Origin of the sequence: Thiopseudomonas denitrificans (genome assembly GCF_002866065.1) — a bacterium.
In the GTDB taxonomy this organism is placed as follows: domain Bacteria; phylum Pseudomonadota; class Gammaproteobacteria; order Pseudomonadales; family Pseudomonadaceae; genus Thiopseudomonas; species Thiopseudomonas denitrificans.
Genome location: NZ_LNJZ01000009.1, coordinates 516,344 through 574,014 on the forward strand (window position 1 = coordinate 516,344; position 57,671 = coordinate 574,014).

The 57,671-nt window shown below is 58.8% G+C and carries 42 protein-coding genes, 4 tRNA genes and 1 pseudogene (2 of these 47 running past the window's edge); 30 read left to right on the forward strand and 17 right to left on the reverse strand.

The genetic code is table 11. From position 1 onward, the window contains the following. The 9 genes from AR306_RS11635 to AR306_RS11675 form a co-directional block, all read left to right on the forward strand. Window positions 1-1,413, forward strand: the 3' portion of a protein-coding gene (locus AR306_RS11635) for a tetratricopeptide repeat protein (RefSeq protein ID WP_166627837.1). The gene continues 312 nt to the left of window position 1, outside the view; only the last 1,413 of its 1,725 coding nucleotides appear in the window; the start codon falls outside the window, past its left edge; its stop codon occupies window positions 1,411-1,413. Further along, on the forward strand, window positions 1,410-2,030 hold the full coding sequence (gene lolB, locus AR306_RS11640; RefSeq protein WP_240622543.1) for a lipoprotein insertase outer membrane protein LolB: 621 nt from the start codon (window positions 1,410-1,412) through the stop codon (window positions 2,028-2,030). The genes AR306_RS11635 and lolB overlap by 4 nt, the downstream gene beginning before the upstream one ends. After that, the gene (gene ispE, locus AR306_RS11645; protein WP_101497717.1) at window positions 2,030-2,896 is read left to right on the forward strand and encodes a 4-(cytidine 5'-diphospho)-2-C-methyl-D-erythritol kinase; all 867 of its coding nucleotides are present in this window, start codon (window positions 2,030-2,032) and stop codon (window positions 2,894-2,896) included. Before lolB ends, ispE begins: the two co-directional genes overlap by 1 nt. A gap of 10 nt (window positions 2,897-2,906) precedes the next feature. Then, window positions 2,907-2,981, forward strand: a tRNA-Gln gene (locus tag AR306_RS11650). Between the two features lie 87 nt (window positions 2,982-3,068). Then, window positions 3,069-4,010, forward strand: a complete 942-nt coding sequence (locus tag AR306_RS11655; RefSeq protein ID WP_101497718.1) for a ribose-phosphate pyrophosphokinase — start codon at window positions 3,069-3,071, stop codon at window positions 4,008-4,010. An 89-nt stretch (window positions 4,011-4,099) separates the two neighbouring features. After that, the gene (locus AR306_RS11660) at window positions 4,100-4,738 is read left to right on the forward strand and encodes a 50S ribosomal protein L25/general stress protein Ctc (protein ID WP_101497719.1); all 639 of its coding nucleotides are present in this window, start codon (window positions 4,100-4,102) and stop codon (window positions 4,736-4,738) included. A gap of 29 nt (window positions 4,739-4,767) precedes the next feature. Then, window positions 4,768-5,352, forward strand: a complete 585-nt coding sequence (gene pth, locus AR306_RS11665) for an aminoacyl-tRNA hydrolase (RefSeq protein WP_101497720.1) — start codon at window positions 4,768-4,770, stop codon at window positions 5,350-5,352. 17 nt (window positions 5,353-5,369) lie between these two features. Beyond that, on the forward strand, window positions 5,370-6,470 hold the full coding sequence (gene ychF, locus AR306_RS11670; protein ID WP_101497721.1) for a redox-regulated ATPase YchF: 1,101 nt from the start codon (window positions 5,370-5,372) through the stop codon (window positions 6,468-6,470). 32 nt (window positions 6,471-6,502) lie between these two features. Continuing rightward, on the forward strand, window positions 6,503-7,003 hold the full coding sequence (locus AR306_RS11675) for an AsnC family transcriptional regulator (RefSeq protein ID WP_101497722.1): 501 nt from the start codon (window positions 6,503-6,505) through the stop codon (window positions 7,001-7,003). 32 nt (window positions 7,004-7,035) lie between these two features. Here AR306_RS11675 and AR306_RS11680 read toward each other — a convergent pair whose 3' ends face one another. Next, the gene (locus AR306_RS11680) at window positions 7,036-7,629 is read right to left on the reverse strand and encodes an acyl carrier protein phosphodiesterase (RefSeq protein ID WP_101497723.1); all 594 of its coding nucleotides are present in this window, start codon (window positions 7,627-7,629) and stop codon (window positions 7,036-7,038) included. Window positions 7,630-8,047: 418 nt separating this feature from the next. Between AR306_RS11680 and AR306_RS11685 the strand changes: the two genes are divergently transcribed. Then, window positions 8,048-9,316, forward strand: a complete 1,269-nt coding sequence (locus AR306_RS11685) for a D-amino acid dehydrogenase (RefSeq protein WP_101497724.1) — start codon at window positions 8,048-8,050, stop codon at window positions 9,314-9,316. A 94-nt stretch (window positions 9,317-9,410) separates the two neighbouring features. Next, entirely contained in the window at window positions 9,411-10,493 is a 1,083-nt protein-coding gene (locus AR306_RS11690; RefSeq protein WP_101497725.1) for a YkvI family membrane protein, read from the forward strand. A 154-nt stretch (window positions 10,494-10,647) separates the two neighbouring features. Here AR306_RS11690 and AR306_RS11695 read toward each other — a convergent pair. From AR306_RS11695 to AR306_RS11705, 3 genes and pseudogenes are all read right to left on the reverse strand, one after another. Then, window positions 10,648-11,379: pseudogene (locus AR306_RS11695) on the reverse strand (ABC transporter ATP-binding protein); the annotation flags it as partial. 5 nt (window positions 11,380-11,384) lie between these two features. Beyond that, window positions 11,385-13,037: an ABC transporter permease gene (locus AR306_RS11700; RefSeq protein ID WP_101497727.1), complete on the reverse strand. Its 1,653-nt coding sequence runs from the start codon at window positions 13,035-13,037 to the stop codon at window positions 11,385-11,387. 82 nt (window positions 13,038-13,119) lie between these two features. Beyond that, window positions 13,120-14,163, reverse strand: a complete 1,044-nt coding sequence (locus tag AR306_RS11705; protein ID WP_101497728.1) for an extracellular solute-binding protein — start codon at window positions 14,161-14,163, stop codon at window positions 13,120-13,122. 290 nt (window positions 14,164-14,453) lie between these two features. Here AR306_RS11705 and AR306_RS11710 point away from each other — a divergent pair, with 290 nt between their 5' ends. From AR306_RS11710 to AR306_RS11755, 9 genes are all read left to right on the forward strand, one after another. Beyond that, window positions 14,454-19,733 carry a DEAD/DEAH box helicase gene (locus tag AR306_RS11710; protein WP_101497729.1) on the forward strand — a complete coding sequence of 1,760 codons (5,280 nt, stop codon included), beginning with the start codon at window positions 14,454-14,456 and terminating at the stop codon, window positions 19,731-19,733. Next, window positions 19,730-22,504, forward strand: a complete 2,775-nt coding sequence (locus AR306_RS11715; RefSeq protein ID WP_101497730.1) for a helicase-related protein — start codon at window positions 19,730-19,732, stop codon at window positions 22,502-22,504. Before AR306_RS11710 ends, AR306_RS11715 begins: the two co-directional genes overlap by 4 nt. A 103-nt stretch (window positions 22,505-22,607) precedes the next feature. Next, complete coding sequence (locus AR306_RS11720) at window positions 22,608-26,702, forward strand: Eco57I restriction-modification methylase domain-containing protein (RefSeq protein WP_101497731.1); 4,095 nt, start codon at window positions 22,608-22,610, stop codon at window positions 26,700-26,702. Further along, on the forward strand, window positions 26,699-27,715 hold the full coding sequence (locus AR306_RS11725) for a nucleoid-associated protein (protein WP_101497732.1): 1,017 nt from the start codon (window positions 26,699-26,701) through the stop codon (window positions 27,713-27,715). The genes AR306_RS11720 and AR306_RS11725 overlap by 4 nt, the downstream gene beginning before the upstream one ends. Continuing rightward, complete coding sequence (gene gapS4a, locus AR306_RS11730; RefSeq protein ID WP_101497733.1) at window positions 27,708-28,625, forward strand: GapS4a family protein; 918 nt, start codon at window positions 27,708-27,710, stop codon at window positions 28,623-28,625. The genes AR306_RS11725 and gapS4a overlap by 8 nt, the downstream gene beginning before the upstream one ends. 1 nt (window position 28,626) lies before the next feature. Then, entirely contained in the window at window positions 28,627-29,775 is a 1,149-nt protein-coding gene (gapS4b, locus tag AR306_RS11735; protein WP_101497734.1) for a GapS4b family protein, read from the forward strand. A gap of 277 nt (window positions 29,776-30,052) precedes the next feature. Next, window positions 30,053-30,490 (forward strand): hypothetical protein, encoded by a 438-nt coding sequence (locus AR306_RS11745; RefSeq protein WP_101497735.1) that lies wholly within the window; start codon window positions 30,053-30,055, stop codon window positions 30,488-30,490. After that, window positions 30,487-33,255: a KGGVGR-motif variant AAA ATPase gene (locus AR306_RS11750; RefSeq protein ID WP_101497736.1), complete on the forward strand. Its 2,769-nt coding sequence runs from the start codon at window positions 30,487-30,489 to the stop codon at window positions 33,253-33,255. Before AR306_RS11745 ends, AR306_RS11750 begins: the two co-directional genes overlap by 4 nt. Window positions 33,256-33,270: 15 nt before the next feature. Continuing rightward, on the forward strand, window positions 33,271-34,035 hold the full coding sequence (locus AR306_RS11755) for an HNH endonuclease (RefSeq protein WP_101497737.1): 765 nt from the start codon (window positions 33,271-33,273) through the stop codon (window positions 34,033-34,035). Window positions 34,036-34,214: 179 nt separating this feature from the next. Here the strand turns inward: AR306_RS11755 and AR306_RS11760 are convergent. Beyond that, a tRNA-Met gene (locus tag AR306_RS11760) sits at window positions 34,215-34,291 on the reverse strand. Between the two features lie 111 nt (window positions 34,292-34,402). Between AR306_RS11760 and AR306_RS11765 the strand changes: the two genes are divergently transcribed. The 8 genes from AR306_RS11765 (at window position 34,403) to purD (ending at window position 44,480) form a co-directional block, all read left to right on the forward strand. After that, window positions 34,403-34,969, forward strand: a complete 567-nt coding sequence (locus tag AR306_RS11765) for a DUF3087 family protein (protein ID WP_101497738.1) — start codon at window positions 34,403-34,405, stop codon at window positions 34,967-34,969. 38 nt (window positions 34,970-35,007) lie between these two features. Further along, window positions 35,008-35,889, forward strand: coding sequence for an archaetidylserine decarboxylase (gene asd, locus AR306_RS11770; protein ID WP_101497739.1), 882 nt, complete (start codon window positions 35,008-35,010; stop codon window positions 35,887-35,889). A 178-nt stretch (window positions 35,890-36,067) separates the two neighbouring features. Further along, window positions 36,068-37,909 (forward strand): molecular chaperone, encoded by a 1,842-nt coding sequence (locus tag AR306_RS11775; protein ID WP_101497740.1) that lies wholly within the window; start codon window positions 36,068-36,070, stop codon window positions 37,907-37,909. A gap of 118 nt (window positions 37,910-38,027) precedes the next feature. Continuing rightward, window positions 38,028-40,094 (forward strand): EAL domain-containing response regulator, encoded by a 2,067-nt coding sequence (locus AR306_RS11780; protein WP_101498021.1) that lies wholly within the window; start codon window positions 38,028-38,030, stop codon window positions 40,092-40,094. A 57-nt stretch (window positions 40,095-40,151) separates the two neighbouring features. Next, window positions 40,152-41,150 carry a tRNA dihydrouridine synthase DusB gene (dusB, locus tag AR306_RS11785; RefSeq protein ID WP_101497741.1) on the forward strand — a complete coding sequence of 333 codons (999 nt, stop codon included), beginning with the start codon at window positions 40,152-40,154 and terminating at the stop codon, window positions 41,148-41,150. 16 nt (window positions 41,151-41,166) lie between these two features. Then, complete coding sequence (gene fis, locus AR306_RS11790) at window positions 41,167-41,454, forward strand: DNA-binding transcriptional regulator Fis (RefSeq protein ID WP_101497742.1); 288 nt, start codon at window positions 41,167-41,169, stop codon at window positions 41,452-41,454. 43 nt (window positions 41,455-41,497) lie between these two features. Beyond that, the gene (gene purH / locus AR306_RS11795) at window positions 41,498-43,105 is read left to right on the forward strand and encodes a bifunctional phosphoribosylaminoimidazolecarboxamide formyltransferase/IMP cyclohydrolase (RefSeq protein ID WP_101497743.1); all 1,608 of its coding nucleotides are present in this window, start codon (window positions 41,498-41,500) and stop codon (window positions 43,103-43,105) included. A 79-nt stretch (window positions 43,106-43,184) separates the two neighbouring features. After that, window positions 43,185-44,480, forward strand: coding sequence for a phosphoribosylamine--glycine ligase (gene purD, locus AR306_RS11800; RefSeq protein ID WP_101497744.1), 1,296 nt, complete (start codon window positions 43,185-43,187; stop codon window positions 44,478-44,480). Window positions 44,481-44,632: 152 nt separating this feature from the next. On the opposite strand, the gene AR306_RS11805 is transcribed toward purD, so the two are convergent. From AR306_RS11805 to rnr, 8 genes are all read right to left on the reverse strand, one after another. Further along, window positions 44,633-45,499 (reverse strand): DMT family transporter, encoded by an 867-nt coding sequence (locus AR306_RS11805; RefSeq protein WP_101497745.1) that lies wholly within the window; start codon window positions 45,497-45,499, stop codon window positions 44,633-44,635. 127 nt (window positions 45,500-45,626) lie between these two features. Further along, complete coding sequence (dnaB, locus tag AR306_RS11810) at window positions 45,627-47,021, reverse strand: replicative DNA helicase (protein WP_101497746.1); 1,395 nt, start codon at window positions 47,019-47,021, stop codon at window positions 45,627-45,629. A 141-nt stretch (window positions 47,022-47,162) separates the two neighbouring features. Beyond that, entirely contained in the window at window positions 47,163-47,615 is a 453-nt protein-coding gene (gene rplI / locus AR306_RS11815) for a 50S ribosomal protein L9 (protein WP_101497747.1), read from the reverse strand. 23 nt (window positions 47,616-47,638) lie between these two features. Further along, window positions 47,639-48,535 carry a YybS family protein gene (locus AR306_RS11820; protein ID WP_101497748.1) on the reverse strand — a complete coding sequence of 299 codons (897 nt, stop codon included), beginning with the start codon at window positions 48,533-48,535 and terminating at the stop codon, window positions 47,639-47,641. A gap of 34 nt (window positions 48,536-48,569) precedes the next feature. Continuing rightward, a complete protein-coding gene (rpsR, locus tag AR306_RS11825) occupies window positions 48,570-48,800 on the reverse strand; it encodes a 30S ribosomal protein S18 (RefSeq protein WP_101497749.1) in 231 nt (76 codons plus the stop codon). A 28-nt stretch (window positions 48,801-48,828) separates the two neighbouring features. Next, entirely contained in the window at window positions 48,829-49,266 is a 438-nt protein-coding gene (gene rpsF / locus AR306_RS11830; RefSeq protein WP_101497750.1) for a 30S ribosomal protein S6, read from the reverse strand. Between the two features lie 293 nt (window positions 49,267-49,559). Further along, window positions 49,560-50,300: a 23S rRNA (guanosine(2251)-2'-O)-methyltransferase RlmB gene (rlmB, locus tag AR306_RS11835; RefSeq protein ID WP_101497751.1), complete on the reverse strand. Its 741-nt coding sequence runs from the start codon at window positions 50,298-50,300 to the stop codon at window positions 49,560-49,562. Then, on the reverse strand, window positions 50,293-52,737 hold the full coding sequence (gene rnr, locus AR306_RS11840) for a ribonuclease R (protein ID WP_101497752.1): 2,445 nt from the start codon (window positions 52,735-52,737) through the stop codon (window positions 50,293-50,295). The genes rlmB and rnr overlap by 8 nt, the downstream gene beginning before the upstream one ends. Before the next feature lie 143 nt (window positions 52,738-52,880). Between rnr and AR306_RS11845 the strand changes: the two genes are divergently transcribed. Both AR306_RS11845 and AR306_RS11850 read left to right on the forward strand, forming a co-directional pair. Then, window positions 52,881-52,967, forward strand: a tRNA-Leu gene (locus AR306_RS11845). 92 nt (window positions 52,968-53,059) lie between these two features. Beyond that, window positions 53,060-53,146, forward strand: a tRNA-Leu gene (locus tag AR306_RS11850). Between the two features lie 612 nt (window positions 53,147-53,758). Here AR306_RS11850 and AR306_RS11855 read toward each other — a convergent pair. From AR306_RS11855 to hflK, 4 genes are all read right to left on the reverse strand, one after another. Further along, window positions 53,759-55,054 carry an adenylosuccinate synthase gene (locus AR306_RS11855; RefSeq protein ID WP_101497753.1) on the reverse strand — a complete coding sequence of 432 codons (1,296 nt, stop codon included), beginning with the start codon at window positions 55,052-55,054 and terminating at the stop codon, window positions 53,759-53,761. A 62-nt stretch (window positions 55,055-55,116) separates the two neighbouring features. Next, the gene (locus AR306_RS11860; RefSeq protein WP_101498022.1) at window positions 55,117-56,295 is read right to left on the reverse strand and encodes an ATP phosphoribosyltransferase regulatory subunit; all 1,179 of its coding nucleotides are present in this window, start codon (window positions 56,293-56,295) and stop codon (window positions 55,117-55,119) included. A 307-nt stretch (window positions 56,296-56,602) separates the two neighbouring features. Continuing rightward, window positions 56,603-57,466 (reverse strand): protease modulator HflC, encoded by an 864-nt coding sequence (hflC, locus tag AR306_RS11865; RefSeq protein ID WP_101497754.1) that lies wholly within the window; start codon window positions 57,464-57,466, stop codon window positions 56,603-56,605. After that, window positions 57,467-57,671, reverse strand: partial view of an FtsH protease activity modulator HflK gene (gene hflK / locus AR306_RS11870; RefSeq protein WP_101497755.1) — the end only. It continues 950 nt past the right edge of the window; the window shows 205 of its 1,155 coding nt (coding positions 951-1,155); its start codon lies beyond the right edge, outside the window; it ends in the stop codon at window positions 57,467-57,469.

Below are 57,671 nucleotides of genomic sequence, written 5' to 3' on the forward strand. Positions count from 1 at the left end.
GCACAAACCTGGGCCCGCCTGGCCCCCGACAGTGCCGAGGCACACCGTGCCGCTGCCATCGAGCTGGCCAGGAGCGGAGACTTCAACGGTGCCCTGGAGCATGCCGGCCAGGCCATCGCGCTCGACCCCGACAGCGAAAGCCATTATGACTTCATCGCCTTTACTTCCAACCATGCCTATCCCGACATGCGGGCCGCCCTGATCGTCAAATTCGACCAGCTGATGAAACAACACCCACAGCGGGGCGAACTATGGCTGGCCCAGGCCATCCTGCTGCAGGAATACCCCGAACAGGCCATCCGCCTGTTGCAACAAATGCCCGGCGAGCCCGGCATTCCGGCACTGGCCCTGCAGGCTCGGCTATACCAGCAGCTGGACCGCCCGGAACAAAGCCTGGCGATCCAGCAGCAGTTACTGGAACTACAGCCCGACAACACGGCCATCCGGCTCAACCATGCCCGCCAGCTGATCAGCCTGAACCGGCTGGAAGAGGCCCGTGACCAGTTTCTGCTGTTGATGCAGCTGGAGCCGGACAACGACGACTTCCGTCTCGGCCTGGCCTACCTGTACATGGACCTGGAAGCCTGGCAGGAGGCGCTGGTGTATCTGGAAGAACTGGTCCAGCGCGACAGCTACACCGACACAGCCCTGTACAACATGGGCCGCTGCCTGGAAGCACTGGAGCAGCCACGCGAAGCGATCCGCAGCTATCAGTCGATTGGTGCCGGACAGTATTTCCTCGCTGCCCGCCAGCAAGAGGGCAACCTGTGGTTGCAGCTGGAGCAACCCGGCCGGTTCGAAGCGCTGTTTGCCGACGCCCGCAAAAGCGTACCGGACGAACAGCCCGCACTGCTGCAGGTGGAAATCGAAACCCTGAGCCGCAACCGGCAACAGGAACAGGCCTGGCAGCGCGCCACGCAAGCGCTGCTCCAGTTCCCGGACGATCCCAACCTGCTGTACACCCGCGCCATGCTGGCCGAGAAGCGGGATGACCTGCAGCAGCTGGAGACCGACCTGCGCCACATTCTGGCCAACGACCCGGAGCATGCCATGGCCATGAATGCCCTGGGCTACACGCTGGCCGACCGCACCGACCGCCACGCCGAAGCGCTGGAGCTGATCCGGCGCGCCCACGAGCTGCAACCGGACGACGCCGCCACCCTCGACAGCCTGGGCTGGGTGCACTACCGCAGCGGTCAGCCGGAACTCGCCCTGCCCTGGCTGGAGCAAGCCTACGCCGCCTATCCCGACCCGGAAGTGGCCGCCCACCTCGGCGAGGTGCTCTGGGCACTGGGGCACAGGCGCAAGGCACGCCAGGTCTGGCATGAAGCGCTGGACAAGGCACCCGATCACGAAATCCTGCTGGAAACAGTCCAGCGGCTGGATTCCCGTAAAAAATGGTTCAAGCAATGATGCAACGTTTCCTTCTGTTCGCCGCCCTGCTGTTGCTCGGCGCCTGTCAGTCCTTTAGCTCACGCGACAGCATTGACGGCAGCGGCTCACCCGCACTCTGGCGACAGCACAGCCAGCAGGTCAGCCGGCTCGACGCCTGGGACATCAACGGCAAGCTGGCGATCCGCAGCCAGGCGCAATCCGGCAGCGGTGTGCTGTTCTGGCTACAGCGCCAGGATTACTTCGACATTCGTGTCACCGGCCCGCTGGGCCAGGGTGCAACCCGCCTTACCGGCCGCCCCGGCCAGGTACAGCTGACCACTCCGCAGCTTGAACTGAACGCCGCCTCGGCCGAAGCCCTGATGCAAAACCAGCTGGGCTGGAGCCTGCCGGTCAACAACCTGCTCTGGTGGGTGCGCGGGCTGCCCGCCCCCGACAGCAAGTACCACTTGCAGCTCAACAACGACAGCCTGGCGCAGCAGCTGGAACAGGATGGCTGGCAGCTGGAATTTGTCCGCTATCAGACATTGCCGGACGGCACTCCGCTGCCCGAACGTATCCAGCTGCAGGGACCGCACCTGCAGCTGACCCTGCTGGTCAAGCAATGGCAGGCCCGCACCCTCGGAGGCCAGCCGTAATGCCTGCACCGCGCAACCACCTGAGCCTGCCGGCCCCGGCCAAGCTCAACCTGATGTTGCACATTCTGGGCCGCCGCCCGGATGGCTACCACGAGCTGCAGACCCTGTTCCAGTTTCTCGACCATCACGACAGTCTGCACTTCAGCCTGCGCAGCGACAGTGAAATCCATTTGCTTGACCCGATGCCCGGCGTCGCCCACGACAGCAACCTGATCGTACGCGCCGCCCGCCTGCTGCAACAGCATTGCGCCAGCACGCAGGGCGTCGATATCCGTATCGACAAGCGCCTGCCCATGGGCGGCGGCCTGGGCGGCGGCAGTTCGAATGCCGCCACCACCCTGGTGGCTCTCAACCACCTCTGGCAGTGCGGCCTGTCGCCGGAGCAGCTGGCCGCTCTAGGCCTGCAGCTGGGCGCGGACGTGCCGGTATTCGTGCATGGCCAGGCCGCCTTTGCCGAAGGAGTGGGCGAAAAACTGACCTTTGTCGAGCTGGATGAACCCTGGTTTCTGGTCGTGCGCCCCGACGTTGCCATCAGCACTGCAAAAATATTTTCCGACCCATGCTTGACACGCGACACACCGCCCTGTAAAGTGCGCTCCGTTCTCGGGCAGGACGGTCACAATGACTGCCAGCCCACAGTTGAACGGCACTATCCGCAAGTGCGTCAAGCACTTGAATTACTCGGAGAATATGTGCCGGCAAAACTGACAGGAACCGGAAGTTGCATATTTGGGGTCTTCCCAAATCAGGCTGAAGCTGATAAAGTCGCAGCCCGGATTTCAGGAACACTGGAATGTTTTGTCGCCAGGGGTTGTAACCGGTCAAGTTTACAGCTCGAACTGGAAAGGCAGACAAGAGAACGATGAGTTACGTTACAGGGGCGTCGCCAAGCGGTAAGGCAGCAGGTTTTGATCCTGCCATGCGTTGGTTCGAATCCAGCCGCCCCTGCCATATTCGGAAACCCTTGTGGGAAGCGAACGCATGACCACAAGGGTTTTTTTCGTCAGGCCCACCCTCAGTCAGCAACAGGTACTGCGCGTGTCCAAGATGATGATCTTCACGGGGAATGCAAACCCCGACCTCGCCCGCCGTGTAGCCCGTCAGCTGCACATTCCTCTCGGTGACCTTTCTGTCGGCAAGTTTTCCGACGGTGAAGTCAGTGTCGAAATCAACGAAAACGTGCGTGGCAAGGACGTTTTTCTGGTTCAGTCGACCTGCGCCCCGACCAACGACAACCTGATGGAGCTGATCCTGATGGTCGATGCCTTCCGCCGCTCGTCAGCGTCGCGCATCACCGCCGTGATCCCCTACTTCGGTTATGCCCGCCAGGACCGTCGTCCTCGTTCGGCCCGGGTTGCCATCAGTGCCAAGGTAGTGGCAGACATTCTGTCCACCGTGGGTGTCGACCGGGTGCTGACCGTTGACCTGCACGCCGACCAGATCCAGGGCTTTTTCGATATTCCCGTAGACAACATCTACGGCTCGCCGGTACTGGTCGACGACATCCAGGCCCAGCGGCTGGAAAACCTGTTGGTGGTTTCCCCCGACATTGGCGGCGTGGTCCGTGCCCGTGCCGTGGCCAAGAGCCTTGGTGTCGACCTGGCCATCATCGACAAGCGCCGGCCCAAGGCCAACGAGTCGGAAGTCATGCACATCATCGGCGACGTCGACGGCCGCACCTGTGTACTGGTGGACGACATGGTCGATACCGCCGGCACCCTGTGCAATGCCGCCAAGGCGCTGAAAGAACGCGGCGCGCTGAAAGTCATGGCGTATTGCACGCACCCGATTCTTTCCGGGCGTGCCATCGAGAACCTGGAAAACTCGGTACTGGACGAAATGGTCATCACCAATACCATTCCGCTGTCCGCTGCAGCCCAGGCCTGTGACAAGATCCGCCAGCTGGATATCGGTCCGATTGTCGCCGAAGCGGTACGCCGCATCAGCAATGAAGAATCCATCAGTGCCATGTTCCGTTAACCGGCACTGATTCAAACGGCCTTACGGCCACCACCACATGCCCGGAGCTGGTCGCAAGTTCCGGGCTGTGTTTTTTACTGGAGAAACCCATGAGCGAATTTACCCTCAACGCACAACCGCGTACCGACCTGGGGAAAGGTGCGAGCCGCCGCCTGCGTCGTAACGCCAACCTGATTCCTGCCGTGATTTACGGTGCCAACAAGGAAGCCACCTCGATCTCCCTCGAGAACCGCGAAGTTGCCAAGCTGCTGCTCAACGATGCCTGCTACAGCAGCATCCTGACCATCAACCTGGACGGCAAGAAAGAAGACGTGATGATGAAGGACCTGCAGCGCCATCCGGCCAAGGGCTTCGTACTGCACGCCGACTTCATCCGCATCGTCGCCGGCCAGAAGCTGACCGCGCTGGTGCCAGTGGTTCTGCTGAACGAAGAAGACTGCGTTGGCGTCAAGCGTGACGGCGGCGAGATCTTCCGTCCTGCGCCTGAAGTCGAGATCACCTGTCTGCCAAAAGACCTGCCGGAAGCCATCGAAGTTGACGTGGCCAACCTGGAAGTCGGCCAGACCATTCACCTGTCCGACATCAAGGCGCCTGCCGGCGTCGAGTTTGTCGTGCTGCTGGCCGACAACGACCAGGCCGTGGTCAGCGTCAATGCTTCCCGCGTCCAGGCTGCCGCAGATGAAGGTGAAGAAGCCGAAGGCAACGCCGAGGCATCTGCCGAAGAGTAATCTTCCTGCAGCAACAAGGAGCCCCTGTCGTGAGCGCGGTCAAACTTATTGTCGGTCTGGGTAATCCGGGCCCGGAATATGCAAACACCCGCCATAACGCAGGGGCTCTTTTTGTCGAGCAGCTGGCAGAACGCATGCGTTGCCCACTCAGCCCCGACAAGAAGTATTCTGGCCTGACCGGCAAATTCAGCCACCAGGGCCAGGATGTTCGCCTGCTGATCCCGACCACCTACATGAACCGTAGCGGTCAGGCGGTGGGTGCGCTGGCCGGTTTTTTCCGCATTCAGCCAGCCGAAATCCTCGTCGCCCACGACGAGCTGGACATCCCCCCCGGCACCTGCAAACTCAAACAGGGCGGCGGCCATGGCGGTCACAACGGACTGCGTGACATCATTGCCAACCTGGGCAACCAGAACAACTTCCATCGTTTGCGCATCGGCATCGGCCACCCGGGCCACAGCAGCCAGGTCACCGGCTATGTACTGGGCCGCGCCCCGCGCAGCGAGCAACAATTGATCGATTCCACCATTGATTTTGCCCTTGGCGTGTTGCCTGACATCCTGGAGGGTCAATTCTCCCGCGCAATGCAGCAGCTGCACAGCTTCAGGGCCTAACCTGCAAGGTACCAACCATGGGTTTTAATTGCGGTATCGTGGGCCTGCCCAACGTGGGCAAATCCACCCTGTTCAACGCCCTGACCAAGTCCGGCATTGCCGCCGAGAACTTCCCTTTCTGCACCATCGAGCCCAACAGCGGCGTGGTGCCGATGCCCGACCCGCGCCTCAATGCGCTGGCCGAAATCGTCAAGCCCGAACGGGTCTTGCCGACCACCATGGAGTTCGTCGACATTGCCGGCCTGGTGGAAGGTGCTTCCAAGGGCGAAGGCCTGGGCAACCAGTTTCTGGCCAACATCCGCGAAACCGATGCCATCGCGCACGTCGTGCGCTGTTTCGATGACGAAAACATCATCCACGTGGCCAACAGCGTCGACCCCAAACGCGACATCGAGATCATCGACCTGGAACTGATCTTTGCCGACCTGGAAAGCGGCGAGAAGCAGCTGCAGCGCATTGCCCGTACCGCCAAGGGCGGCGACAAGGATGCCATCGCGCAAAAGGAGCTGCTGGAAAAGCTGCTGGCCCACTTTGAAGCCGGCAAGCCGGCGCGCTCGCTGATCAGGGACTGGAGCGCCGACGAGCAGAAAACCGTCAAGGGCTTTCACTTCCTGACCACCAAGCCGGTGATGTACATCGCCAACGTGGCCGAGGACGGCTTCGAGAATAACCCCTACCTCGACGTGGTGCGCGAGATCGCCGCTGCCGAAGGCGCGGTGGTGGTACCCGTCTGCAACAAGATCGAGGCCGAACTGTCCGAGCTTGAGGACGGCGAGGAAAAGGACATGTTCCTGGAAGAGCTGGGCCTGGAAGAGCCCGGCCTGAACCGCGTGATCCGTGCCGGCTACGAGCTGCTCAACCTGCAGACCTACTTCACCGCCGGCGTCAAGGAAGTGCGCGCTTGGACCGTACGCATCGGTGCCACCGCACCACAGGCGGCGGCCGTGATCCACACCGACTTTGAAAAAGGCTTCATCCGCGCCGAAGTGGTTGCCTACGACGACTTCATCCAGTACAAGGGTGAAGCCGGTGCCAAGGAAGCCGGTAAATGGCGTCTGGAAGGCAAGGAATATATCGTCAAGGACGGCGACGTGATGCATTTCCGCTTCAACGTCTGAGTGCTGGAAACTCCAGCCGGAGCAAGCCCGTCATGAAGAGAAGACTCAAGCAACTGCGTGAGCTGGACCGAATCGACCGGCAAATCCTGCGCGAACTCCAGGCGCAGGGCCGGCTGTCACTGACCGAGCTGGGCGAGCGTGTCGGCCTGTCCACCACGCCCTGCACCGAACGGGTGCGCCGGCTGGAAGAGGAAGGCACCATCCTCGGCTATCACGCCCGTCTCAACCCGGCACGGATCGAGGCGGGCTTGCTGGTGTTTGTCGAGCTCAACCTGTCATACAAATCGGCCGACATTTTTGAGGAATTCCGCCGGGCGGCCCTGCAGCAACCACAAATACTCGAGTGCCACCTGGTCTCCGGTGACTTCGACTACCTGATCAAGGCCCGCATAGACGAGATGTCCTCCTATCGCAAGCTGCTGGGCGACATTTTGCTCACCCTGCCCCACGTGCGCGAATCGAAAAGCTATATCGTCATGGAAGAAGTGAAGGAAAGCCTGGAAATCCCCGTCCCCAACCCTGGCACACCCTGAGTACATCTGCCGTCATACACCATCCAGTGCTCTCACGACGGCATCGACAGGCTGCTGTCCTGCGCAAACTCGATGACTTGCGGCATAAAGGCCAGAAAGTCCGCCTCGAACCCCTCATAATCCCTTTCCAGCTCGCACGCCGACCCGGCCAGCGCGTTACCCGGCCGCAAACGACGGGCCATGTTGTTGAGCGCCAGGTGCATGCTGGCCAGCTCGCTGTAACTGCCGAGCCAGTCTTCTTGTGCCATGCGCATCAATACGGGCCGGGCACGCTCCGGCATCAGTGCCTGCTGTGCCCTTAGCGCCCGGTACATCCGCGCGGTGAACATATCCAGCGGCTGTTCGCTGAAACGCGACCAGTTCTTTGCCAGCAGATGGTCGTAGAACATGTCCACCATGATGCCGGCATAGCGCCGCCGTAACGGACTGACCCGCTCCCTGCTGCGCTCCACCAGCGCATGCCGGTCGGTAAAGCCGTCAATCTGGCGATGCAGCCAGATACCCTGCCGAACCTGCCCGGGCAGCTCGGTGGAAGCGAGCGGCCCCTTGACGAAGTCACCCAGCAGGCTGCCCAATGCCAGCTGCGGCTCGCTCGGCCCCAGCAACAGATGAGCCAGAAAATTCATGCCTCTACTCCTTGCCTGACAGGCGCTTGTCAGCTGCTGCCGTGGCTGCCGGTATCTTTTCCCGGACACAGCCTGTTTACACCATGCACCATCACCCGCCCTGTCGGCGACCATGCATGCACCATACCATCTGCAACCGGCAAAGTGGGCAGCCGTCTTGCTACGGCCTGCTTTCCGCTCCGGTGCCGGCTCTGGCACAACCGGCCAAAAACCGGCCCGTCCAGGCAGCGACAGCGCCGTTACACCCTTTGATCACAACTGGCATTTATCGTCATTCATAGTGACTTCAACCATACTTAAGGCGAATTGAACAGCAATTAGACCCAAAACCAGGCTTCATTTCAGTGATTTTTTCTATTGCGATTCTCATATAATCCGCCCGAAGATGCATGCCCGATACGGGCAAGGAGATAGCAAAATGCACGTTCTGGTTCTGGGCAACGGGGTGATCGGCACCACCAGCGCCTATTATCTGGCCCGTCAGGGCTTCAAGGTCACGGTGGTTGACCGCCAGGGCGATGTCGCCCAGGAAACCAGCTTTGCCAATGCCGGGCAGATCTCGCCCGGCTATGCTTCACCCTGGGCCGCTCCCGGCGTACCGCTCAAGGCCATCAAGTGGATGCTGCAAAAACATGCCCCGCTGAGTGTGCGGCCAACCGCCGACATCAATCAGTACCTGTTCATGGCGCAAATGTTGCGCAATTGCACCGCTGCCCGCTACAAGGTCAACAAGGAGCGCATGGTGCGGCTGTCCGAATACAGTCGCGACTGCATGGACGAGTTGCGTGCGGAAACCGGTATCCAGTATGAGGGCCGTCAGCGTGGCACCACCCAGCTGTTTCGCACCCAGGCCCAGCTGGATGGCGCGGCCAAGGACATGGCCGTACTGGAAGAAATGGGCGTGCCCTATCAGCTGCTCGACCGTAACGGGCTGGCCGAAGCCGAACCGGCGCTGGCCAGGGTCGCACACAAGCTGACCGGCGGCCTGCGCCTGCCCAACGACCAGACCGGCGACTGCCTGCTGTTCACCAGGGAAATCGCCCGCATGGCCCGTGAGCTGGGTGTCGAATTCCGCTTCAACCAGACCATCGAGCGCCTGGAATACGACGGTGACCGCATCAGCGGCGTCTGGATCAACGGCACGCTGGAAACCGCCGACCACTACGTACTGGCGCTGGGCAGCTACAGCCGGCAGATGCTTGCTCCGCTCGGTATCAGGGCACCGATCTACCCGCTCAAGGGCTATTCGATCACCGTCCCGATTATCAACCCGGACATGGCACCGGTATCCACCATGCTCGACGAGACCTACAAGGTGGCCGTGACCCGTTTCGACCAGCGCATCCGTGTCGGCGGCATGGCCGAAATTCGCGGTTACGACCTGAAAATCAATCCGGCCAAGGGCGACACCCTGCGCATGATCGTGCAGGACCTGTTTCCGGATGCCGCCGATACCACCACCATCGACCTCTGGACCGGCCTGCGGCCGGCCACCCCGGACGGTACCCCGATCGTTGGCCCGACCCGTTACCGCAACCTGTTCCTGAACACAGGCCACGGCACCCTGGGCTGGACCATGGCCTGCGGCTCCGGCCGCCTGCTGGCTGACCTGCTGGCAAAAAAGCAACCCCGGATCAGCACACGTGGTCTGGCCATTTCCCGCTATAACTCCGGGCCACAAGAATAAGGGAGCAGGGGCTGTGCATTTGATAAATGCACCACCGCTCCCCGGCCCCTTTTCATGCAATATTCATGACAACAACAAGACGAGAAACAGAACAATGAATAAACACTCCTGGCAAATCGCACTGGCTTACATGTCGGTGGTCATCGGTGGCGGTTTTGCCTCCGGCAACGAAGTCCTGCAGTTTTTTACCGGCTACGGGCTGGCCGGAATTGCCGGATCGGTCGTCTCGGCCCTGCTGTTTGCCTTTCTTGGCATGCACATTGCCCGCATCAGCTCGATCATGCAGGCTGACTCGCACAAGCAGGTGTTGTACAGCCTGTTCGGCCGCCAGGCCGGCCTGATCGTGGACGTGGTGTTATCGTTCTTTCTGTATGGCGTTGGCGTGGCCATGCTGGCCGGTGCCGGCTCGACGCTGGCACAACAGTTCGGTCTGGCACCACTGGCCGGTTCGGTGCTGATGACACTGCTGGTGATCGGCACCCTGTGCCTTAACGTGCGCGGCATCATCAACCTGATCAGCGCGGTCATGCCGTTCCTGCTGGTGATGATTCTGGCCATCACCATCTACTCCATCTACACCAGCACCGGCAGCCAGGGCGAACTGAACCAGGCGGCCGAACAGGTACAGGTGATCACCTTCCTTGGTGCCGACGTGCCCAACTGGGCGCTCAGCGGACTGCTGTATGCCTCCTTCAACATTGCCGTTGGCTTCCCGATGCTGGCAGTGATCGGCGGCCTGACCAAGTCACACAAGTCGGCGGCGCTGGGCGGCACTGTCGGTGGTCTGGGGCTGGGTCTGCTGATCATCATCCTCAACGTCGGCCTGTTCGCCAACATGGACAAGCTGCTGAACATCGAGATCCCCACCCTGGTGCTGGCACAGGCCATCCACCCGTGGCTGGCGATCATGATGTCACTGGCACTGATCTGCATGATCTACAGCACCGCGGTCGGCATGTTCTTTGCCTTTAGCGCCCGCTTCGCCGCCCCGGAAACGCGTAATTTCAAGCTGCTGAGCGCCGTATTTGCCGTCGTCGGCCTGGGTCTGAGCCAGGTCGGTTTCACCAAGCTGGTAGGCACCGTCTACCCCATGCTGGGTGTGGTCGGACTGGTCCTGATCGTTGCCATCGGCGTGAGCTGGATGCGTACCCGCAAGCAGAACTCCACCAGCGAATAACCCCCTGCCCTTTCCTGGTACCGGACAGCCTCCGGTTATCAGGAAAACACTCGCTCCGCCAACAGGAGCTGCGCATGCCTGGCCGGAGTGCCGGCTACGCCGAAGCGCTGCGCACCAGTGCCTGGGCTCGCTGGCTCAGCAACGCCTCGCGCCGGACAAAATCAGCAACAAAGTCATTGGCCGGCTGCTCGTGCAGCTGCAACGGCGTACCCCACTGCACGATCTGCCCCTGCTGCATGACACCGATACGGTCGGCAATGGCAAAGGCCTCGGCCTGATTGTGGGTGACCAGAATGGCGGTCAGCCCGGCCTGCTTCAGGATATCCCGCACCTCGAATGCCAGCCGTTCGCGGGTATCCACATCCAGGTTGGAAAACGGCTCGTCCAGCAGCAGCAATGAAGGGCTGGGGGCCAGCGCCCGGGCCAGCGCCACCCGCTGCTGCTGCCCACCGGACAGCTCGTGCGGATAACGCTTGCGCTCGGCCGGCAACCCAACCAGCTCCAGCATCTCGTCCACACGCGCAGCGCGCTCCTGTTTGTTCCAGCGGCGCAAACCAAAGCCGATATTTTTCTCCACGGTCAGGTGCGGAAACAGCGCATAGTCCTGGAACATCATGCCGACCCCGCGCTGTTCCGGCGCGATCTGCTGCGAGTCGCCGGACAGCTCCCGCCCAGCCAGCCGGATCGTGCCACTTTGTAGCGGCTCGAAACCGGCAATGGCACGCAGGATGGTGGTCTTGCCACAACCGGACGCACCCAGCAAACAGCCGATTTCGCCCTGCTCCAGTTGCAGGTCCAGCCGGTTGACGACACACAGCGACTCGCCGGGACAGGGATACACCACCGAAATATCGCGCAGTTCAAGAAAGGGTTGCTTCATCCGGATAACCTTTACGACTGGCGGGCGAATTGCGCCCGCGCCAGCAGGATCACCGGCAACAGGCCGGCGACGACAATGGCCAGGGCGGCAATGGCCCCTTCTTCATAGGTGCCCCGTGCCGCCTCGGCATACAGCCAGGTGGCCAGGGTTTCAAAATTCATCGGCCGCAGCAGCAGGGTCGCCGGCAGCTCTTTCATGGTATCGACAAAAATCAGCAGCGCCGCCGCACCCAGCGCCGGCCGCAATAGCGGCAGGTGTACGCGCCGCAGCGTACCGCCGGGGGTTTCGCCAAGCAGCCGCGCCGCCTGCTCCACCGATAGCGGAATACGTGCCAGCCCGGCTTCCAGGCTGCCGACACCAATCGCCAGAAAGCGGATGCAGTAGGCAGTCACCAGCGCCGTGGTCGAGCCCATCAACAGCAGCTGCGGCGCGCGTTCGACAAACAACGCCACGACCTGCTCCAGCAGGGTATCGAACCAGACAAAGGGCAACAGCAGGCCCAGCGCCAGCACCGTGCCGGGAATGGCATAGCCCAGCGAAGCCAGCTTGAACAGTTTCTGCCAGCGCTGGCGCTCACTGCTACGGGCGCTGCGACTGGCCCAGGCCACCACCAGCGCCAGCACCAGCGTTGCTGCCGTGGTTACCAGTGCTATGTACAGCGTACTCCAGGCACTGGCCAGCAGCTGTTGCGACACCGCGCCGGTCAGGTGCAGGTATTTATAGCTTTCCGCCAGCAGATACAGCGCCGGCGCAACAAAGCCGAGCAGCACCGGTAGCCAGCCAAGCACCATGGCAACCAGCGCCGCCGCTCCGGTCAGCTGCTGCGGCTGCATGCTGCGCGAACGCTGGTTCTGGCTATAGCCCTGACGGCGGCGGCCATAACGCTCCAGCATGATCAGTGCCACCACCAGCACCAGCATCGACAGCGCGATCTGCGCCGCACCAGCCAGATCGGAGCGGGTCACCCAGGTGGTATAGATGGAAACGGTCAGGGTCTGCACCCCGAGAAACTCTGAAGCGCCAATGTCATTGAGCGTCTCCAGCAATGCCAGGCTCAGGCCCACGGCAATCGCCGGCCGCGCCATCGGCAAGGCCACACGGAAAAACACCGTGCGCCGGGTGGCACCGAGAATACGGCCGGCCTCCAGCAGGCTGGCCGACTGGGTGGCAAACATGGCCCTTGTACTCAGGTAAACATAGGGATAGAGCACCAGCCCCAGCAGCATGATCGCCCCGCCAAGCGAGCGCACATCCGGCAGGCGGAACTGACGCGGACTGGTATAGCCCAGCACATCCCGTATCACGCCCTGTACCGGCCCCAGCGGGTGCAGGATGTCCTGGTAGGCAAAGGCGACAATGTAAGTCGGCACCGCCAGGGGCAACAGCAGCGCCCAGTTCAGTACGCCTCGGGTCGGAAAGCTGTAGGCGGTCATCAGCCAGGCACTGCCCACGCCAAGCAGAGCAGTTACAGTTCCCACCCCCAACAGCAACAGCAGGGTGTTGCGCATGGCATTAGGCAGCACATAGTCCAGCAGGTGCTGCCAGTGGCCGGTCGAGCCTTGCAGCGCATGGGCAGCCAGCGTCAGCACCGGGGCCAGCACCGCCAGCGTGATGCAGGCAGCGGCCAGCAACCAGAAGCGGCCAATATGCGTGGTCGAACCCATGAAAAAATATTACCTGTGAAAAACACAATCGCCCGGCAACGCATCCGGGCGATTGTAGAGCCAAACGGGCAAAGCGGTGACTTTAGTGGTCAAACCCGACCTTGTCCACCAGTTCACTGGCCTGCTTGCGATGTTTGGCAATTTCGGTCAGCGGCAGGGAGTCAACCTTCAGCTCGCCAAAACTGGCCACCACCGGGTCCAGCTCGACACCGGCCTTGACCGGATATTCGTAGTTGGCCTTGGCGTACAGGCTTTGCGCTTGATCAGACACCAGGTATTCCAGCAGCTGGACGGCGCTGGCCTTGTTGGGTGCATGCTGGGCCAGTGCCGCACCGGAGATATTCACATGAGTGCCGTCACCCTTGGCAAAGGTCGGACGCACCACACGGATGGCTTCGCCCCAGGCATGGTCGTCACTGCCCGGCTCGGCATTCTTCATGCGGCCCACATAGTAGGCGTTGGCGATGCCCACATCGCAGATGCCGCCAAGAATGTCACGCGCCACATCACGATCACCACCGGTCGCCTTGCGGCCAAGGTTGGCCTTGACGTCACGCAGCCACTGCTCGGTTGCCTCGGCACCGTTATGGGCAATCATGGCGGCAATCATCGCCGTATTGTACGGGTGCTGACCGGAGCGGATGCAGACCTTGTTCTTCCACTTGGCATCGGCGAAGTCTTCATAGTTCAGCGCGGTGACATCGTCAATTTCCTTGGCCACATAGGCGACACGGTCACGCATCGACAGGGCAAACCACTGATTGTCCGCACCGCGCAGATTGGCCGGAATCGCCTCCTGCAGTGCGGCCGACTCGACCGGCTGGGTGATACCGGCCTCGACCAGATCCAGCAGGTTGCCGATGTCCACGGTCATCAGCAGGTCGGCCGGCGAACGTGCGCCCTCGGCCTTGACCCGCTCGATCAGGCCATCCTTGACGAACACCGTGTTGACCTTGATCTCGGTCTCGGCGGTAAAGGCATCCAGCAGCGGGATGATCAGCCCCGGTTCACGGGTGGTGTACAGATTGACCTCGGCGCTGGCCGCAGTACCTGCAGCAAGGCTGCCCACAGCCAGGGCCAGACCGCCCAGCAGGGCACGAAAAGTTGATGCGGAAGGACGACGCATGGGAATGCTCCAGTGGTGATTTGAGTAGCGATCAAATGAGAACTGTTACCAAGTGCGGCAAGTTATCAGATCCTCGTGCCGGATACAACAAGTACGCTTGCGCCCCCAGACAAAATGTTTGGTCAACTCGTCCTGCACTTACATGTAACAGCCAGTATTCAGGGCTCATTTTCCAGCCCTCGACCAACACCTTGGTAGCATTTGTGGCATAGTTAGCCGATTAACAAAATCAAACCTGGCCAACAGACGGCCACCCACCGGCACCGTCCGGCTGCATAAAGGAATGACAGATGGAAAACGTCTTTGATTTTCGCAACGAGCTGATCAGTGAATACAGCGCCTTTTCACGCAGCTTTGCCAAAATTGCAGCGGCGGATATCAAACAGCTGGTGGAAGCCGAATACGTCAATGGCCGCTACTGGCCTGATCCCCTAATCCAGATCAACCCCAACTACCAGCGTCAGGGCACTATTCAGGAGCTGGCTGCTCAGGGTGTTGTACATGCCCAATGTGCTGAAATCTTCCGCACCGGCAAGAATGAGGGGCGCTGTGATGAGCTGAGCCTGTTCAAGCACCAGATGGAAGCGCTAGCCAAAGGCCAATCCAAACAAAGCTACGTAGTCACCACCGGTACCGGCTCGGGCAAGTCCCTGTCCTTTTTTATCCCCGTGGTCGATGCCATTCTCAAGGGCAAAGACCAGGCCCCCAAGCCCCGTACTCGCGCCATCGTCATTTATCCGATGAACGCCCTGGCCAACAGCCAGCTGGAAGAACTGGACAAGTTTCTCACTGGCATGAATCCACAGCCGTTTACGGTTGCCCGTTATACCGGCCAGGAAACACGGGAAGAGCGCGAACGCATTGCCAACAACCCGCCGGATATTCTGCTCACTAACTTCATGATGTTGGAGCTGATTCTTACCCGTTATGAAGAGGTGGACCGGCGCGTAGTGGAAAACTGCCGTGGCCTTGAGTTTTTGATTCTGGATGAACTGCATACCTACCGTGGCCGCCAGGGGGCGGACGTGGCCATTCTGGTACGTCGTCTGCGTCAGCGCATGCAGGCCAACGAACTGGTGTGCATCGGTACCTCGGCCACCATGTCCAGCACCGGCAAACAGGCCGAGCGCAACAAGGTGGTGGCTGGCGTGGCCAGCAAGCTGTTTGGCACCTCAATCAGCGCACACGACATTATTGGCGAAACGCTGGAGCGCGTAACCAACCCCGACAAAGACGTGTCAGCCATCCGCAACGAACTCAAGGCCGAAGTACTGGCCAACCAGTTCCACCTGCCGGACTACACAGCCTTTATCAACTCGCCCATGGCCATCTGGGTAGAGCTCAACCTAGGGATCGAGTTTGCCGATGGCGAACCGCCCAAGCGTGCCCAACCCAAAACACTGGCCGAAGCGGGCGAGCTGCTGGCCAAGGACACCGGCACCTCATTTGAGCAGGCAAAAACTGCCCTACAAAGTTTCCTGTTACAGGCACACGGCATTCACAACCCCCAAGGCCGTGCGCCTTTTGCCTTCAAGCTGCACCAGTTCATCAGCGGTCCCGGCAAGGTACTGACTACTCTGGAAGCGCCTGGCAGCCGTTACATCACTCTGGATGCGCAAAAGTTTGCCCCCGGCCGTCAGCAACAAAACACCTTGCTGTACAGCACGCACTTTTGCCGCGACTGTGGCCAGGAATATCATCCGGTCTGGCGTGCCGAATCCGGCAGCGTCAGTTTTAGTCCGCGTGAAATCAGTGAAACCGCAGCCGACCCCGAGCAAGAGCAGGACTTTGGCTTTCTTTGCCCCAGGCATGAGGGTCTCAATTACCACGGGCTGCTTGAAGAGTTGCCCGAACACTGGCTGGATTTCAGCAAGGCAGAACCCAAGCTCAAGTCCAGCTACAAAAATGCAGCCCCTCACGAGTACAAAGTGGATGCCGATGGCCAAACCGGACGGGGCGAAGACTTCTGGTTTGTGCCGGGCAAGTTCCGCTTTTGCCTGTCCTGTAGCCAAACCTACGATGCCCACGGCAAAGACAGCAACCGCCTGGCCAGCCTGTCCGGCGAGGGGCGCTCATCGGCCACAACCGTTTTAACGCTGGCCGCGCTGCGCCAGCTATTTGCCTTGCAAGACCTGCCCGAACACCTACCCGACCCGCGCAAGCTGCTGGGCTTTAGCGACAACCGCCAGGACGCTGCCTTACAGGCCGGCCATTTCAATGACTTCCTGTTTCTGCTTAGCTTGCGTGCCGGCCTGATTGGCGCATTGCAGCGTAACCATCAGACACTGGCAGAAGAAGAGCTGGCAGGCGCAGTCTTCAAGGCGCTTGGTTTTGACCGTACCGACGAAGAAACCCTTGGCGAATACCTGCAAAACCCCAAAGCCATGGGATTGGCTCGCCAGGAAGCCCAGCGCACCTTGCGCTTTGTACTGGGCTACCGGCTGCTGCGTGATCTGCGTCGCGGCTGGCGGTTCAACAATCCCAACCTGGAACAGCTCGGCATCTTGCAGGTTGGTTACAACCTGCTTGAAGACTTTTGTAGTGACGAGGTGTTTGCCAACACCAAAAACTCCGACTTGCGCAAACTTTCCCCCGGCAACCGGGCACACCTGAGCCGTCTATTATTCGATGAAATGCGCCGCAGCCTGTGTCTGCATAGCATCTATCTCGACCCGGCCGAACAGGACAAAAATCGTAACCGTGCCTTCAACGAGCTTCAGGAACGCTGGGGTTTTGAAACCGACGAAAAACTGGAAACCTCCCACTATCTGGTGACCGTATCGCGCCCTGAATACCGTGGGCGCAACCGCATGAATACCGTATCTGCGGCACCCAGATCACGCATTGTCCGCCTGCTCAAGCGGGCCGACTTCTGGAAAGACACCGCACTGGCCAGCCAGGTACAGGACTGGAAAGACGACGAGTGGGTTGAACTGATTGAAGACCTGCTTGAGCTGGCCCTTCATTTTGGTTACGTCAGCCGCGAACCGCTGGACAAGGACGTAACCGGCTATCGCCTGAGTGCAACCGCTTTGCAGTGGCGCTTACTCGATGATGACGGAAACAACGCCAGCAACCCGTATTTCCGCCAGCTCTATTACAGCCTGGCCGGTATGTTGTGCCAGCCAGAGCACCCGCTGTTTGTGTTTGAAGCCCAGGAGCATACCGCCCAGGTAGACGGTGGCGACCGGCAGATCCTGGAGCAGCGTTTCCGCTACACGCAAAAAGACCGTGACGACTGGCTTAAAGCTGGCAACGATCGAGCTTTGCAACGCCTGCCGGTGATGTTCTGCTCTCCCACCATGGAGCTGGGCGTGGATATTTCGGCGCTCAACACCGTTTACCTGCGCAACGTACCGCCCACGCCTGCCAACTATGCCCAGCGCAGTGGCCGAGCCGGCCGCTCCGGCCAGCAGGCGATTGTCATCACCTACTGCGCCTCGCTCAGCCCGCATGATCAATGGTTTTTCCACAACGCCAACGACATGGTGCATGGCGTAGTCAAGGCTCCCACGCTGGATCTGGGCAACCAGGAGCTGATTAAAAGCCACCTGCACGCCACCTGGCTGGCCTGTGCCGAAACCGAGCTGGAAAGCAGCATTGCCCAACTACTTGATCTGGAAACAGCTGATAAAGACCTCCTGCCTGCCCTGCAAGCCGTTCTAAACAGTGACGAAACCGGTAACAAGGCCAGACTGGCGGTACAGGCCGTGGTTGAACAACTGCAAAGCGAGCTGCAAACCAGCCTCTGGTTTAGTCCCTGCTATGTTGAGCAGGTTATCAAGGGTGCGCCCGCAGCCTTTTCTGCGGCGCTGGACCGCTGGCGCAACCTGTATGACGCCACCCAGAAACAGATGGCAATGGCCGACACCGTACTACGCAGCCATGCCTCCAGCGAGCAAGAGCGCAAAAATGCCCAGCGCCGCTACAACGATGCCAGCAACCAGCTCAGCGCACTGCTGAAAACCGGCAGCTCGCGCAACTCGGACTTCTACACCTACCGTTACCTGGCCAGCCAGGGGTTCTTGCCGGGTTACAACTTCCCGCGCTTGCCGCTGATGGCCTGGATACCCTCTCGCGGCAGCAAGGGAGGCAAAATCGACGACGGCAGCATGGTCAGCCGCCCACGTTTTCTGGCGCTCTCCGAGTTTGGCCCGCGCAGCCTTATCTACCATCAGGGGCGCATGTACCGCGTCAACCGTGCCAAGCTCAATGTCGGCAACAGCGACCATATTTCCGGCGGTAGCACACTGGCCACCATCAGTTCGCGCATTTGCAGCCAGTGCGGCTATGGCCATCTGGGTGAGCTGCACTCCCAGGAGCTGCTTACTGAGTTGTGCCAGAACTGCGATGCCCTGCTAACCGAAAGTGATTGGGTGCGCGAGTTATATCGCATCGAAACCGTAGAAACCGAGCCGGTAGAGCGCATCTCAGCCAACGAGGAAGAGCGCCAGCGTCAGGGCTTCGAGTTACAAACCACCTACCGTTTTCTACCCGGCCCCGATGGCAGCATCCAGAAACAAAAAGCACTGGTATTCAGCGCAGAAGAGCCACTGGCCGAACTGACCTATGCACCGGCTGCCCGTATCTGGCGCATCAACCGTGGCTGGCGCAGACGCAAAAACAAAGAACAACTGGGCTTTCACATCAACCCGATTACCGGCCTGTGGAGCAAACAAGACGATGCCAGCGATGACAGCGCGGCCACCATGGAAGAAAAAATCACCGAAAAAGCCCGCACCCAGCGCATCGTGCCCTTTGTCGAAGACCACCGAAACCTGCTGATCCTGCAACCACGGCAGGAGCTATCGCTGGAAGCCATGGCCACCGTGCAGGCGGCTCTCAAGCGCGGTATCGAAATGACCTTCCAGATTGAAGAGTCCGAGCTGGTGGCCGAACCGCTGCCCAGGCTGGATGAACGCCGTGGCCTGCTGTTTTATGAAGCCGCCGAAGGCGGAGCCGGCGTTCTGACCCGCCTGGCCAGCGAGCCGGAAAGTCTGGCCCAGGTGGCCGCCCGTGCGCTGGAACTGATGCACTTTACCCCGCCCGCCAAAGGCAGCTGGGATTACCAGCAACTGCCACAGCAGGAACAAACCGACGAGCTGGGCAATGCCAAATGCGAAGCGGGCTGTTATCAGTGCCTGCTGTCGTACTTTAACCAGCCGGATCACGACCATATCAACCGCCGTAACCAGCAGGCGCTGGAATTACTGGTGGCACTGGCCAATGCCAACGTCCAGCCGGCACACGGCACAACGCCAGCCAGCATCACAGCAACCGACAAGCACGACACAAACGATCTGCACAGCCAGTGGCTACAGGCATTGGCAGCACACCATTTGCCCATACCCGATACCCAGCAGGTTGCCGTAAACCAAGGCGCAGCCACTGCCGCAGGCCAATACAAGGCCGCCCGCGTACTGGTATTTTTAACCGCCCTGCATGCAGACATTGCCAGCAGCCTGCAAGAGCGTGGCTGGCAGGTGCTGGACTTTAGCCAACCGGCCCGCTGGCCTGAATCCTTTGCCGCGCTGGCCAGCCATATCCAAAAAAATCAGGACACACCATGAATCAGTTAGAGCACAACTACGCCCCCGGCAATCTGGTCCACGCCCGTGGCCGTGAGTGGGTGGTGCAAAACGAATCCACTGCCAACTGGCTCAAACTACGCCCGCTGGGTGGTACCGACGACGACATCGTTAGCCTGATTCCCGATCTGGAAATGGAGCCGGTGCGCTCCGCCACCTTTCCCTGGCCCGATCCACAGTATCCGGGCAACCACTCTGCTGCTTTATTGTTGCGCGATGCTCTGCGCTTGAATCTACGCACTGGTGCCGGCCCGTTCCGCTCCTTTGGCAATATCGCTGTCGAACCCCGCGCCTACCAATTGGTGCCGCTATTGATGGCTCTACGGCTGGATACCGTGCGCCTGCTGATTGCCGATGACGTGGGTATTGGTAAAACCATCGAGGCCGGTCTTATCGTGCGCGAACTGATGGATCGTGGCGAAATCAGCAAACTGGCCGTGCTCTGTCCGCCACACCTGGTCGAACAGTGGCAAAGCGAGCTGGAAAACCGCTTCAACCTGCAAAGCGTTGCGCTGACTTCATCCAGCGCCAGCCGTGTCGAACGGGAAATTCCCCATGGCGTGCGCCTGATGGACCATTACCCGATCATCGTGGTCAGCCTGGACTACATCAAAAGCGAGCGTCACCGCGAACACTTTCTGGCCAACGCCCCCGAATGCATCATCGTTGACGAAGCCCACACCTGCTCAACCTCCGGGCAGGGCAAACAACTGCGCTTTGAGCTGTTACAGCGACTGGCCGCTGATCAGCAACGCCACATTCTCATGCTGACCGCCACCCCCCACAGCGGCAACGAAGAAGCCTTTTACAACCTGATTTCGCTGCTCGACCCCAGGTTTGCCCAACTGCAACACAAAACCTCGGCCAATGACCCGCTGCGTCAGGAACTGGCTCGCCACTTCGTCCAGCGCCGCCGTCAGGACATCATCGAGTGGCAGGCCGAAACCAGCGACGGCACCGGCTTTCCCCGCCGTATGAAAACCGAAATCACCTACAGCCTCACCGGCCAGTGGGGTGCATTTTTCGATGCCGTGCAGGATTACTGCCGCGAGCTGGCCCACGAAATCGAACAACAGGAAGAAGGCCGCTCGCGCCTGATCTGGTACGCCACCCTGGCCCTGTTGCGCTGCGTCGCATCTTCGCCTGCCGCTGCCGTGCGCGCCCTCAGCAATCGTCTGGATACCCTCGAAAACGATAGCGACCTGCTGCACGATGACCGCCTGCACGACGGCGAAATGGATGACCTCACCGCCTCCGATATCGAGCCGCCCGCCCAGCTGGACAATCAGCCATTGCAAAACCTGATTGAAACCGCCAACAAACTCAGCGGCCCCAAAGGCGATCCCAAGCTGGCCGCCCTGATTCGCCACCTGCAGGATCAGCTGAACGATGGCTATCAGCCGGTAGTGTTTTGTCGTTATGTGGCCACCGCCCACTATGTGGCCGAGCACCTGCAAAAGGCCTTCCCCGATACCCGTATCGAAGCCGTAACCGGCGAGCAAACCCCGGAAGAACGCCGCTTGCGGGTTGAATCCATGGACGAGCACGAACGCCGCATTCTGGTCGCCACCGACTGCCTGTCCGAAGGCATCAACCTGCAACACCTATTTACTGCCGTGTTGCACTATGATTTGGCCTGGAACCCGACCCGTCACGAACAACGTGAAGGACGCGTTGACCGCTTTGGTCAGCAAGCCAGCGAAGTGCGCTGCACCATGCTCTACGGCCAGGACAACCCGGTGGACGGTTTTATCCTCAACGTTATCCTGCGCAAAGGCGAAGCCATCCAGAAAGAGCTGGGCGTACTGGTACCCATGCCTGAAGACGACACCCGCATCAATCAGGCGCTGGTACGCGCCGCCCTGATGCGCCGCAGCGGCGGTAGCGGGCCACAAACCATGGACCTGTTTTCCGACATTCAGGACAGCCTGCAACCCGTCGAAGCCCAATGGCAGGATGCACTGGAAAAAGCCCGCAAAAACCGCACCGTATTTGCCCAGCGCCGTATCCATCCGCACGAAGTGCTGCCCGAATGGGAAAAGCAGCAAGCCGCCCTGGGCACCCAGGCTGATGTGGAGCGTTTTATCCGCACCGCCACCGCCCGCCTGAACGCACCGCTAGAGCCAGCCCGCCACAACCGGTATCGCTTTCTGCCACAACAACTGCCGGAAGCCCTGCGCCTGCGCCTGAACGACGAAGGCATCAACAAGGAACAGCTAATCGACTTTAACGAGCTGCACCGCAGCCACCCGCTGGTTAGCGTACTGGCCGATCACCTGCTGGAAGAAAGCCTGCAAGAACAAAACCCCATAGCCGCCCGCTGCGCAGCCACCGAAACCGATGCCGTCGAAGTGGTGACCACCATTTACCTGCTGCGCTTGCGCCACAATCTGGAATACGTCCGCCGCCGCCAGCCCTACCAGCTAATGGCGGAAGAAACCCTCGCCGTGGCCGTACAGGGGCGCAGCAACCCGCAGTGGCTGACCGGCCCCGAAGTGAACGAGCTGCTGGAATGTGTGCCCACCGGCAACCTGGACAAAGCCCTGATCAGCCGCGAAGTTGGTCAGGCGCTGGAGTTTTTGCAAACTCAGCAGCAAAAACTGGAACAGCTGGCCAGCGAACGCGCCGAGCAACTACTGGCCGACCACAAGCGTGTGCGCGAAGCCGCCCGCGATGTTGGCCAATACAGTGTCAGTCCGTGTTTGCCGGTGGATGTAATGGGTGTTTATGTACTGCTGCCGGATGCGCTCTGATGACCCGTTTTGAACTGAAACGTCCTCCACATTTGAAAAAGCTAAAACGTACAAAAAAACCCTGCCGTCACTGGGAAGTCATCGGGGAGCACGAGTAACCACCATGAAACGCATCAACAAAGCCCGTAAAAGCACCTTCAACCTGCCTAGCCTCACCCTGGAAGGCGCACTCTTTTTGCCCGACCTGCTGGAAAAGGCCGCCCGTGGCGAAGCCATCCTGCAAAGTGCCGCCGACTACCAAACGCCCAAGGGGCTGCAACTGCGTGACGAATACAGCCGTGCCTTCCAGATTGCCAATGCCCAGTGGAAAGGCTTTACCAGCCACCAGCAACGCCAGGACGTGGACCCGTACGAGCTGACCTGCCAGTTTGTCCGCGAACTGCTCAAACACGCCTTCGGCTACCACACCATCCAGTACAGCAAACACATCGAACTGGACGAGCGCCGCTACCCCGTCAACCTGCAAGCCGGCAGCCTGCCCATTGTGGTTGCGCCCTTTACTGCCACGCTGGACGAAAGCCTGCCCCTGTTTGCCGTGGAAGGCAGCGGCAGCCGCAAAAAATCCGCCTTCCAGCTGGCGCAAGAGCTGCTTAACGCCAGCCCGGACCACCACTGGGCGCTGGTCACCAACGGCAGACAAATCCGTCTGCTGCACAACGCCGCCAGCCTGACCCGCCCCAGCTTTCTGGAAATCGACCTACAAGACATCCTGCAAGGCCAGCGTTTCAGCGAATTTGCCAGCGCCTGGCGCTTGCTGCACGCCAGCCGTGCCCCCAACTCCGGCCTGCCGCTGGCCGAAGGCGACACAGACCCCCAGACCATCTGGGCGCAATGGCGACAGCAAGGTCAGGAACAGGGCACCCGCGTGCGTGACGGCCTGCGCCACGGCGTCGAACAAGCCCTGATCGCCTTGGGGCAGGGTTTTCTGGAACACCCCGACAACCAAGCCCTGCGCACTGCACTGGACGACGGTAGCCTGAGCCGTGATCAATACTTCCAGCAACTGCTGCGCCTGGTTTACCGGCTGATTTTCGTCTTCACCCTGGAAGAGCGCGGCCTGCTGCACCCCCAGGATGACAGCGCCGAAGCCCTGAACGCCCGTCAGGCCTATGCCGAAGGCTATGCCCTGGCTCGCCTGCGCGAGCTGTGCCTCAAGCGCCGCGCCCACAACCGTTTTGACGACCACTGGCAAGCCATCCGCATCGTCTTTCGTGGCCTGCAACAGGGCCAGCCACTGCTGGCGCTGCCCGCGCTGGGCGGCCTGTTTGCCGCCGACCAGTGCCCGCAACTGGATCAGGCCAAACTCAGCAACCAGTATTTCCTCACCGTGATCCGTCACCTGCGCTGGGCGCAAATCGTCCAGGGCAAAACCACCACCTACAGCCCCGTGGACTACCGCAACATGGGGCCGGAAGAGCTGGGCAGCGTTTATGAAAGCCTGCTGGAGCTGGTGCCCAGCATCAGCCTGAGCGCGCGCCGCTTCGGTTTTGTCGGCCTCACCGAAGAAGGCAGTACCGCCGGCAACGCCCGCAAACTCACCGGCAGCTACTACACCCCCGACAGCCTGGTGCAAGAGCTGATCAAAAGCGCACTGGAACCGGTGATTGCCCAGCGCCTGCAAGACAACCCGGAAAATCCCGCCGCTGCGCTGCTGTCCATCCGCGTCATCGACCCCGCTTGCGGCAGCGGCCACTTTTTGCTGGCTGCCGCCCGCCGTCTGGCCGAACAACTCGCCGAGCTGCGCAGCCAGGCCAGCGGCCACGACGGTGCAGTCAGCCCGCAGGATTACCGCCACGCCCTGCGCCAAGTCGTCACCCACTGCATTTTCGGGGTGGACCGTAACCCCATGGCCATCGAATTGGCACGCATGGCGCTCTGGCTGGAAGGCTTTGAAGAAGGCCGCCCGCTGGGCTTCCTCAACCACCACCTGCAAGTGGGCGATGCCCTGCTGGGGCTAACCGACCTGAGCGTGCTGGAACAGGGCATCAGCAAGGATGCCTACAAAGCCCTCAGCGGCGACGACAAAGAAGTGTGCAAACAACTGGCCGCCAGCAACCGTCAGGCGCTCAAACAGCTGGAGACCATGCAGAAAACGCCCCAGTTCAGCCTGCCACTGGCGCAGGAAGACAGCCTCAGCAGCCTGCAACGCATCGAGTCCCTGCCACAAAACAGCCTGCAAGAAATTGCCGCCAAGGAAAGCGCCTGGCGCGAGTTTTTAGAGCAAACCCGCACCAGCCCGCTACGCAACGCCGCCGACATGCTGGTGGCTGCCTATCTGCTGCCCAAGCTGCCACACACCCAGCAGCAGATTCCCACCACCGCCAGCCTGCTGCTGGAGCTGATCAGCGATGCCGACAGCCACAACGCCCAGCATCTTGCTCAGCGGCAAGCCGCGCTGGATGCCTGCCAGCACGCCAGCGTATTTCACTGGCCGCTGGCCTTTCCGCAGGTATTTGCCCAGGGTGGTTTTGACTGTGTGCTGGGTAATCCGCCGTGGGAGCGCATCAAGCTGCAAGAAGAAGAGTTCTTTGCCAGCCGCAGCGCCGACATTGCCCAGGCCAAAAACAAGGCCGAACGCAGCCAGCGCATCCAGTGGCTCAGTGAGGGCATGCTGGCCCGCCACCTTTACCCCGAGCTGGCCCACACAGCCGACGCCGATGAAGCCGAAAAACGGCTGTATCAGGAATTTGTCAGCGCCCGCCGCACCGCCGAAGCCGCCAGCATTTTTGTACATGTGAAGGAAAACGAAGGCGGGCGCTACCCGCTGACCGGTGTGGGGGATGTAAATACCTATGCGCTGTTTGCTGAAACCATTTTGCAAATCACCAAAGCAGAACAGGGCTTTGCCGGCTTTATCGTGCCTACCGGTATTGCCACCGACGCATCCACAAAAGCCTATTTCGCCAACCTCACTCAATCGAGCAGACTAGTAAGTCTTTATGACTTTGATAACTCCGACCGCATATTTCCCGCAGTCGCAACATTGGTTAGATTCTCTCTTGTAACTATAGGTGAGTCCAAAACAGCCACGTTCGCCTTCCTCCTTAAGAAAGTTGAAGATATTAATGACAACAGGAGGCGATTTACTCTATCCCCAGAAGACTTCCGCCTCATCAACCCCAACACACTCACCTGCCCGGTATTCCGCAGTAAACGCGATGCGGAGCTGACTAAAAAGCTCTACCGTTCTGCACCCGTGCTGATGCGCGATGCCGTGATCGAAGGAGAAGGGAAACAGGCCAAGGTTTTGAAGGCCCCGCAAAATCCATGGGGAATTTCGTTTATGGCAATGTTCCACATGTCGAACGATAGCCACCTCTTTCTAACGAGCGAAGACATACACAAAGAAGAAAAAGTGGAAGTCGGCAATGCGAAACTTGACGGGTACCTTCCTCTCTACGAAGCAAAAATGATGACCCTATATGATCATCGATTTGGTAGTTATCCTTACGGGGCGACTGATGATACACGAGCACTTCCCAGACTCTCAATTGAGCAATATTCAGACCCTTTCTTTGAAGTGAACCCGAGATTTTATGTAAACTCCAGTGATGTGAAAAAACGACTTGGGGCAAGCGCAGATAATTGGTTCTTGTGCTTTCGCTCAATGAGCAATCATTCCAACGTTAGAAGATTTATATCCAGCGTATTGCCATTTTCCGCTATAGGGAATAGCTTGATTCTTGTGAGGCCAACCCCTCCCCTTTCAGGCAGAAAGATGGCATGCCTTATCGCAAATCTTGGATCAATAATAATTGATGTAATTGCACGATGGAAAGTGAGCGGAACAAACCTGAACTTATTTTTTGTCCAACAATTCCCTGTCTTGCCACCTGACTTCTATTCAGAAATGGATGAGGAGTTCATTGTAAGCAGAGTTGTTGAACTCACATATACCACTCATAGCTTAAAAAAGTTTGCGGAAGACTTGGGTTTTCAAGGAGCTCCATTTTCCTGGAGCCCATCGCGCAGGCTTCAACTTCGCGCAGAGCTAGACGCCTATTACGCTCGACTCTATGGCCTTACTCGCGAAGATCTCTGTTATATCCTTGATCCTTCTGACGTAGCCGGCGATGACTATCCCTCCGAAACATTCCGTGTACTTAAGGAGAGGGAGGTTAGCGAGTTTGGAGAATACCGTACACGAAAGCTAGTGCTGGAGGCGTGGGATAAATTAAAACTTGGGGAGCTGGCATGAAGTCAATAGAAATTGGTGAAACGGTTGTTGAGAATGTCATCCTACATCAGATTGGCAATCGCCTACGAGAAGAGCCGCTGATTCTGGCAGTTCAATGCTTCGACATCACAGAAAGCATCGCAAACCTGATACTTGGTGGCTATCTACGAGGCATCGTCAGCGATAAAAATCAGTACATGCTTACCCATGAAAGCGATATGGTGCTGAATGATGTGGCTCACCATGTATCTTCTTTCTTTTCTAGAAAAATCTCTTTCATAGAGCTTTCTAGGAACTTGGCTGCACATCTTTACGCTTCGGCGCACCATCCCAACATCGCATCAGGTGATTTATTTGTCATTTTGTTTGACAAGCTGAAACTAGATGGGAAGTACAAATCTGCCATCGGGGTTTACAAGGCGGAATCAAAACAGCAATACATTTCTACCCGTGCCAATGGCGAAAACAGGCAACTCGAAGTATCAAGCGGCATCAACCCTGACTTAATTGACAAAGGCGTTCTCATTGTTGAGGACTCTGAAATTGTTTATGCCATCGATCGCCTGAGCAGCCGCACAAAATACTGGATTGAGGATTTTCTGAAAGCGAAGCAGGTTCCCAATGAGAACACAAAAACAGCCGTTGCTGCCGGGTTGATAGAGAAGGTTCGAGACAACATCGAAAGCCCCGTGGCGAGGCAGGACTTCTGCCGAGAAGTCATTGCCTTGTGTGAAGACCGAGATGAAGTACCTAGCGATGAGATCAGGACGGTGTCAGAGAAATATGTTTCCCCCGAGATCTGGGGCACAGAGCTGGCTAGAATCACCGAACGCAAGGGGCTGGTGGATACCGGCGAAATCAATGTGCCGACCAGAAATCTTCAGACCAAGCTGAAAAAGATGTTTAACCGCATCAACCTGGGCCAGGACATTGGATTGATACTGCCGGACAACCTTTCGTTCAATAATGCAAACTTCACGGATGACGAAGAAACCATCCAAATAAGCATAACGCTGGAGAAGAAAAATGGGTGAGTTATCGAAGACATCTGGTGAGAATGGCGAGAAGATTACAGAAGAACTCCTGAAACTGATTGGGTGGAGCAATCTCCTGAAGGGTGTTAGCATTCCATGTAATAAAGCAGCACACGATAGGCAAACGCATGGCAATGATTTTGTGTTCGTCTATGATAACCCGCTTCATGACAGCCGGACTGATGTTGTTTATATCTCCTCAAAAAATGCCAAAAATGGCTACCCAAAAGGAGACCAGAGTGTCAGGACGATGTTCAAAAATCACTTATCAGAGCTTGATGAGATAGTTTCCTGCTCAAAAATAAGCTCTCAAATCAATCAAGCGATACAAGCTGTTGGTGGGCGCAAACAAAAGAAACATATAGGCCTACTCGTATGGATGCATGGAGACAGGGCAACACTGGATAAAGACATCAAACCAGCGCTAAGCAATATCCAGTTGAGCTTATCCTCAAATTGCCCCTTGTATCTTGTGGATATGGCGCGTGCCTCATTTATCAAAGAGGCGATTAGCCACTTCAAAAGTAGCACACAAGGGCAGCAATATCATTTCTATTACCCCAAGCTTGGAAATGTCATAGCAAACGCAGATGAACGATACGGCGATTTGCTGCCAATCGAGCTTTTGGCATCAGACCTTATTCCATTTCGGTTTATGCTGGGGGAAAAGCCATCTCTTTGCCTGTATGCCAAACAAGCATTCTCGGAAGAATCCTTGAAAAAGCTTTGCAGCCTAGCCTTCGACTTTGCGGATGGCTGGGTACAGGATATTTTCATAGGTCTGGAAAGCTACCACCCGGCAGACGACAAGCAAGTTAAAGATGCCGTTCTGATGGCCTTTCGGGAAAGGAAAGCAAGCATCAAGGTGTTTTGCTACAAAGAATCCGTTCTCGATCTTTTGGAGTACTGATATGGATAATCCGGCTAAGCAATTTGATTATGAACGGGCCATGCTCTGGGGAGATCGTTTAAGAGTACTACTCAATAGCGATCACATCAGTAATGGCGAAATTACTGAAACACTGAGGGAAAAGGGCATATTTATTGGTAGCGGTGAAAAGTCCGAAACCGTACCACTGTTGAGCGCCTGCCTTTTAACTCCAAATGAGTTCACGAACCTTGTCGAAAAATCATTCGTTCGTGAATCTGGAAAGAAATACTCATCTAGCAAGTTTAAACTGACAGCCTCAGATTCCGATTGGAAAACGGAAATTCAAAATAATTTTGAATCGGTGATAGAGGGTATCAAGCTAGGGGATGATCGGGAGTTTGCTTCTGAACCAGCTCTCTCGGTTGATCCCGACGGAAACGTAAGAATCACATACTCCGTACGAGTGCTCGACTTCAGCAAGGACTGGATAAACCGAGAAATCACTTACCCAGGCGAAGTTCTTCTTAAGCAAGCCGATAATGACTTGGAAATTGAAGTCAACAAATCCAGAACATCACAAGATACCAATAAGCTCAATGATGCTATCACCGGCGCTATCGGAAAATTCTATAAATCAAAAGGCATTACCACGGATGAAAAGCCAGAGTCAATTTTGTTTGATGATTTCACGAACAATGAGCGGATCAGATTTTTTCTGCAATTGACATCTGTCAATACAGCCGAGTTCTCCTTCAAAGAGATTGGAAACTTCGAAATTATTCGAGATCAAGAGGCAGGGGCGCTACCAAAAGAGGAGAGAATTGAGTGGATGGATGGGCATGTCAACAAGGTACAAATAAAAGGAAGTGATCTTGGAAAAATCTTTCTTCTCAAGGAGGAAAGCTATTATCAGTACTACTATCTGATAAAAATGACGGCTACCTATGCCTTCAAATTCGGTGCAAGCGCTGGCGACTGCGGCATTGAATTTGCTTTTTCTGGAAAAACGTCAAGAGACGATAATTACTCTGGGACGGTCTTTGACTTCAGCATTGAGCGACTCCCGCGCGTGGAGGAAGGAAGCAAGATTCGGGTCAGAAAGGATATTATCCAAAGAACACAAGCAGCAATAGATGCGGCTTTCAAGCATGTTAAGTCACCTGCTGTTACCGACTTGGAAGGAGAGTAGTGCCGTATGTTGACTCATCTTAAGCTGGAGAACTTCAAGATCTGGCGCAGCACGGGGCCTGTGCGACTTGCTCCGATTACTCTGCTGCTGGGCACTAATTCATCGGGAAAGTCCAGCCTGATCCAAAGCCTGCTGCTTATCCGACAGACCGGAACGAGCAACGCGCCAAGCTGGTACGCGCCGGTTTTGTGCAAAGCATCGAAGAACACTGGAGCCGTCGCCCGCTGGAGTGGAACCGGGTGGACTGGGAGAAGAATCAGGGCATATTGGAGTAACAATGAGCATCCCCTTCACCGATCGTGAACTAACCCGCGCCTGGCGCCAGCTGCGGCAAACAGCCTTGCCGCTGGCAAATCAAGGCCGCAACAATGCGCACCGGCTGCTGTTGTTTTACGCGGTGGAGTGTGGGCTAAAAGCTGTCTGGCTGAAACGTAAAAATCAGACGCTTTTTACCAAAGAAGACATCCAGCAAACGGGGCACGACCTGTCCAGAACGCTGGATCAGCTCAAGGCTGGAAAAGGGTTAAGCTTGCCCCAGCACGTTCAGCTGCCGGCAGTGAAAGATACGCACAATCAGACAATTCCACGTAATGGCGGCGCAGATATTCTGCACCAGGCCTGGCGTTATGGCGGAATGTGCCAGTTGCCAAACGATACCGCCTGCGAACAACAGTTGGAGCAGGTTATGGAATGGATCAACGGAGAGCTGCAATGAATACACCCCATTATTCGTCCATGCGTTTGCTGACCTGGCTGGACGTTGAGCGCAGCCTCAAGCAAGTCACCCACCTGTGGAACCAGATGCCGGTGGGCGTTGTGGCCGTGGACTGCTTTGCTTCCGGCATGGATGTTTACTACAGCGCTGACGAGGCGGTGGTGGATGACTGGCTGCAAGGGGTTTTTGGCCGCCTGTACAGCAAAGAACAACGGGACATCCAGCTAAAAATCGGCAGCAGTCGCTATCCGGTTACCCTGATTCAGGATGATGCCATGCAGCCCGCACCGGCGGCTGGTTATCCGCTGTGGAAGGATGTGGTTTATCTAGCCGGTATTGATTCGCAGGAAGACGCAGACAATCAGATAGCCGAACCTGACGCTAGCAGCTATGCAGGTACTAACAAGATAGCGCCCGAGAGCCTGAAAACCGGGCCGGATTTGGTGTCTTTCCATTCGTTTAAAGGTGGCGTTGGGCGCACCAGCGCCCTGATGACCTATGTGGCAGCCTGTTTTGCCGAACCCACCAGCGGCCCCAAGAAGATTTTGGTGATTGATGCCGACCTGGAAGCGCCCGGCGTTAGCTTCTGGCTGGAAACCTCCAACAAGCCTGATGTGTCCTTTGTGCAGTTACTGGAGGCCTTGCACTATCCGCCAACCGGCGTAGACGATGTGCTGGACTATTTTGCCAACGAATTGAAAAAGACTTCTTATAGCGTTAGCGGGCTGGAGCGCGAGGTGTTTGTGTTGCCTGCGGCGCTGCACTTGAGTGAAATTCAGGACATGCCGGTTGCGCCCGAGCATCTGGCACGCAACCCGGCCAATCCCTGGCAGCTGACGGATCATTTGCATGCGCTGGGCCAACGCTTGGGTGTGGATGCCGTGTTTATCGACCTGCGTGCCGGCTTGAGCGAGCTGGCCAGCCCGCTGTTGTTTGACCCGCGAATTGACCATTTTTTTGTGACCACGGTTGCGCCCCAGTCGGTGTTTGGCATGGCCGAGGTTTTGCGCCGCCTGTATGCCTATAACAGTCGGCTGGATGAAACCATGCAGGAGCGGGCGCGACCTACCGTAATACTGAGTTTGCTGACCGACGAGTTGCGCAAGATGGAGCATTACCAGAATGCACGCGAACTGCTGGGTGCGGCCTATCCCACATCTGACCCCTTGGTACAGCAAATTCAGTGGCTGGAGGCCGATTTCAATAACAGCCTGATGTCGATCGGCTCGCTGGAAGAAGCACTGCGCCGCCTGAAAGAGTCCACTCCACTGTTTGCTGATGCCATGGACTGGGCGCAGGCGCTGTATGCGGTGCAGACCGCCTTGCCGCTTGATAGCACAAAACCTCACGCACTGGAGGGTCCAAACCGTCAGCAACTGGCTAACGAGTTGCACGAGGTGTGTAAAAAAGCGGCCTTTGCCGAGGGCTCGGATCTGGGACACCTCTTGGCGATTGAACCATTACTTAATTTGGGCAAGCACTTTGCCAAAGAACTGCCCGCCACTTTGATGATTGGCGCCAAAGGCGCAGGCAAGACATTTACCTTTCGCCAGTTGGTACACAGCGAAAACTGGCCGGCGTTTCTGGCCAAGCTGGGTTTTGAACCTGCCGATACGCTGGATGCCTCTGTTTTTCCGGTGTTGTGGTCTACCAATATCGGCCATGACTCGGATGGGGAAATCCGCATGGCTCAAGCTCATGCCTTGCAGGAACTGAGCCTGCCTGATAGCGACCTGTTTGCTGCCAGCCATCTTGACAGGCAAATCAAGACAAAGCTGCAGACTCCGCCTTCCCATTGGGATGACTTCTGGGACGAGGTAATAACCCGTCAGTTTGGCGTGCAATCGGGTGGACTGGATGCGCTGAACAATCTGCTACGCGCCCAAAATAAACGCCTGGTGCTGGCCTTTGACGGTATCGAGGATGCTTTCACTGAAGCCGGCAAGGAGCCGGCCAATGCAGCCATTGAATCTTTGCTGAAACTGCCTAACCGCATCAAGGAACTGGCCGATTCACACCTGGGTGTAATCGTGTTTGTACGGGTGGACTATGTGCAGGATGTCGTCAGGCAAAACTTTGCCCAGATGCTGAGCCGCTATGAGCCGTTCCGCCTGCACTGGAACGCAGAAAGCTTTTTGCGGCTGGCTTACATGCTGAGCTGCCAGACTGGCCTGTATCAGCAACACAAACCGGCAGAAGCCCTTGGCCTTGAAGAGCTCAAGCGTGAGCTGGAGCGACTTTGGGGCAAAAAACTCGGCTCGGAAAAATCCAAGGAAGCCCTCTCGGCACGCTGGGTGTATGCAGCGCTGTGCGACCTGAAGGGCAACGTGCAAGCCCGTGACCTGGTGCGCTTTTTGAAGTTTGCTGCTGAAATTGAAAAAGGTCGCACAGGGCAAAGCTGGAATGACCGGTTGCTTGCTCCTGAATCCATGCGTAAAGCCATCAGCTTTTGTAGCAGTGAAAAGGTTGACGAAGCCAAGGCGGAAATTAGTGTGCTGCGTAACTGGGTTGACGACATGGAGGCTCAATCGCTACGTAACATCAAGGTTCCATTCAGCGCCGAACAAGTAGGGCTCGACTCAAAAGCGCTGAAATCCCTGAAAGACCTGGGCGTAATTTACGAAGACATGGACAGCAAACACGCTGATGATCGCCTGTATGTGCCTGAAATTTACCGTTATGGGCTGGGCTTTGAAACGTCTGCCACCGGGCGACCACGCACTCAAGCGCTACTTAAGAAAAATATCGGCACCATCCCGCTGTAACCAGGAGCTTTGATTGTGAATCCGCTACACGCCACCCTGATCGCCAAAGCCGGTTACGACAACGGCTTTGAAAATGCTGTTGAGCAGGCTGGGCAGGCAGTAATGCTCAGCTCGGCGCGGCATACGTCCAGCCTGCGTATTGCCAGCGAGTCGGGCGGCTATCAGGTTGAGGTACTGCTGGGTACACAGGCGCTGCGGCATGAGCTTGAGCGGGAGTTTGCTGGGGGCGTGCCGCAGGAAACTTTTCAGTGCGCGGATGAATCCCGTCTGCATGCGTTTTTAAGCCGCGCTGCTGCGCTGTCTCGCTCGTTACCCAGCCAGGCGGCGGATGACTACCAAAACGAACTGGCGGCAGAGCTTGGGCAGCTGCCACAACATTTACATGGCACCGAGGTTGAGCGTCTGGTGCGCCAGCGTATTGGCCAGGACAAATACCGCAATGCCATGCTGGATTACTGGGATGGTGCCTGTGCAGTAACCGGCATCCACATTCCCGAACTGCTGCGTGCCAGTCACGCCAAGCCCTGGGCAGAGTGCGCCAGCGATGCCGAGCGGCTTGATGTGTTCAACGGCTTTTTGCTGGCAGCCCACTTGGACGCGTTGTTTGACCGCTTTCTGATCAGCTTTGACGCACAAGGCAAAATCATGTTTGCCAATGCCCTGGAGGCTGTGCAGCTGCAGACTATTGGAGTGACGACCGAACTGAATCTGCGCCGTATCGAGCCACGGCATGAGCCGTATTTGCAGTGGCACAGAAAGCAGTTGGGCAGCCGTCTTTGAGTGCAGTTCAGCGCTTTGGGATCCTGTTGATCAGGAAAAGCTTTAAGGTCATTTTCGGGGGATCTGGAGTACCTGATGTGGGGGGCACACAGGCGTCACAGAACTGTCACAGAGAGTTTTCGAGAAGTCAGAAACAAAAAAGGCGAATCAGTAAGTCACTGATTCGCCTTTGTTTTGTCTGGTTGCGGGAGCAGGATTTGAACCTACGACCTTCGGGTTATGAGCCCGACGAGCTACCAGACTGCTCCATCCCGCGCCGGCCATTATAGGGATTAAATCAGGGCCGTCAAGCGCTTTTCCATACCTTTCTGTTATTCACGGGTTTTCTGCTATCATGCCCCGCTTTAAGCCATCCATTCTCTTCTCCATGAAAGCGACCCTAAACCCCACCCCCGCCTTCCGCCTGGAAGAGCGCAATCCCGAAGCATTCCGTGCGGCGACCCGCAAAGCATCAATCCGCATCATTGTGGTCTTTGCGCTGTCGGCAATGCTGTTGTCCACACTTCTGGTCAGTTTTTTCGGAGACAGTGCCGGCGACAACTTCAAATGGAACCTGACCGGCGTGATCCTGGGCCTGCTGCTGACGGCAGCGCTGGTTGGCGGCCTGTTTCGCAAGCAACAGTGGATGGATGCCTCGGTATATGGCTGGCGCCTGAAACGCAGCCTGATGAGCATCACCAACCAGATGCACCAGCTGAAGGCTGCCGTGGCCCGGCACGACCCGCAAGCCATGCTGCTGCTGCGCTTTTATCACCTGGCGCTGCACCAGATGCACCAGCTGGATGGCAACTCCAGCGGGGCCAGCGACCTGGTGCAGGAAATGAACCTGCACGCCGATGCCATGACTGCCATGCAGCTTGAGCTGGAACAACCCGAACTCAATCCCGACTGGCTTGCCCATCTCAAAAGCCTGCCCGGACAAAAAAATACATGACCGGCCCGGCCGGCATTATCTCCTGACAAGGACCAAGCATGACCCTTAGCCAACGCATTTTCATCATCCTGCAATACCTGCTGCCCCACCACACCCTGTCACGCCTGATCGGCTGTGTCGCCAACTGTCGGCACAGCGGTTTCAAGAATGCGCTGATCGGCTGGTTCATCAAGCGCTACAACGTCGACATGGGCCAGGCTGTGCGCCAGCAGCCGGAAGACTATCTGCATTTCAACGATTTTTTCACCCGTACCCTGGTGGACGGCGCACGTCCGGTTGACGACAACAGCGCCAGCATTGTCAGCCCCGCCGACGGAGCCATCAGTCAGCTCGGTGCCATCGAGCACGGCCGGATCTTCCAGGCCAAGGGCCACGACTACAGCCTGTACGAATTGCTGGGCGGTGACAGCGAGCGGGCCAAACCTTTCCAGGACGGCCAGTTTGCCACCATTTACCTGTCGCCCCGGGATTACCACCGGGTACACATGCCGCTGGCCGGCACCCTGAAAGAGATGGTGTATGTGCCGGGCAAGCTGTTTTCCGTCAACCGGACCACGGCAGAGAACGTGCCCGCCCTGTTTGCCCGCAACGAACGGGTAGTTTGCATTTTTGACACGGCAGCCGGCCCCATGGCCGTGGTACTGGTGGGTGCCATGATTGTCGCCAGCATCGAAACCGCCTGGGCCGGCGAAGTGGCACCGGCCCGTCGCCGCCTGCAAGTCCATGACTACAGCGAGGCCGGCCGCCAGCCGGTCAGCCTGGCCAAGGGCGAGGAGATGGGGCTGTTCAAGCTGGGTTCCACCGCCATCGTCCTGTTTGGCCCGGAGGTTGCTTCCTGGAGTGAAACCCTGCAGGAGGGGTCGGCCGTCAGCATGGGGCAGGCCATGGGCCAGCTGCACGCTGCCGTAACCGGGGCCTGATGATTGCCATTGTCTGGCAACAGGTTTCTGTCGATCCTGGCACCATGCCCGCTACCGGAGCGGACAAACAGGGCCCGCGTTGATATGCCTGGCAATAAACCGGAGCATGTCTGTGCACGAAGATGGCGTTTTGCCTTAAACTGGTGATCAACCGAATCTGGAAGAGGCGGTTCCGACCATGAATCAACAATCCGCGCTGGTATCACAAGGTGCCGCTCCGGCTGCCGTTACGCGCCAGCTGTCGTTTTGCAAAACGACAGCACGTGACCTGGCCGCCTGGTTGCGCAGCTTGCCCAAAGCCAATACTGGCGAATATTCCCGCCAGCTCTATATGGCCCTGAACGAACTGAGCCGTCTGCAGGCGGCTCCGGAGCTGCGTATCCAGTTACTGGAGCAGCTGCGCCCGGAAGTTGCCCTGATCACCAAGCAGCTGGAAACAAACCATCTACTCAACAGCGTGATTCTCAACGCCCGCGCCAACAAGGTCGCCACGCTGTGCCATACCCTGCAGAACCACCTGACCAGCGGCTACAAGCAGGCCGCGGCAGACCTGCAGGGTAAAAAAAGCGGCCTGCTGGCGCTTGCCATTCAGCGCACCCTGCACGGGTTGTTTACCTCCCTGGCCCGCGCCCACCTGACCTACCGCAATGTACCCCGGGGGCTCTGGTTTGAAGCCCACCAGATGTACCGCCTGACAGCCCATTACGGCCTGCAGAAACAGAAAGTCAAGGACCCGCTACTGAGCCCGGGCGAGGAGCTGACGCTGGAGCAGGCCTACTGCTGCTCACTGTTGCTGGGCTGCGCCCCGGCCAACCAGATGCGCCAGTCCGACATCAAGACGCTGGTGGATGCCCTGCCCCGCTGGAGCCGGCTGGCCATCCTGCAGGATATTGAACAAGCGGATTCGCTGTTTGCCGTTGCGTTGACAACCGATACGGTTCCGCGTTACCGGGCGCTACTGAACCTTGCCGGTCGCAGCCATATCCTGGGGTTAAACACCAGCCGCCTGACGGATGCCATCCTGACAACCCTGTCGGCCCGGCAGCCCGACAGCGAACAACAACCCAGCCCGCTGATTGACCCAGGAGTATCTTCTTCACTGCTGCAACTGCTGGCATGTGCCTGGGGCAACATTGCCAAGCGTGGTTTCCCGCGCACCACCTCCACCGAAACACTCCAGCTGGTGCTGGGCATGAGCTCGGTTCACTATCAGCTATCGGGCAACACGCCCTTTGAAGAAACCCTCAACCTGCCGGCGGCAACGACCACTCTCGAATTGTCCACTGACACTGGCGGCATTGAGCAGGACATCTGGGCGCAAGCGGCTGACGTGCTCCCTGACGGCACATCATTCAATGGCGAGATCCACTATATTCCGCCCAAGAAACAGGCCGAGCTGGCGCGCGAAGAGGAAGAACAGACCAGAGAGAAGCTCCGCCAGCACAATGCAGCGCTGTATCCGGTCCTGGAAGCCCGCATTGTCAACCGGAGCCCCGGCGGTTATTGCCTGGAATGGCCGGTGCAGGCCCCCGCCAACCTGCAAACCGGCGATATTCTTGCCGTGCGCAAGGACGCTTCACATGACTGGTCGGTTGCCACCATTCGCTGGATTCGCCAGAACGACCAGACCGGAGCACAAATCGGCGTCGAGATCATGGCACATCGTGCCGCGCCCTGCGCTGCCCGGCTGCTGCGCTCGGGCAAGGCGGCCAGCGACTATTTACGCGCCCTGCAAGTGCCCGCAATCAGCGGCATAGCACGCCCGGCCCAGATCATTACTGCCAGAATTCCTTTCCGGGAAGGCTGCACCGTCACACTGAACACCCTGGGAGAAGAGACCCGGATCATCCTCGGCCGGCAGGTAGAGCAAACTGCCAGCTGCAGCCTGTTCGAATATGTTACGGTCAAGGCGGCAACGAAAAACCAAAGTCCGGCGACGGCAAGTCCTGCACCTGGTGCCGGTGATCATGCTAAAGTGAACGACCCCGAGGATTTCACCTCCCTGTGGGATCATTTATAACCCAGATTCTAGAGACGGCCACAGCACAGCAGGCCCGGCAATGACAGGGGCAAACCGGCACACGCCACTGCACCTGTTGCTTGCCATGCGGCCTGGCTGTGATGTGCAAACGGTATTTATGGCTATTGAACGCAAAGCGGTACGACTACTGATTCTTGAAGACTCGCAAAACGAGGCCGAACGCATTGTCAGCCTGTTTCGCAACGCCGGCCTGCCCACCCGGGTACACCGGGCGGGCAATCCGGAGTCCCTGTCGGAGGCCCTGGGCAAGCCCTGGGACCTGTGCATTGCAGCGTTCGACTGCGAACTGTTGCCACCATTGACCGCCATGCGCATGCTGCAGAAAACCGAGCGCGACCTGTCTTTTATCCAGATCGTCGCCGAGCCCGACTCCGACCTGATAGTCGAAGCGCTGCAACAGGGCGCCCAGGATGCCGTTCCCCGCGGCGAAGACCAGCACCTGCTGATGGTGGCGCAGCGCGAACTGACCAGCCTGCAGGAACGCCGTGCGCGTCGCGCGGCAGAAGCGGCCTTGCACGAAGCTGAAAAACGTTGCCAATTGCTGCTCGACAGCTCGATCGATGCCATTGCCTATGTGCATGACGGCATGCATATCTATGCCAACCGCGCCTACCTCAAGCTGTTCGGTTATCGCTGTCCGGACGATCTGGAAGGCACCCCCATGACCGACCTGATCGCACCCGGCGACCAGGCCGGCTTCAAGGATTTCCTGCGCAACTACCGCAGCGAAACCGATTCGGCAGACTTCCAGTGCAGCGGTATCAACACCAGCGACGAGAGCTTTGATGCCAAAATCAGCTTTTCGCCGGCCATGTACGATGGTGAGCCCTGCGTCCAGGTCGTGATCCGCACCGACAGCGACAACGCTGAACTGGAACAGAAACTCAAGGCCATCAGCAGCCAGGATCTGGCCACCGGCCTGTTCAACCGCCAGCGTTTTCTCGAACTGCTGAGTGCAGCCAGCGAGCGTGCGGTCAATGGCGGCGAGAGCGCCAGCCTGGCCTATATCAAGATCGACAACTACAACCGGTTGACCACCGAACTCGGCATTGCCGGCATTGATCTGCTGCTGGCTGATCTGGCACAAACCGTCCGCCAGGGCCTGAGCAAGGACACCCAGCTGGCACGTCTGGCCGACAACGTTTTCTGTGCCCTCAAATCAGGCGCATCACCCGAACAGCATCAACCGGAGCTGGCGGAATTACTGAAAACTGTAGCCGGCAAACTGTTTGAAATTTCCGGTCGTACCGCACAAACCACCCTGTCCATTGGCGTGGCCGCCATCAGCGAAAAAACCGGAAAACCGGCCGATGCCCTGGACCGTGCACGGCGCAGCAGCGAAGAAGACAGCGCAGGCAATCACCTGCACGTGCACAACCCGGCAGACGAACTGGCTGCCTCGGCCAACCGCAGCAATATCACCGCTATGATTCAGCACGCGCTGGAAACCAATGGTTTCCGTCTGCTGTTCCAGCCCGTGATCAGCCTGCGGGGTGATCATGACGAGCTGTACGAGGTGCTGTTGCGCCTGGTCACTCCGCAAGGCGAAGAGGTACCACCGAACGACTTCCTGAACGCCGCGATCAGCGCCGGTCTGGCCGAGAAAATCGACCGCTGGGTGTTGCTCAACGCCATCAAGCTGCTAACCCAGCACCGCGCCAAGGGGCACAAGACCACCTTGTTCGTACACCTGTCCAGTGCCAGCCTGCAGGACATGTCGCTGCTTGCCTGGCTGGCCATGGCGCTCAAGGCCGCCCGGCTGCCCGCCGACTCGCTGATCCTGCAGATCCGTGAAACCGACGCCATCACCCATCTCAAACAGGCCAAGGAACTGGTCGACGGCCTGCGCGACCTGCACTGCCAGATCGCACTGGGCCAGTTTGGCTGCGCGGTCAACCCGTTCAACACCCTGAACCATCTGAATGTCGACTATGTGAAAATCGACGGCTCCTTCACTGGCGAGCTGCACGAGCAGGCCAACCAGGATGCGCTCAAGGAAATACTGGCCGCCCTGCATGCGCAGGCCAAACAGACCATCGTGCCTTTCGTGGAAAGTGCCAGCATCCTGTCAGTACTCTGGCAGGCAGGCGTCAACTACATCCAGGGGCACTACCTGCAAGGCCCCAGCACCGCCATGGACTATGACTTCGGCGCCAACAACTGATCCCGCCCATGGCAGCCGCACCCCGCGCCTGCCATGCCCGCACTTATCGAGGTTTGCATGCCCGCTTTGAACATTGGCACTGTCCGGCTGGCCAACAACCTGATTCTGGCCCCCATGGCCGGCATCAGCGACCGTCCGTTTCGTGAACTGTGCCGTCACTTTGGTGCCGGCATGGCAGTCGCTGAAATGGTTACCAGTGACACCCGCCTGTGGGACAGCCGCAAATCCAGCCTGCGCCTGGTCAACGATGATGACCAGGAACCACGCTCGATCCAGATTGCCGGCTCCGAGCCGGAACAGATGGCCGAGGCTGCACGCGGCTGTGTCGCACTGGGCGCGCAGATCATCGATATCAACATGGGGTGCCCGGCCAAGAAAGTCTGCAACAAGGCTGCCGGCTCGGCATTGCTGAAAGACGAACTGCTGGTTGCGCAAATCCTGCACGCCGTTGTCACTGCGGTGACGGTGCCGGTCACCCTGAAGATCCGTACCGGCTGGGATACGGAAAACCGCAACGCACTGCGCATCGCCCGCATTGCCGAACAGGAAGGCATACAGGCGCTGGCCATCCATGGCCGCACCCGTGCCGAACGTTTTAACGGTGTTGCCGAATACGACACCATCGCTGCCGTCAAACAGGCCATCGGCATCCCCGTGCTGGCCAATGGCGACATCGACAGCCCGCAAAAAGCCCGCTTTGTACTGGAGCACACCGGCGCGGATGGCCTGCTGATCGGCCGTGCTGCACGGGGCCGGCCATGGCTTTTCCGCGAGATGGGACACTATCTGGCCAGCGGCGAGTTGCTGCCACCGCTACCGCTGGGCGAAATGCAAGAGACCCTGACGCTGCATCTTGCTAGAATGCACGCTTTCTATGGCCCGGTCATGGGCGTGCGCATTGCACGCAAACACCTGGCCTGGTACCTGCAATGGTTACCTGATACCGGCGCATTTCGCAGCCGCTTCAACAGCCTCGACAATTCCGGTCTGCAATTGCAGGCCGTCAATGAGCTGTTCGAGCGCTTGCATGCGCAAGGCATTGAACATGCAGCATGAACACCGCCAGTAAACTATGGATACAAAAATCGTGAGTCTACATTCAAACCGCCCGGCGAGCGCGGCCACCGGCCAGCCGTTGAGCTTGCGTACCTGTGTGGAAATGACCCTGCACAACTACTTCACGCATCTGGATGGCACCGAGGTAACCAACGTTTACCAGCTGGTCCTCAATGAAGTGGAAGCCCCCCTGCTGGCCACCGTCCTGCAATACACCGGCGGCAACCAGAGCAAGGCCGCAGAGATCCTCGGCCTGAACCGTGGCACCCTGCGCAAGAAACTCAAAGAACACAACCTCTTGTAACTCTGTAGCTGCTCCGCGCAGCTGATTCAACCTGGAAAACCTGATGACTGACCAAACTGCCAAGACCCCCGTGCGCCGCGCGCTGATTAGCGTTTCCGACAAAAACGGCGTCGTCGACTTTGCCCGCGCCCTGAATCAACTGGGCGTGGAAATCCTCTCCACCGGCGGCACCTTCAAGCTGCTGTGCGACAACGGCATTCCCGCCGTGGAAGTGGCCGACTACACTGGCTTTGCCGAGATGATGGACGGCCGGGTCAAGACCCTGCATCCGAAAATCCACGGCGGCATCCTCGGTCGCCGCGACATCGACGGTGCAGTGATGGAGCAGCACGGCATCAAGCCGATCGATCTGGTGGCGGTCAACCTGTACCCGTTTGCCGCGACCGTGGCCAAAGACGGTTGCACCCTGCCCGACGCCATCGAGAACATCGACATCGGCGGCCCGACCATGGTGCGTAGCGCGGCGAAAAACCACAAAGACGTAGCCATCGTGGTCAATACTGCCGACTACGACGGCATTATTGCCGCCCTGAAAGACGGCGGCCTGAGCTACGCCCAGCGCTTCAGCCTGGCGCTGAAAGCCTTTGAGCACACCGCCGCCTACGACGGCATGATTGCCAACTATCTGGGCACCATCGACCAGCAAGCGCAAACCCTGTCCACCGAAGGCCGCAGCCTGTTCCCGCAGACCTTCAACAGCCAGTTCATCAAGGCGCAGGACATGCGCTACGGCGAAAACCCGCACCAGAACGCCGCCTTCTACGTGGAAGCCAACCCGGTCGAAGCCAGCGTTGCCACTGCGGTACAGATTCAGGGCAAGGAGTTGTCATTCAATAACGTGGCCGACACCGACGCCGCGCTGGAATGCGTGAAAAGCTTCGTCAAACCGGCCTGCGTCATCGTCAAGCACGCCAACCCCTGCGGCGTGGCCGTGGTGCCGGAAAATGAAGGCGGCATCCGCAAGGCCTATGACCTGGCCTACGCCACCGACAGCGAATCCGCCTTTGGCGGCATCATCGCCTTTAACCGCGAGCTGGACGGCGAAACCGCGCAAGCAATTGTCGAGCGCCAGTTTGTCGAGGTCATCATTGCCCCGTCAATTTCCGCCGCCGCCCGCGAAGTGGTCAGCGCCAAGGCCAATGTGCGCCTGCTGGAATGCGGCCAGTGGGACGCGCAGCGCGCCGCCGGCTGGGACTTCAAGCGAGTCAACGGTGGCCTGCTGGTACAGAGCCGCGATATCGGCATGATCACCGCAGACGACTTGAAAGTGGTCACGCAACGCGCCCCGACCGAAGCGGAAATCCACGACCTGATCTTTGCCTGGAAAGTGGCCAAGTTCGTCAAGTCCAACGCCATTGTCTACGCCAAAAACCGTCAAACCGTTGGCGTTGGTGCCGGCCAGATGAGCCGCGTCAACTCCGCGCGCATTGCCGCCATCAAGGCCGAACACGCCGGTTTGCAAGTCGAGGGGGCCGTGATGGCGTCCGATGCCTTCTTCCCGTTCCGCGACGGTATCGATAATGCGGCCAAGGTTGGCATCCGTGCCGTGATCCAGCCCGGTGGTTCCATGCGTGACGCCGAAGTGATCGCCGCCGCCGACGAGGCCGGCATCGCCATGGTATTCACCGGCATGCGCCACTTCCGCCATTAAGTACAAACTGACAAGTACAAGCCGGGTGGCGGGCGCAAGCGCCTGTCATTCAGCACTTCCTCCCTTATGAGGTCATTACATGAAAATTCTGATTATCGGTAACGGCGGACGCGAGCACGCCCTGGCCTGGAAAATTGCCCAGGACCCGCGCGTAGCCAAGGTATTTGTTGCTCCCGGCAACGCCGGTACCGCCACCGAAGCCAAGTGCGAAAACCTTAATATCGGCGTGCTCGAGCTGGACCGGCTGGCCGACTTTGCCGAACAGAACCAGGTCGCCTTGACCATCGTCGGCCCTGAAGCGCCGCTGGTGGCGGGCGTGGTCGACGCCTTCCGCGCCCGCAACCTGCCGATCTACGGGCCAACTCAAGCCGCAGCCCAGCTGGAAGGCTCCAAGGCCTTCACCAAGGACTTCCTCGCCCGCCACAACATTCCTACCGCCGGCTACGCCAACTTCACCGACGTGGAGCAGGCGCTGGCCTATGTACGCGAGCGCGGCGCCCCCATCGTGGTCAAGGCCGACGGCCTGGCTGCCGGCAAGGGTGTGATTGTTGCCATGACATTGCAGGAAGCTGAAGACGCGATCACCGATATGCTGGCCGGCAATGCCTTTGGTGACGCTGGTTCACGGGTGGTGATCGAGGACTTCCTCGACGGCGAAGAAGCCAGCTTCATCGTCATGGTTGACCACAACGGCAACGTGCTGCCCATGGCCACCAGCCAGGACCACAAGCGGGTAGGTGACGGCGATACCGGCCCCAACACCGGCGGCATGGGTGCCTACTCCCCTGCTCCTGTGGTCACCGACGAGGTCTATCAGCGGGTGCTGGACCAGATTATCTACCCGACCGTGCGCGGCATGGCCGCTGAAGGCAACGTCTACACCGGCTTCCTGTATGCCGGCCTGATGATCGACAAGGCGGGCAACCCGCAGATCATCGAGTACAACTGCCGCTTTGGCGATCCGGAAACCCAGCCGATCCTGGCCCGCCTGGAATCCAGCCTGGTACTGCTGCTGGAAGGCGCCATGGCCGGTGCACTGGACAAGATCGAAGCCCAATGGGACCCGCGCCCAAGCCTCGGTGTGGTGCTGGCCTCTGGCGGCTACCCGGCTGATGACTACCTCAAGGGCCAGGTGATCAGCGGGCTGGGTGAAGCCGCCAAACTGGACGGCAAGGTATTCCAGGCCGGCACCAGCCTCAAGGATGGCCAGATCATCAACAGTGGCGGCCGTGTGCTCTGTGCCACTGCGCTGGGTGATACCGTTGCTCAAGCACAGGCCAATGCCTACCGGCTGGCGGAAAAAATCAGCTGGGCAGGCTGCTTCTATCGCAAGGATATCGGCTACCGCGCCATCGAGCGTGAACGCAACGCCTGATCCTCCACGGCACAACTACAGGCCATGCAGCCCGCCGGCTGTGTGGCCTGTTTTGTTTCTGGCCCCGCGAGATAAAGCTCCACACTCCGCCCTGCCCGACAGCACCCTTGTGCAAGGGCAATACCTCAAGGTTTCGGCTGGCAACCCGGCGTTCACCTGCGCATTTGCAGCCAGCCCATCCACACCCCGCTGGCAATAATCACCGCCACACCGACCAGCGCCAGCGCGTCCGGCAGCTGGCCGAATGCAATCCAGCCAACCACACAGGCGCTGATGATCTGGCCATAGGTGAAAGGCGCCAATACTGCCGCCGTGGCATAGCGGAACGCCTGCGTCAGCAGCATGTGCCCGGCCATGGCCAGCACGCCCAGCCCCAGCAGCATGCCGATGTCCAGCGGAGCCAGCTGGCCAACAGTATCCAGCTGCAACAATGCAAAGGGGGTCAGCAACACCGCACCCACCAGCCCCGAATAAAAATTGCTGGTGGCAGGATGATCCTTACCGGCGAGCAGGCGGGTGAGCAGCTGGTAAAAAGCAAAGCACAGGGCAGCTGCCAGCGGGTACAGGATGGGCCAGACAAAGAGTTCACCACCAGGCCGCACCACCAGCAAAACCCCCAGCAAACCCAACCCTATGGCCAGCCACTGCACCTGCCGGACCTGTTCACGCAGTAGCAGCGCCGACAGCAGGGTGACAAACAGGGGCGCGAGGAAGATCACTGCGGTGGTTTCCGCCAGCGGAATATAACGCAGGCCGGAAATGATCAGGACGCCAACCGCCAGCAGGCTGACCCCACGCAGCAGCTGCAAGCCCGGACGGTAAGTATGGAACAGGCTGCGCCCCAGACTGGGCACAAACATAAGTGGCAACAGCACACTCTGCACGCAATAGCGCACCCACAGGATCAGCGGCACGGACAGGCTCAGGGCCAGATGCTTGGTCATGGCATCATGGCTGGCCAGTAACAGGCCGGATGCCAGGATCAGGGCAATGCCGGCCAGGATGTGATCAGGTTTCATTGAGCCGCCCTGTAATTAGCATGCTAACATTATAGCAAATAACAGCACCACCGCAGCAGGCGACACGCAGCCAGCCAGTTACCGGCGCGACACCGGCAAGGTCAAGAACCGGCCGCTACGCAGCGGCTCAGTCATCATGGAACTGGTACTCGCCTGGCGCCAGGTTGTCGAAGCGGGTGTAACGGCCATGGAACATCAGTCGTACGGTACCGATAGGGCCGTTACGCTGCTTGCCGATGATGATCTCGGCAATGCCCTTGTGTTCGGTTTCCGGGTGGTAGACCTCGTCCCGGTAAACAAACATGATTACGTCGGCGTCCTGCTCGATGGCGCCGGACTCACGCAGGTCGGAGTTGACCGGGCGTTTGTTGGGCCGTTGCTCGAGCGAGCGGTTGAGCTGTGACAGCGCCACCACCGGGCAGTCGAACTCCTTGGCCAGCGCCTTCAGCGAGCGCGAAATCTCGGAAATCTCGTTGGTACGGTTTTCACCAGCGCTGCCGCCGATCTGCATCAGCTGCAGATAGTCGACCATGATCAGGCCGATGGCTCCGTGCTCGCGGGCCACCCGGCGGGTACGCGCACGCATTTCCGTCGGGCTGATGCCGGCGGTATCGTCTATATGCAGCTTGGCACTTTGCAACAGCGAAACGGTCGAGGTCATTCGCGCCCAGTCATCATCATCCAGCTTGCCCGAACGGACCTTGCTCTGGTCGATGCGGCCCAGCGACGACAGCATACGCATGACCAGCGACTCCGCCGGCATCTCCAGCGAGAACACCAGCACCGTCTTGTCGCTGTTCATCACCGCATTTTCCACCAGGTTCATGGCAAAGGTGGTCTTGCCCATCGAGGGCCGGCCGGCAACGATCACCAGGTCCGCCGGCTGCAAACCACTGGTTTTGTCATCGAGGTCGGCAAAGCCGGTGGTCAACCCGGTGATCTGTGAATCGCTGTGAAACAGCGTATCAATGGTATCGACGGTTTTCAGCAGCACTTCCCGCAACGGAATCGGCCCGCCGGTTTTCGGCCGGGATTCGGCGATCTGGAAGATCTTGCGCTCGGCCTCGTCGAGAATTTCCTCGCCCTGGCGGCCTTGCGGCGAGTACGCCATGTCGGCAATTTCGTTACTGGCGCTAATCAGCTGGCGCAGGGTCGAACGTTCACGGATGATCCGCGCATAGGCCTGGATGTTGGCAACCGAGGGAATGTTGCTGGCCAGCTCGCCCAGATAAGCAATGCCGCCCACCTGGGCCAGGGTGCCCTCATTGTCGAGATGCTCGGACAGGGTCACCACGTCAAACGGCTGATTGCGCTCGGCCAGGGTGAAAATCGCACGAAAGATCAGGCGGTGGTCATGCCGGTAAAAATCCGCATCCACCAGCTGGTCACCCATACGCTCCCAGGCGTAGTTATCCAGCATCAACCCGCCAAGTACCGCCTGTTCCGCCTCGATGGAGTGCGGCGGCACCTTGAGTGCCACGGTTTCCAGATCATATTGCGGAGCAACTTCTATCTCATGCATAACTCTAGCCGTTAAAAACCTTCTCTTCATGCCCGGCGGGCAACAATGCGCTGCCCCGCATTGTAACGCCGGCACAGACAAAAAAGGCACCTGCCAACCGACAGATGCCTTTTTCTACCGCAAGACCGGACAAGCGGTGGCTTATTCGCCTTCGCCTGCAACGATCAGCTTGACCTCTGCATCCACTTCGGAGTGCAGCTGCAGCTTGATGTCGTACTCGCCGGTCTGGCGAATGGTGCCTTCCGGCAGACGCACTTCGCTCTTGGCCACTTCGATGCCGCTGGCAGTCAGGGCATCAGCGATGTCCTGGGTACCAATGGAACCAAACAGTTTGCCTTCCTCGCCAACATTGGCAGTGATGGTCACTACCAGTTCGTTGAGCTGGGCAGCACGGGCTTCGGCAGCAGCACGCTTCTCGGCGGCAATGCGCTCCAGCTCGGCACGGCGGGCTTCAAACTCGGCAATGTTGTCCGGAGTTGCAGCGGTCGCCTTGCCTTGCGGCAGCAGGTAGTTACGGCCGTAGCCGGCTTTTACAGATACTTTGTCGCCCAGGTTGCCCAGGTTTGCGACTTTTTCCAGCAGGATGACTTCCATTTGAGTCTCACCTCTTGAAGATATTATTCACCGTTGTCCGTGGGGCCCGCGTTGTTTTTGGACAACGCCCTGAGCCCACGAAAATCAAACACACTATCGGCCAGAGCCAAAATGATCAGAAGCGGATACAGCAGCTGCGCGAACAGGAACATCCCCACATAAAAACCGATCAGGGGAAACCGGCCCATGTTGTAACGTGCCACCACGCCATGCACCAGAGCGACTCCGGCCACCCCCAACGGGATTGCACACAGCGGCATGACCACTGCAGCCTGTGCGCTGAGGCGCGGCGCCAGCAGCATGCCCATCACCAGCAGGCCTGCAACGGCCGCCGGCAAACGGATACTGCGAAACTCCTGGCCGAAACCGCCCGGGTTGTACAGCAGTGCCTGCCAGTAGCGCGCCACCACCAGTGCGGCCAGAGCCAGCATCTGCGCCACTGCGGCCATCAGCCCGGTCAGTACCGGTCTGAGCAGCTCCAGCAGACGGGCTTGCGCCTCACCATCCAGTTGCTGCCAGGCTTCGTCAAACAGCCCGGGCATGCTTTCTTGCAACAGGCCGGCCAGCTGGTCAATGGAGTCGGCAAAGGTCACCGACAGTACCCAGGCAGAGCCCAGGCCCACCACCAGACTGGCCAACAGCACTCTGAGCCAGGATGCACTCTCGCGCAGCACCTGGGCCATGAGCAGACTGCCGCCAATCACCAGCAGTACATAGGGATCACCATACAGCGCCCAGACCACCGCCGGGACCAGTGCCCAGGCGATGATGCTGGCAGACTGTGCCAGCCCCTTGCGCAGCAGTACCAGGCTGGCACCGGCCGCGCTGAGCCAGAACAGCAAAGGCAGGGCCGCTGTCAGGCCAACCGCAAGGGCGGCCTGCCTGCGACCACGCATGATGTACTCGGCGAGTGCCCGCATGCCTGTCCGTATCCCGATTCCGATCAGCCGTCAATCAACGGTCGTGGCTGTCGGTGTATGGCAGCAGAGCCAGAAAGCGGGCGCGCTTGATGGCGGTGGCCAGCTGACGCTGATACTTGGCTTTGGTGCCGGTAATGCGGCTGGGTACAATTTTGCCGGTTTCGGAAATGTACGCTTTCAGGGTGTTGAGATCCTTGTAATCGATCTCCTGTACGCCTTCAGCGGTGAAACGGCAGAACTTGCGACGACGGAAAAAACGTGCCATGACTGTTGCTCCTCAATAAGTCCAGTGATTACTCGTCAGCGTCTTCGCTGTCGCTGTCTTCATCATCACCTTCGACTTCATCGTCGTCGGCATCATCGGCAGCTTCTTCGGTACGCTCACGACGCTCGCGGCGCTCGCTACGGCCTTCTTCGGCCTTGAGCATTTCGGACTGCTCGGTAACGGCTTCATCGCGACGGATGATCAGGTTGCGCAGGACAGCATCGTTGTAGCGGAAGCTGTCTTCCAGCTCGGCCAGAACCTTGCTGCTGCACTCAACGTTGAGCAGTACGTAGTGAGCTTTGTGGATGTCGTTGATGGAGTAAGCCAGTTGACGGCGGCCCCAGTCTTCATGGCGGTGAACCTTGCCACCGTCTTCTTCGATCAGCTTGGTGTAACGCTCTACCATGCCGCCGACCTGTTCGCTCTGGTCAGGGTGGACCAGGAACACGATTTCGTAATGACGCATAGATGCTCCTTACGGGTTGTAGCCTGCCGGGAGTTCCGGTCAGACAAGGAGTGGATAAAAGTCCTGTCGGCCGCGTTTTACACGGACAACAAGGGCGCACATTCTACCCGAGAGCCATGGCTTCCGCAATCAGCAAGCCCCTCGAAACAACAAAGGGCATCTGTAGGTGCGAATTCATTCGCACAAACACCGGCCACTTGCCCGGCCATACCGGACAATGTTCGAATGAATTCGAACCTACAGCAAGCTTGATCCCCGCGCTCCTTGTGGGTGCGAATTCATTCGCACAAAAATCAAACTCCCCTCTGCCGGCGGATCTCGAACAGGCAAACTCCGGTCGCTACCGACACGTTGAGGCTGCTGACCGAGCCCAGCATGGGCAGCTTGACCAGGTAATCGCAGTTTTCACGGGTCAGGCGGCGCATGCCCTTCCCTTCTGCGCCCATCACCAGCGCCAGCGGACCGGAAAGATCTTGCTGGTAAATGCTCGCCTCGGCCTCGCCGGCCGTACCGGCAATCCAGACTCCTTTCTTTTGCAAATGCTGCAAGGTACGCGACAGGTTGGTCACCGCCACCAGCGGTACCACCTCGGCCGCGCCGCAAGCCACCTTGCGCACGGTGGCGTTCAGCGTGGCGGACTTGTCCTTTGGAATGATCACCGCATGCACGCCGGCGGCATCGGCAGTACGCAGGCAGGCACCGAGGTTGTGCGGATCGGTGACACCATCAAGAACCAGCAGCAACGCCGGCTCGCCGATACGGTCCAGCAGCTCATCGAGCATGGCCTCGCCCCAGATCTGGCTGGGACTGACCATCGCCAGCACACCCTGATGCACACCCTCGATTTTTTCATCCAGCTCTCTGCGCTCGATGTCGCGCACCTCGATGCGGGCGGCCTGAGCCTGCTCACGTAGCGCTTCGATACTGACATCCTGCCGGCCTTTGGCCAGCAGCAACTGCTTGACCCGCTTCGGGTGGTGGGTCAGCAAGGCGCTGACCGCATGGATACCGTATACCTGTTCCAGATCATTCATAGTAGCCAGACTTCCTCGATTTGCTCACGGCCTTGCGCTTTTTGCCCTTGCTCTTCTCTGCGGCTGGTCCGGCCTTTTTTTCGGCCACTTTCTTGCCAGTCCTGCGCTCGTCCTTCTTCGCCGGCTTCTTGCCTCCCTTCTCAACCGCCGGAGCCGCCAAAGCGGTCCTGCGGGTGACCGGTGCAGAGTGTTCGGCAGCGCTCAGCTCGAAATCAATCTTGCGTTCGTCCAGATCAACCCGCGCCACCACCACCTCGATGCTGTCGCCCAGCCGGTAACTGCGTCCGCTGCGCTCACCCACCAACCGGTGATAGACCGCCTCGAAGTGGTAATAATCCGCCGGCAGCGCGGTGATGTGCACCATGCCCTCGACATAGATGTCGTTGAGCTCGACAAACAGGCCGAAACCGGTCACCGAGGTCACCACACCGCTGTAGGTCTCGCCAATGCGCTCGAGCATGAACTCGCACTTGAGCCAGGTCACCACATCACGGGTCGCCTCGTCGGCGCGGCGTTCGGTGGCCGATATTGCGGCACCGATGGTTTCCAGCCGGGGCAGGTCGTACGGATAGATCTTCGCCTTGGCCAGCGGGCCGGCACCGGCCCGTACCACATGCTCAGACTGGCGTTTGGAGCGGATCACGCTGCGCACCGCACGGTGGTTGAGCAGATCGGCGTAACGGCGGATCGGTGAGGTGAAGTGGGTATAGGTCTCATAATTGAGACCGAAATGACCAATATCGTCCGGGCTGTACTCCGCCTGGCTGAGCGAGCGCAACATGACGGTCTGGATCAGTTCGAAATCCGGGCGGTCATGCACCTGCTCCAGCAGGCGCAGATAGTCCCTGGGCGTCGGCGCTTGCTTGCCCTTGTTCAGGCTCAGCCCCAGTGTGGCGAGGAAACCCTGCAGTTTTTCCAGCTTGGCTTCCGGCGGGCCGTCATGAATGCGGTACAGGCCCGGCAATTTGTGGATGTGGAGAAAATCGGCCATGGCCACGTTGGCACACAGCATGCATTCCTCGATCAGCTTGTGGGCGTCGTTGCGCACGGTCGGCAGGATTTCCGCAATCTTGCGATCCTCGCCAAACACGATATAGGTTTCGCGAGTCTCGAAGTCGATGGCTCCACGCTGCTTGCGCTGCCTGGCCAGCGCCTGATACAGGCTGTACAGCTGCTGCAAATGCGGCACCAGCGTTTTGCGCTGTTTGTTGGCGGCCTTGCCTTCCTTGCTGTCCGGCTGCTCCAGGATGACACTGACTTCGTCATAGGTCAGGCGGGCATGTGAACGGATCACCGCCTCAAAGAAGCAGTAATCCTGAATCTTGCCATTGCGCGATACCTGAAGCTGGCACACCATGGCCAGCCGGTCCACATCCGGGTTGAGCGAACACAGGCCATTGGACAGCTCTACCGGCAGCATCGGGATCACCCGCTCGGGGAAATACACCGAGTTGCCTCGCACGGATGCCTCGGCATCCAGTGCCGATCCGACCTGGACATAATGGGACACGTCGGCAATCGCCACATACAGCTGCCAGCCACCCTGCCCCGGACGACTGGCCGGCTCGCAATAGACCGCATCATCGAAGTCGCGGGCATCAGCGCCATCAATGGTGACAAAGGGCAGCTCGCGCAAGTCGACACGCTTGAGCTTGTCCCGCTCGCTGACCTCACCCTTGAAGCGGGCCGCTTCTTTCAGTACTGCCTCGGGCCACTCGTGCGGGATATCGTAATTGCGGATGGCAACATCGATTTCCATGCCCGGCGCCATGTAGTCACCCAGCACCCTGACCACCTGCCCCTGTGCCGGCATGCGGGCGGTGGGCCAGTGGCTGATGCAGACTTCGACCAGCTGGCCGACATGCGCCCCGGCCGACATGCCCGGGGTGATGATGATTTCATGCTGCATGCGGGTATTGTCAGGAATGACAAAGCCCAGGCCATTTTCTTCCTGGTAACGGCCTACCAGGCTTTCGCGTGCGCGCTCGACCACTTCGGCCACCACGCCTTCCTTGCGGCCACGCTTGTCAAAGCCGGCCACGCGCACCAGTACGCGGTCACCGTGGAAGACAGTGCGCATTTGCACCGGGCTGAGAAAAATGTCCTCGCCTTCACCCTCGGGCAGCAGCCAGCCAAAACCGTCACGGTGACCCTGCACCCGGCCCGCCACCAGGTCCAGCTTGTCGACCGGGGCATAGGCTCCACGGCGGGTATAAACGACTTGCGCATCACGCTCCATGGCACGCAGACGACGACGAATGGCCTCGATATCATCCTCTTCGCACAGGCCGAATTCGGCGCAGAGCTGTTCACGGGAGGCTGGCGCACCACGTTCGGCCAGGTGTTGCAAAATCAGGGTGCGACTTGGAATCGGGTTTTCATATTTTTGCGCTTCTTGCGCGGCTTCGGGGTCTTGCCCCCGCCATTTGGCTTTCAAAATTTTTCTATCCTTTAGACTTTTACAAAAATTGCCTGAAGTTTTTTGCCTCAGGGCTTTACAAACGCATTCCGGGGACGTATATTCTCGCCCGCACAACGCCAGAGTTGCAATGCAAATTGTAATGAATGATTGATGTATGTGCCCAGGTGGTGGAATTGGTAGACACGCTAGTTTCAGGTACTAGTGGCTTAACGGCTGTGGAAGTTCGAGTCTTCTCCTGGGCACCAAATCATGAATGACAAGAGTGAAATTACAATCTGGCCTGATTATACGCTTCATGACTTGCATTGTCGCAAATTATAGCTATAATCGTTGCCCTGCCCAGGTGGTGGAATTGGTAGACACGCTAGTTTCAGGTACTAGTGGCTTAACGGCTGTGGAAGTTCGAGTCTTCTCCTGGGCACCATACACCAAAAACCCTCAAGCACTGCTTGAGGGTTTTTTATTGCCCGTCGTTTGACTCCTACCCCCTCACTCCTCTCAATGTTTGCGGTGTTTGCATCATCAAGGTGCAGGTTCCGCAGGGTCGCTGCAATGTTGATCGTGTGCTTTACCCGGGTACTTTCGACCCCATCACCCATGGTCATACCGACCTGGTCGATGGCGGTAGCAACCGTGTGCGAATGAATTCGCAACGGCACAGCCCTGCTACACCTGCACCCTGACGCCGCTACAAAGTCCGTGCAAGCTTCTGAAGAGATGGCTGATATAAATCTTCTACTCTGCTGAAGCATCGACAAAGTAAAACCAGTATCTTGCTGGCCAAGTACGACCTGCCAGCTGCACAGAGCTTGCTGCGTCACCGGTGTATGGGTGGAGCAAACCCTGTGCCGCCAGGGATGGCGGCACGGAGCCTACATGGATGTACTCGCGGCGTGTTTGCGTAACCCATGCACCGGTGACGCCTCCACAGAGCAGTCACACAACAACCCCCAACAGATAAAAACAAAAAAACCGGCCCCTGCTTGCGCAAAGGGCCGGCTTTCTTGTGCCATGCGGTCACGCTGACCGCATGCAGTCAGGCATAAGGGTGACGCAGCACGATGGTTTCGTTGCGGTCAGGACCGGTGGAAACGATATCAATCGGCGTACCGACCAGCTCCTGCAAACGCGCGACATAGGCACGAGCATTTGCCGGCAACTGCTCCATGGCGGTCGCGCCCAGGGTGGACTCGCTCCAGCCCGGCATTTCCTCGTACACCGGGGTCAGCTCGTCATAGCTGTCAGCTTCGGTAGGTGCATCATTCAGCAGCTCACCGGCGGCATTCTTGTAGGCCACGCAGATCTTCACGATTTCCAGACCGTCCAGCACGTCCAGCTTGGTCAGGCACAAACCGGAGATACTGTTGATCTCGGCGGTACGACGCAGGATCACCGCATCGAACCAGCCGCAACGGCGGGCGCGACCGGTGGTGGAGCCAAACTCGTGGCCCTTCTCGGCCAGACGTGCGCCGGTCTCGTCAAACAGCTCGGTCGGGAACGGACCGGAGCCGACACGGGTGGTATAGGCCTTGGTGATACCCAGAATGTAATCCAGATACAGCGGACCAAAACCGGAACCGGTAGCGGTACCGCCAGCGGTGGTGCTGGAGCTGGTGACATAGGGGTAGGTACCGTGGTCGATGTCGAGCAGCGCACCCTGGGCACCCTCGAACATGATGTGCGCGCCCTGCTTGCGCAGCTCGTGCAGACGGGCGGTCACGTCCTGCATCAGCGGCTTGAGGATGTCAGCATAGGCCAGTGCGTCTTTCAGTACTGTTTCGTAACAGACCGGCTCGACCTTGTAGAAATGCTCAAGGGCAAAGTTGTGCAGGTCCATCACTTCTTTCAGCTTGGCGGCAAAGCGCTCGGCATCGAACAGGTCGGCAACACGCAGGCCGCGACGGGCCACCTTGTCCTCATAGGCCGGACCGATACCACGACCCGTGGTACCGATCTTGCCTTCCGCACGGGAGGCCTCGCGCGCCTGGTCCAGCGCCACATGATAGGGCAGGATCAGGGTGCAGGAAGGGCTGATGCGCAGGCGCTCGCGCACCGGCACGCCTTTTTCTTCCAGCTTGGTGATTTCCTTGAGCAGGGCGTCCGGCGCCAGAACCACACCGTTGCCAATCATGCACTCGACGTTGTCACGCAGAATGCCGGACGGAATCAGGTGCAAAACGGTTTTTTCGCCATCGATCACCAGCGTGTGCCCGGCATTATGGCCGCCCTGGAAGCGCACCACGGCTTGCGCCTGGTCCGTCAGCAGGTCGACAATCTTGCCCTTGCCTTCATCACCCCACTGGGTGCCAAGGATGACCACATTTTTACCCATAGGTAGTTGCCCTCTTCGCGAAAAATCAACGCCACCGGCAAATCTGCCAGCAGCGCCGGTAATTAAATCTGTTCAGTTGTCCACTGGCCGCCTGTCAGCTGCAGGTGACGATCGCAGCCGGCAGGCGCATCCGCCAGTGTCTGGCCGGTCAGGGCCTGAATGACGGTCTCACCCTGCGCACGCAAGGTGCAAATGGTTTGCCACAGCGCCGCATCATCATCTGCCGGCGCCCAGATGGCTGTCCGGCTGATCAGCTCGTCTGCCGCACCAAGATTGACCAGGGTTTTCAGGTCGGTGGAGAAGCCGGTCGCCGGGCGCGAACGGCCAAATACCGCGCCGATATCATCATAACGGCCGCCCTGGGCAATGGACTGCCCGACACCAGGCACAAAAGCGGCAAATACCACTCCGGTGTGGTAGTTGTAGCCTCGCAGCTCGCTCAAATCAAAATAGACGGGGATGTCCGGATAGCGCCGGCCCAGCACATCGGCCAGGTTTTGCAAATCCTCCAGTGCATCACGCACCGAACGGGGAGCGGCAATCAGTGCCGCACGCGCCTTTTCCAGCACTTCCGGACCACCACAGAGCCCGCACAAGGCTTTCAGCATGTCGGCCAGTTCGGCAGGCAGATCGGCCGTGAGTTCGGCAACATCGCTCACCGCCTTGCGCTGCAGGGCTGCAAACAACTGCTCTTCGGCCAGCGGCGACAGGCTGGCAGCCTTCGCCAGGCCGCGGAATACGCCCACGTGGCCCAGATCCAGGTGCACGTCGGCAATTCGCGCCTGCTGCAGGGTCTCCAGCATCAGGCTGATCACCTCGATATCGGCTGCCAGGCTGGCGTCACCGTACAGTTCGGCACCCAGCTGGATCGGGCTGCGTGAAGTACTCAGCGCCCGCGGCCGCGCATGCACCACACTGCCGGCATAGCAAAGGCGGCTAGGCCCCTCGCGACGCAGGCTGTGGGCATCCATGCGCGCCACTTGCGGAGTGATGTCGGCACGAAAGCCCATCAGCTGGCCACTGAGCGGATCGGTTACGCTGAAAGTACGCAATGCCAGCTCCTGGCCGACGCCCGTGAGCAGGGAATCAAGAAATTCGATATGCGGCGTCACGACAAACTCGTAACCCCAGGCCGCAAAAAGATCCAGTACCTGGCGACGAGCACGCTCGACCCGTGCCGCCTGGCGTGGCAACACTTCCTCAATGCCGTCAGGCAGTAACCAGCTTTCCAGCGTTGACATGTTTTCCCCTTCCACCCTTGGTCCTGCCGTGCCGCGGCAGACGTGGATCTCATCTGTATAAACGTAAAAAAACCGGGGGTCCCCGGTCCATTGTGCCGACCGCCCGGTCGGCCGCCTGCGCTTGGGATTAACTTGCACACCCACATACGATTGCGGATGGTAACAAAAACCCTGAAGTTTTTATAGCTCTTTAGCGCGAAACTGTCGCTGCCACGCTGCGGCCGCAGCAGAAAAAAGTGCCTGTAGAATATTCAAGCAATAAAAAACCCCGCATCGCCATGCGGGGTTTTGGCAGGTCAGCGAGAAATCATTTCTGCTGCATGAAACGGAAGAACTCGCTATCCGGCGTCAGCACCAGCACATCGCTCTTGCTGGAGAAACTGTCGCGATAAGCCTGCAGGCTGCGATAGAAAGCGTAGAAATCTGCATCCTGGCCAAAGGCATCGGCATAGACGGCAGTGGAACGGGCGTCGCCGTCACCACGGATCTCTTCAGCTTCACGGTAAGCTTCCGCCAGCAACACACGGCGCTGACGGTCGGCATCGGCGCGAATACCCTCGGCCAGCTCTTTACCCTTGGCACGGTGCTCGCGGGCCTCACGGGCACGCTCCGAGCTCATGCGCTCGAACACGCTGCGGTTGACTTCGCGCGGCAGGTCGATCGACTTCACGCGCACATCAATGATTTCAATGCCCAGCTCCCGCCGTGCCAGCCTGTCCAGCGAGCTGGTAATGTTGGCCATCAGCTCGTCACGCTGGCCGCTGACCACTTCGTGCAGGGTGCGCTTGCCGAACTGGTCACGCAGACCGGCCTCCAGACGGCGCGCCAGACGCTCATCGGCGACCTGTTTCATGCCGGAAGTGGCGGTGTAGTACTGGTCGGCATTGGCCACACGCCACTTGGCGAAGGCATCCACCATCACCGCCTTCTTCTCCAGGGTCAGGAAGCGCTGGGTTGGTGCATCCAGTGTCAACAGACGGCCATCAAACTTGCGTACCTGGTTGACGTAAGGGATTTTCATGTGCAGCCCGGGCTGCACATCGGATTCGGATACCTTACCGAACTGCAGCAGTACCGCCCGTTCGGTCTGGGCCACGATGTAAAAGCTGTTCCAGGCGACCAGCGCCAGGACCGCACCCGCAATCAGGGTGAAAAGTGACTTGTTGCTCATTTATCGACTCCGGCTGCGCAAGGTACGTGACAGGGTTTCAGTGCTGACCGGTACATCCGCACCAGAGGCCGGAGCGGCCGACTCGGCAGCACGAACAGGCGCGGCTGCAGCACCACGGTTCTCCATCAGCTTGTCCAGTGGCAGGTACATCAGGCTATTCTGGCCCTTGTCACCACTGAGCAAAACCTTGCTGGAATTGCTGTAC

Bases quoted from the DNA above. Each gene is read 5' to 3' on its own strand.
- lolB (WP_240622543.1), top strand. From the start codon at position 1,410: ATGATGCAACGTTTCCTTCTGTTCGCCGCCCTGCTGTTGCTCGGCGCC.
- ispE (WP_101497717.1), top strand. From the start codon at position 2,030: ATGCCTGCACCGCGCAACCACCTGAGCCTGCCGGCCCCGGCCAAGCTC.
- AR306_RS11660 (WP_101497719.1), top strand. From the start codon at position 4,100: ATGAGCGAATTTACCCTCAACGCACAACCGCGTACCGACCTGGGGAAA.
- ychF (WP_101497721.1), top strand. From the start codon at position 5,370: ATGGGTTTTAATTGCGGTATCGTGGGCCTGCCCAACGTGGGCAAATCC.
- AR306_RS11675 (WP_101497722.1), top strand. From the start codon at position 6,503: ATGAAGAGAAGACTCAAGCAACTGCGTGAGCTGGACCGAATCGACCGG.
- AR306_RS11680 (WP_101497723.1), bottom strand. From the start codon at position 7,629: ATGAATTTTCTGGCTCATCTGTTGCTGGGGCCGAGCGAGCCGCAGCTG.
- AR306_RS11685 (WP_101497724.1), top strand. From the start codon at position 8,048: ATGCACGTTCTGGTTCTGGGCAACGGGGTGATCGGCACCACCAGCGCC.
- AR306_RS11690 (WP_101497725.1), top strand. From the start codon at position 9,411: ATGAATAAACACTCCTGGCAAATCGCACTGGCTTACATGTCGGTGGTC.
- AR306_RS11700 (WP_101497727.1), bottom strand. From the start codon at position 13,037: ATGGGTTCGACCACGCATATTGGCCGCTTCTGGTTGCTGGCCGCTGCC.
- AR306_RS11705 (WP_101497728.1), bottom strand. From the start codon at position 14,163: ATGCGTCGTCCTTCCGCATCAACTTTTCGTGCCCTGCTGGGCGGTCTG.
- AR306_RS11710 (WP_101497729.1), top strand. From the start codon at position 14,454: ATGGAAAACGTCTTTGATTTTCGCAACGAGCTGATCAGTGAATACAGC.
- AR306_RS11715 (WP_101497730.1), top strand. From the start codon at position 19,730: ATGAATCAGTTAGAGCACAACTACGCCCCCGGCAATCTGGTCCACGCC.
- AR306_RS11720 (WP_101497731.1), top strand. From the start codon at position 22,608: ATGAAACGCATCAACAAAGCCCGTAAAAGCACCTTCAACCTGCCTAGC.
- AR306_RS11725 (WP_101497732.1), top strand. From the start codon at position 26,699: ATGAAGTCAATAGAAATTGGTGAAACGGTTGTTGAGAATGTCATCCTA.
- gapS4a (WP_101497733.1), top strand. From the start codon at position 27,708: ATGGGTGAGTTATCGAAGACATCTGGTGAGAATGGCGAGAAGATTACA.
- gapS4b (WP_101497734.1), top strand. From the start codon at position 28,627: ATGGATAATCCGGCTAAGCAATTTGATTATGAACGGGCCATGCTCTGG.
- AR306_RS11745 (WP_101497735.1), top strand. From the start codon at position 30,053: ATGAGCATCCCCTTCACCGATCGTGAACTAACCCGCGCCTGGCGCCAG.
- AR306_RS11750 (WP_101497736.1), top strand. From the start codon at position 30,487: ATGAATACACCCCATTATTCGTCCATGCGTTTGCTGACCTGGCTGGAC.
- AR306_RS11765 (WP_101497738.1), top strand. From the start codon at position 34,403: ATGAAAGCGACCCTAAACCCCACCCCCGCCTTCCGCCTGGAAGAGCGC.
- asd (WP_101497739.1), top strand. From the start codon at position 35,008: ATGACCCTTAGCCAACGCATTTTCATCATCCTGCAATACCTGCTGCCC.
- AR306_RS11775 (WP_101497740.1), top strand. From the start codon at position 36,068: ATGAATCAACAATCCGCGCTGGTATCACAAGGTGCCGCTCCGGCTGCC.
- AR306_RS11780 (WP_101498021.1), top strand. From the start codon at position 38,028: ATGGCTATTGAACGCAAAGCGGTACGACTACTGATTCTTGAAGACTCG.
- dusB (WP_101497741.1), top strand. From the start codon at position 40,152: ATGCCCGCTTTGAACATTGGCACTGTCCGGCTGGCCAACAACCTGATT.
- fis (WP_101497742.1), top strand. From the start codon at position 41,167: ATGGATACAAAAATCGTGAGTCTACATTCAAACCGCCCGGCGAGCGCG.
- purH (WP_101497743.1), top strand. From the start codon at position 41,498: ATGACTGACCAAACTGCCAAGACCCCCGTGCGCCGCGCGCTGATTAGC.
- purD (WP_101497744.1), top strand. From the start codon at position 43,185: ATGAAAATTCTGATTATCGGTAACGGCGGACGCGAGCACGCCCTGGCC.
- AR306_RS11805 (WP_101497745.1), bottom strand. From the start codon at position 45,499: ATGAAACCTGATCACATCCTGGCCGGCATTGCCCTGATCCTGGCATCC.
- dnaB (WP_101497746.1), bottom strand. From the start codon at position 47,021: ATGCATGAGATAGAAGTTGCTCCGCAATATGATCTGGAAACCGTGGCA.
- rplI (WP_101497747.1), bottom strand. From the start codon at position 47,615: ATGGAAGTCATCCTGCTGGAAAAAGTCGCAAACCTGGGCAACCTGGGC.
- AR306_RS11820 (WP_101497748.1), bottom strand. From the start codon at position 48,535: ATGCGGGCACTCGCCGAGTACATCATGCGTGGTCGCAGGCAGGCCGCC.
- rpsR (WP_101497749.1), bottom strand. From the start codon at position 48,800: ATGGCACGTTTTTTCCGTCGTCGCAAGTTCTGCCGTTTCACCGCTGAA.
- rpsF (WP_101497750.1), bottom strand. From the start codon at position 49,266: ATGCGTCATTACGAAATCGTGTTCCTGGTCCACCCTGACCAGAGCGAA.
- rlmB (WP_101497751.1), bottom strand. From the start codon at position 50,300: ATGAATGATCTGGAACAGGTATACGGTATCCATGCGGTCAGCGCCTTG.
- AR306_RS11855 (WP_101497753.1), bottom strand. From the start codon at position 55,054: ATGGGTAAAAATGTGGTCATCCTTGGCACCCAGTGGGGTGATGAAGGC.
- AR306_RS11860 (WP_101498022.1), bottom strand. From the start codon at position 56,295: ATGTCAACGCTGGAAAGCTGGTTACTGCCTGACGGCATTGAGGAAGTG.
- hflC (WP_101497754.1), bottom strand. From the start codon at position 57,466: ATGAGCAACAAGTCACTTTTCACCCTGATTGCGGGTGCGGTCCTGGCG.